The organism is Afifella sp. H1R, from assembly GCF_021462425.1.
In the GTDB taxonomy this organism is placed as follows: domain Bacteria; phylum Pseudomonadota; class Alphaproteobacteria; order Rhizobiales; family Afifellaceae; genus Afifella; species Afifella aestuarii.
Map to the genome: position 1 here is coordinate 962,283 of NZ_JAKEDY010000001.1, position 57,031 is coordinate 1,019,313.

55 protein-coding genes, 2 tRNA genes and 1 riboswitch (2 of these 58 only partly in view) are annotated in these 57,031 nt (G+C 62.8%); of the genes, 14 read left to right on the plus strand and 43 right to left on the minus strand.

Annotation, left to right across the window (positions count from 1 at the left end):
* The 9 genes from tatC to L0F51_RS04570 all read right to left on the minus strand — a co-directional run.
* Positions 1–474: the 5' portion of a twin-arginine translocase subunit TatC gene (gene tatC, locus L0F51_RS04530; protein WP_234628135.1), read on the minus strand. The gene continues 312 nt to the left of window position 1, outside the view; 474 of the gene's 786 nt are visible here — the first part of the coding sequence; its start codon is at positions 472–474; its stop codon lies off the left edge, out of view.
* Positions 471–1,022 (minus strand): Sec-independent protein translocase protein TatB, encoded by a 552-nt coding sequence (gene tatB, locus L0F51_RS04535; RefSeq protein WP_234628136.1) that lies wholly within the window; start codon positions 1,020–1,022, stop codon positions 471–473. The genes tatC and tatB overlap by 4 nt, the downstream gene beginning before the upstream one ends.
* Positions 1,023–1,070: 48 nt before the next feature.
* Positions 1,071–1,301, minus strand: coding sequence for a twin-arginine translocase TatA/TatE family subunit (locus tag L0F51_RS04540; RefSeq protein ID WP_234628137.1), 231 nt, complete (start codon positions 1,299–1,301; stop codon positions 1,071–1,073).
* Between the two features lie 368 nt (positions 1,302–1,669).
* Positions 1,670–2,323 (minus strand): SMC-Scp complex subunit ScpB, encoded by a 654-nt coding sequence (gene scpB / locus L0F51_RS04545; RefSeq protein ID WP_370642308.1) that lies wholly within the window; start codon positions 2,321–2,323, stop codon positions 1,670–1,672.
* Positions 2,316–3,113, minus strand: a complete 798-nt coding sequence (locus L0F51_RS04550; protein ID WP_234628138.1) for a ScpA family protein — start codon at positions 3,111–3,113, stop codon at positions 2,316–2,318. The genes scpB and L0F51_RS04550 overlap by 8 nt, the downstream gene beginning before the upstream one ends.
* On the minus strand, positions 3,110–4,138 hold the full coding sequence (gene nagZ, locus L0F51_RS04555) for a beta-N-acetylhexosaminidase (RefSeq protein ID WP_234628139.1): 1,029 nt from the start codon (positions 4,136–4,138) through the stop codon (positions 3,110–3,112). The genes L0F51_RS04550 and nagZ overlap by 4 nt, the downstream gene beginning before the upstream one ends.
* Before the next feature lie 25 nt (positions 4,139–4,163).
* Positions 4,164–6,227, minus strand: a complete 2,064-nt coding sequence (locus tag L0F51_RS04560; RefSeq protein WP_234628140.1) for an SPOR domain-containing protein — start codon at positions 6,225–6,227, stop codon at positions 4,164–4,166.
* 47 nt (positions 6,228–6,274) lie between these two features.
* Positions 6,275–8,041: an arginine--tRNA ligase gene (gene argS, locus L0F51_RS04565; RefSeq protein ID WP_234628141.1), complete on the minus strand. Its 1,767-nt coding sequence runs from the start codon at positions 8,039–8,041 to the stop codon at positions 6,275–6,277.
* A 51-nt stretch (positions 8,042–8,092) separates the two neighbouring features.
* Positions 8,093–9,292 (minus strand): deoxyguanosinetriphosphate triphosphohydrolase, encoded by a 1,200-nt coding sequence (locus tag L0F51_RS04570; protein ID WP_234628142.1) that lies wholly within the window; start codon positions 9,290–9,292, stop codon positions 8,093–8,095.
* Positions 9,293–9,364: 72 nt separating this feature from the next.
* On the opposite strand from L0F51_RS04570, the gene erpA reads away from it, so the two are divergent.
* Complete coding sequence (gene erpA, locus L0F51_RS04575; RefSeq protein WP_128294342.1) at positions 9,365–9,742, plus strand: iron-sulfur cluster insertion protein ErpA; 378 nt, start codon at positions 9,365–9,367, stop codon at positions 9,740–9,742.
* Positions 9,743–9,791: 49 nt separating this feature from the next.
* The gene (xth, locus tag L0F51_RS04580) at positions 9,792–10,574 is read left to right on the plus strand and encodes an exodeoxyribonuclease III (protein ID WP_234628143.1); all 783 of its coding nucleotides are present in this window, start codon (positions 9,792–9,794) and stop codon (positions 10,572–10,574) included.
* A 14-nt stretch (positions 10,575–10,588) separates the two neighbouring features.
* Here the strand turns inward: xth and L0F51_RS04585 are convergent, their stop codons facing one another.
* The 10 genes from L0F51_RS04585 to L0F51_RS04635 form a co-directional block, all read right to left on the minus strand.
* Complete coding sequence (locus L0F51_RS04585; protein ID WP_234628144.1) at positions 10,589–11,191, minus strand: SCO family protein; 603 nt, start codon at positions 11,189–11,191, stop codon at positions 10,589–10,591.
* Complete coding sequence (locus L0F51_RS04590; protein WP_234628145.1) at positions 11,191–11,712, minus strand: copper chaperone PCu(A)C; 522 nt, start codon at positions 11,710–11,712, stop codon at positions 11,191–11,193. The genes L0F51_RS04585 and L0F51_RS04590 overlap by 1 nt, the downstream gene beginning before the upstream one ends.
* Before the next feature lie 58 nt (positions 11,713–11,770).
* Positions 11,771–12,286: a hypothetical protein gene (locus tag L0F51_RS04595; RefSeq protein ID WP_234628146.1), complete on the minus strand. Its 516-nt coding sequence runs from the start codon at positions 12,284–12,286 to the stop codon at positions 11,771–11,773.
* Positions 12,287–12,410: 124 nt separating this feature from the next.
* Positions 12,411–13,184: a tetratricopeptide repeat protein gene (locus tag L0F51_RS04600; RefSeq protein ID WP_128294161.1), complete on the minus strand. Its 774-nt coding sequence runs from the start codon at positions 13,182–13,184 to the stop codon at positions 12,411–12,413.
* Positions 13,171–14,895, minus strand: coding sequence for a dihydroxy-acid dehydratase (ilvD, locus tag L0F51_RS04605; protein ID WP_234628147.1), 1,725 nt, complete (start codon positions 14,893–14,895; stop codon positions 13,171–13,173). The genes L0F51_RS04600 and ilvD overlap by 14 nt, the downstream gene beginning before the upstream one ends.
* 278 nt (positions 14,896–15,173) lie before the next feature.
* Positions 15,174–17,885 (minus strand): valine--tRNA ligase, encoded by a 2,712-nt coding sequence (locus tag L0F51_RS04610; RefSeq protein ID WP_234628148.1) that lies wholly within the window; start codon positions 17,883–17,885, stop codon positions 15,174–15,176.
* Between the two features lie 151 nt (positions 17,886–18,036).
* Complete coding sequence (locus L0F51_RS20060; RefSeq protein WP_304504492.1) at positions 18,037–18,801, minus strand: DUF2497 domain-containing protein; 765 nt, start codon at positions 18,799–18,801, stop codon at positions 18,037–18,039.
* A 332-nt stretch (positions 18,802–19,133) separates the two neighbouring features.
* Positions 19,134–20,516, minus strand: a complete 1,383-nt coding sequence (locus tag L0F51_RS04625; protein ID WP_234628149.1) for a TolC family outer membrane protein — start codon at positions 20,514–20,516, stop codon at positions 19,134–19,136.
* 149 nt (positions 20,517–20,665) lie between these two features.
* Positions 20,666–21,322 (minus strand): protein-L-isoaspartate O-methyltransferase, encoded by a 657-nt coding sequence (locus tag L0F51_RS04630; protein WP_234628150.1) that lies wholly within the window; start codon positions 21,320–21,322, stop codon positions 20,666–20,668.
* Between the two features lie 194 nt (positions 21,323–21,516).
* A tRNA-Cys gene (locus tag L0F51_RS04635) sits at positions 21,517–21,590 on the minus strand.
* 160 nt (positions 21,591–21,750) lie between these two features.
* Between L0F51_RS04635 and L0F51_RS04640 the strand changes: the two genes are divergently transcribed.
* The 3 genes from L0F51_RS04640 (at position 21,751) to L0F51_RS04650 (ending at position 24,661) form a co-directional block, all read left to right on the plus strand.
* Entirely contained in the window at positions 21,751–22,740 is a 990-nt protein-coding gene (locus L0F51_RS04640; protein WP_234628151.1) for an aminotransferase class I/II-fold pyridoxal phosphate-dependent enzyme, read from the plus strand.
* A complete protein-coding gene (cbiB, locus tag L0F51_RS04645) occupies positions 22,737–23,702 on the plus strand; it encodes an adenosylcobinamide-phosphate synthase CbiB (protein ID WP_234628152.1) in 966 nt (321 codons plus the stop codon). The genes L0F51_RS04640 and cbiB overlap by 4 nt, the downstream gene beginning before the upstream one ends.
* Before the next feature lie 101 nt (positions 23,703–23,803).
* Entirely contained in the window at positions 23,804–24,661 is an 858-nt protein-coding gene (locus L0F51_RS04650) for a cycloisomerase (RefSeq protein ID WP_234628153.1), read from the plus strand.
* A gap of 2 nt (positions 24,662–24,663) precedes the next feature.
* Here the strand turns inward: L0F51_RS04650 and L0F51_RS04655 are convergent, their stop codons facing one another.
* From L0F51_RS04655 to L0F51_RS20120, 6 genes are all read right to left on the minus strand, one after another.
* Positions 24,664–26,139 carry a cobyric acid synthase gene (locus L0F51_RS04655; protein ID WP_234629334.1) on the minus strand — a complete coding sequence of 492 codons (1,476 nt, stop codon included), beginning with the start codon at positions 26,137–26,139 and terminating at the stop codon, positions 24,664–24,666.
* A 49-nt stretch (positions 26,140–26,188) separates the two neighbouring features.
* The gene (cobO, locus tag L0F51_RS04660) at positions 26,189–26,812 is read right to left on the minus strand and encodes a cob(I)yrinic acid a,c-diamide adenosyltransferase (protein ID WP_234628154.1); all 624 of its coding nucleotides are present in this window, start codon (positions 26,810–26,812) and stop codon (positions 26,189–26,191) included.
* The gene (cobN, locus tag L0F51_RS04665; RefSeq protein WP_234628155.1) at positions 26,809–30,672 is read right to left on the minus strand and encodes a cobaltochelatase subunit CobN; all 3,864 of its coding nucleotides are present in this window, start codon (positions 30,670–30,672) and stop codon (positions 26,809–26,811) included. Before cobN ends, cobO begins: the two co-directional genes overlap by 4 nt.
* A 1-nt stretch (position 30,673) precedes the next feature.
* The gene (gene cobW / locus L0F51_RS04670; RefSeq protein WP_234628156.1) at positions 30,674–31,708 is read right to left on the minus strand and encodes a cobalamin biosynthesis protein CobW; all 1,035 of its coding nucleotides are present in this window, start codon (positions 31,706–31,708) and stop codon (positions 30,674–30,676) included.
* Positions 31,705–32,235, minus strand: coding sequence for a bifunctional adenosylcobinamide kinase/adenosylcobinamide-phosphate guanylyltransferase (gene cobU, locus L0F51_RS04675; protein ID WP_234628157.1), 531 nt, complete (start codon positions 32,233–32,235; stop codon positions 31,705–31,707). The genes cobW and cobU overlap by 4 nt, the downstream gene beginning before the upstream one ends.
* A 336-nt stretch (positions 32,236–32,571) precedes the next feature.
* Positions 32,572–32,782: riboswitch (cobalamin riboswitch) on the minus strand.
* Entirely contained in the window at positions 32,781–33,200 is a 420-nt protein-coding gene (locus tag L0F51_RS20120) for a hypothetical protein (protein WP_370642309.1), read from the minus strand. (Overlaps the previous riboswitch by 2 nt.)
* A gap of 90 nt (positions 33,201–33,290) precedes the next feature.
* On the opposite strand from L0F51_RS20120, the gene L0F51_RS04685 reads away from it, so the two are divergent.
* The 3 genes from L0F51_RS04685 to L0F51_RS04695 all read left to right on the plus strand — a co-directional run bounded on the left by L0F51_RS04685 (position 33,291) and on the right by L0F51_RS04695 (position 34,934).
* Positions 33,291–33,366, plus strand: a tRNA-Asn gene (locus L0F51_RS04685).
* A gap of 481 nt (positions 33,367–33,847) precedes the next feature.
* Positions 33,848–34,591: an AzlC family ABC transporter permease gene (locus L0F51_RS04690; protein WP_234628158.1), complete on the plus strand. Its 744-nt coding sequence runs from the start codon at positions 33,848–33,850 to the stop codon at positions 34,589–34,591.
* Positions 34,584–34,934, plus strand: a complete 351-nt coding sequence (locus L0F51_RS04695) for an AzlD domain-containing protein (RefSeq protein ID WP_234628159.1) — start codon at positions 34,584–34,586, stop codon at positions 34,932–34,934. The genes L0F51_RS04690 and L0F51_RS04695 overlap by 8 nt, the downstream gene beginning before the upstream one ends.
* Before the next feature lie 26 nt (positions 34,935–34,960).
* Here the strand turns inward: L0F51_RS04695 and L0F51_RS04700 are convergent, their stop codons facing one another.
* From L0F51_RS04700 to L0F51_RS04775, 16 genes are all read right to left on the minus strand, one after another.
* On the minus strand, positions 34,961–35,464 hold the full coding sequence (locus L0F51_RS04700; protein ID WP_234628160.1) for a biotin transporter BioY: 504 nt from the start codon (positions 35,462–35,464) through the stop codon (positions 34,961–34,963).
* Between the two features lie 26 nt (positions 35,465–35,490).
* Positions 35,491–36,189: an energy-coupling factor transporter transmembrane protein EcfT gene (locus L0F51_RS04705; RefSeq protein WP_234628161.1), complete on the minus strand. Its 699-nt coding sequence runs from the start codon at positions 36,187–36,189 to the stop codon at positions 35,491–35,493.
* Entirely contained in the window at positions 36,186–36,866 is a 681-nt protein-coding gene (locus tag L0F51_RS04710; RefSeq protein ID WP_234628162.1) for an energy-coupling factor ABC transporter ATP-binding protein, read from the minus strand. Before L0F51_RS04710 ends, L0F51_RS04705 begins: the two co-directional genes overlap by 4 nt.
* Before the next feature lie 205 nt (positions 36,867–37,071).
* Complete coding sequence (gene madM, locus L0F51_RS04715; RefSeq protein ID WP_128294177.1) at positions 37,072–37,833, minus strand: malonate transporter subunit MadM; 762 nt, start codon at positions 37,831–37,833, stop codon at positions 37,072–37,074.
* On the minus strand, positions 37,833–38,273 hold the full coding sequence (madL, locus tag L0F51_RS04720) for a malonate transporter subunit MadL (RefSeq protein WP_092816082.1): 441 nt from the start codon (positions 38,271–38,273) through the stop codon (positions 37,833–37,835). The genes madM and madL overlap by 1 nt, the downstream gene beginning before the upstream one ends.
* 70 nt (positions 38,274–38,343) lie before the next feature.
* The gene (locus L0F51_RS04725) at positions 38,344–38,556 is read right to left on the minus strand and encodes a biotin/lipoyl-containing protein (RefSeq protein ID WP_234628163.1); all 213 of its coding nucleotides are present in this window, start codon (positions 38,554–38,556) and stop codon (positions 38,344–38,346) included.
* Positions 38,553–39,329, minus strand: coding sequence for a malonate decarboxylase holo-[acyl-carrier-protein] synthase (gene mdcG, locus L0F51_RS04730; protein WP_255701281.1), 777 nt, complete (start codon positions 39,327–39,329; stop codon positions 38,553–38,555). The genes L0F51_RS04725 and mdcG overlap by 4 nt, the downstream gene beginning before the upstream one ends.
* A 2-nt stretch (positions 39,330–39,331) precedes the next feature.
* A complete protein-coding gene (locus tag L0F51_RS04735; RefSeq protein ID WP_234628165.1) occupies positions 39,332–40,432 on the minus strand; it encodes an acyl carrier protein in 1,101 nt (366 codons plus the stop codon).
* Positions 40,433–40,454: 22 nt separating this feature from the next.
* Positions 40,455–41,348 (minus strand): biotin-independent malonate decarboxylase subunit gamma, encoded by an 894-nt coding sequence (gene mdcE / locus L0F51_RS04740; protein WP_234628166.1) that lies wholly within the window; start codon positions 41,346–41,348, stop codon positions 40,455–40,457.
* Positions 41,349–41,382: 34 nt separating this feature from the next.
* Positions 41,383–42,339 carry a biotin-independent malonate decarboxylase subunit beta gene (locus tag L0F51_RS04745; RefSeq protein WP_234628167.1) on the minus strand — a complete coding sequence of 319 codons (957 nt, stop codon included), beginning with the start codon at positions 42,337–42,339 and terminating at the stop codon, positions 41,383–41,385.
* A gap of 11 nt (positions 42,340–42,350) precedes the next feature.
* A complete protein-coding gene (gene mdcC / locus L0F51_RS04750; protein ID WP_128294183.1) occupies positions 42,351–42,668 on the minus strand; it encodes a malonate decarboxylase acyl carrier protein in 318 nt (105 codons plus the stop codon).
* 17 nt (positions 42,669–42,685) lie between these two features.
* Positions 42,686–44,359 (minus strand): malonate decarboxylase subunit alpha, encoded by a 1,674-nt coding sequence (gene mdcA, locus L0F51_RS04755; RefSeq protein WP_128294184.1) that lies wholly within the window; start codon positions 44,357–44,359, stop codon positions 42,686–42,688.
* 23 nt (positions 44,360–44,382) lie between these two features.
* On the minus strand, positions 44,383–45,300 hold the full coding sequence (locus L0F51_RS04760; RefSeq protein WP_234628168.1) for a biotin--[acetyl-CoA-carboxylase] ligase: 918 nt from the start codon (positions 45,298–45,300) through the stop codon (positions 44,383–44,385).
* 11 nt (positions 45,301–45,311) lie between these two features.
* Complete coding sequence (gene madB / locus L0F51_RS04765) at positions 45,312–46,520, minus strand: Na+-transporting malonate decarboxylase, carboxybiotin decarboxylase subunit (RefSeq protein ID WP_234628169.1); 1,209 nt, start codon at positions 46,518–46,520, stop codon at positions 45,312–45,314.
* A 122-nt stretch (positions 46,521–46,642) separates the two neighbouring features.
* Positions 46,643–47,632 (minus strand): triphosphoribosyl-dephospho-CoA synthase MdcB, encoded by a 990-nt coding sequence (gene mdcB, locus L0F51_RS04770; protein WP_234628170.1) that lies wholly within the window; start codon positions 47,630–47,632, stop codon positions 46,643–46,645.
* Between the two features lie 1,129 nt (positions 47,633–48,761).
* Positions 48,762–49,178, minus strand: coding sequence for a HutP family protein (locus L0F51_RS04775; protein ID WP_092816060.1), 417 nt, complete (start codon positions 49,176–49,178; stop codon positions 48,762–48,764).
* 318 nt (positions 49,179–49,496) lie between these two features.
* Between L0F51_RS04775 and L0F51_RS04780 the strand changes: the two genes are divergently transcribed.
* The 5 genes from L0F51_RS04780 (at position 49,497) to L0F51_RS20125 (ending at position 54,496) form a co-directional block, all read left to right on the plus strand.
* Positions 49,497–50,546, plus strand: coding sequence for a cysteine synthase A (locus tag L0F51_RS04780; RefSeq protein ID WP_234628171.1), 1,050 nt, complete (start codon positions 49,497–49,499; stop codon positions 50,544–50,546).
* Positions 50,543–51,274 (plus strand): alanyl-tRNA editing protein, encoded by a 732-nt coding sequence (locus tag L0F51_RS04785; RefSeq protein ID WP_234628172.1) that lies wholly within the window; start codon positions 50,543–50,545, stop codon positions 51,272–51,274. Before L0F51_RS04780 ends, L0F51_RS04785 begins: the two co-directional genes overlap by 4 nt.
* Before the next feature lie 2 nt (positions 51,275–51,276).
* On the plus strand, positions 51,277–52,125 hold the full coding sequence (gene sseA, locus L0F51_RS04790; protein WP_370642310.1) for a 3-mercaptopyruvate sulfurtransferase: 849 nt from the start codon (positions 51,277–51,279) through the stop codon (positions 52,123–52,125).
* Positions 52,122–52,682 (plus strand): GNAT family N-acetyltransferase, encoded by a 561-nt coding sequence (locus tag L0F51_RS04795; protein ID WP_234628174.1) that lies wholly within the window; start codon positions 52,122–52,124, stop codon positions 52,680–52,682. The genes sseA and L0F51_RS04795 overlap by 4 nt, the downstream gene beginning before the upstream one ends.
* Before the next feature lie 680 nt (positions 52,683–53,362).
* Positions 53,363–54,496, plus strand: coding sequence for an OmpA family protein (locus L0F51_RS20125; protein ID WP_234628175.1), 1,134 nt, complete (start codon positions 53,363–53,365; stop codon positions 54,494–54,496).
* Positions 54,497–54,573: 77 nt separating this feature from the next.
* Here the strand turns inward: L0F51_RS20125 and L0F51_RS04805 are convergent, their stop codons facing one another.
* A complete protein-coding gene (locus L0F51_RS04805) occupies positions 54,574–56,226 on the minus strand; it encodes an MFS transporter (protein WP_234628176.1) in 1,653 nt (550 codons plus the stop codon).
* A gap of 117 nt (positions 56,227–56,343) precedes the next feature.
* Between L0F51_RS04805 and L0F51_RS04810 the strand changes: the two genes are divergently transcribed.
* Entirely contained in the window at positions 56,344–56,889 is a 546-nt protein-coding gene (locus tag L0F51_RS04810) for a MarR family winged helix-turn-helix transcriptional regulator (RefSeq protein WP_234628177.1), read from the plus strand.
* Here the strand turns inward: L0F51_RS04810 and L0F51_RS04815 are convergent, their stop codons facing one another.
* On the minus strand, positions 56,890–57,031 hold the 3' end of the coding sequence (locus L0F51_RS04815) for an AI-2E family transporter (protein WP_234628178.1). Its footprint extends 1,049 nt past the window's final position; only the last 142 of its 1,191 coding nucleotides appear in the window; its start codon lies off the right edge, out of view — the gene reads right to left on this strand; it ends in the stop codon at positions 56,890–56,892. It lies immediately after the preceding gene.

The window sequence follows — 57,031 nt, forward strand, 5'->3', positions numbered from 1 at the left end:
CTCGATCGTCGCGCGGCCTTCGCCACCCGTCTGTTCCATCGACAGGAAGAAGGCGAGCGCAAGCGGCATCACCGCGAAATACACGAGCGCCGCGCCGATGATGAAGAGAATCGGCGTCGCGATCAGGTAGGGGTAGAACGCCTGACGTTCATGCTTGTAGAGCCCCGGCGCCACAAATTTGTAGATCTGATTGGCAATGACCGGGAATGCCAGGAAGAGCGCGCCAAAGAAGGCGAGCTTCATCTGCGTGAAAAAATACTCCTGCGGAGCGGTAAAAATCAGACGGATGCTGCGGTCCGCACCGGCTGCACGCTCATAGGGAATGATCAGCAGATTGAAGATCTGGTCCGCAAAATAGAAGCAGACCACGAAGGCGATCGCGATTGCGATCAAGGCGCGCAGAAGACGCTGACGCAGTTCGATCAGATGTTCGATCAGCGGCGCCCGTGAAGCTTCGATATCGTCGTCGCTCATGCTGCGTCGCTCGTGCGCGGGCTTCCGCCTCTGTTGTCGGGAGCTTCTTCGGCCACCCCGTCATCCTTGCTCGACGCCACGTCCTGCACTTTTTCTTCCGCCGGTGCCGTGCCCTCGTCCACCCCCGTCGCAGGCTCGGCCGTCGCAGGTTCGGCCGTCGTGGGCTCGGTCGATGCGGGTTCGGTCGATGCGGGTTCGGCCGACGCGGAAGGCGTCTCCTCTGTGGGCGCGAGAGCGGATGGTACCGGCTCTGCCGCCGACTTCTGGCCGCTCCGATTGGCGGCGGCTTCGACGTCTTTCTTGACGCCAGCGAGCGGGTCCATCTTCGAAATCGATTGCAGCGACTGCCGGGTTTCGTCCAGCCCGGCCTGCCGCTCAGCCTCTTTCAGAGCATCGTCGAGCTGACGCTTGAAATCGTTCGCGGTACGACGGACTTGGCCCATCGTCTTGCCGAACGTGCGCAGCATTCCAGGCAGATCTTTCGGCCCGACGACGATAATCGCCACACCGGCGATCACCACCAGTTCAGTCCAGCCGATATCAAACATGGCCGAGCTCAAACATAGATTGTGCTGGGTTCGCCGTGGCCGATGCCGTTAGCCGACCTTGTTCTTCTTTTCCGCCGGTTCCACGCTGGCGGGGTCGTTGTGCTCGATGGTCCGGGACTGGTTCGTCGACGTGGTGTCGTCGTCGTCGTCCTGCAGGCCCGTCTTGAAGCTCTTGATGCCTTTGGCGACATCACCCATCAGGTCAGAGATCTTTCCGCGCCCGAACAGGAGCACGATGATGATCGCGATGATAACGATCTGCCAGAAGCCTATCGACATAGGATAAACCTTTCAAAACTCGCCACGGCCGGTCGCGGGACTATTGCAAATCGTCGGATTCGCATCAACTCGCCCTCTTCTCCGATCCCCTGCCGCATCACGAAGCTACGGCCGACATTGAGATCCGCTGGACCAGCGTTTCCTCCACAAAGTCTCGGAGTGATATAAGTGGCCCGATCCTTCAAAGCCACATCGAATTCTGCGCAGTCCGAAAGGGACGAAACCTTCCGCAGGGTCCGCCTCGGCAAACGACGCTCATCCACAAGAGCGGTGAGATTGAGGCTGGAACAGCCGGCGTTTTGCCGCAGATCGGCAAGGGCAAAAAATACGCCGATTCCCACGAGTCGTTGGGGCGCCCAATCAATTCCTCAGTCGCCCTCCAAAGGCTCTTCATCGTCCCGCAGCGCCTCGCTCCCAAAGGCAGGAGGCGCTTCGAAGCCCGGAGGAATGTTGGCGTTCAGAAGGCCCGCCGCCTTCAGGTCGAGGAGACCAGGCAGATCGCCGATTGCTGCAAGTCCGAAATGATCGAGAAATTCGTTCGTCGTCCCGAATGTCAGCGGGCGCCCAGGCGAACGCCGACGCCCCCGCGGCCGCACCCAACCTGTTTCCAGAAGGACATCCAGCGTACCCTTGGAGGTCGAAACGCCCCTCACCTCTTCGATCTCCGCGCGCGTGACCGGCTGGTGGTAGGCGATGATGGCGAGCGTCTCCATCGCGGCCCGAGAGAGCTTGCGCTCCTCGACCTTGTGCTCCTGCAACAGAAAGCCGAGATCGCTCGCAGTACGGAATGCCCAGCTATCGCCGATGCGCCTCAGATTCACGCCCCGGCTCGCATAAGCAGTCTGCAATTCGTGCAGGAGCACGTCGACCGTCACGCCCTCGGGCATCTTGGCGGCCAGTTCCGCCTCGCTCATGGGCTTCGCCGAGGCGAACAACATCGCTTCGAGCATCCGCAAATGCAGCCGGCGGTCCTCCGGCGACAGGCTGGTGACATTGCTGCCGCTGGCGAAAAGATCAGGCACGCTTCGCCTCCAGCGAAGCAGACCTCCGCCGCACGTAGAGAGGTGCAAAATTGGAGGACTGCGTCAGTTCCAGCTTGCCCTCCCGCACCAGCTCGAGACTAGCCGAGAGCGCACTCGCCCGGGCTGTCGCCCGCAGTTCCGGCTTGGCCAGAAACTCGGTCAAATAGGTGTCCATCGGCATCCAGGTCGCATCTTCGCCGATCAGGCGCATGAGGCGATCGCGCGCTTCCTGCAGACCGATGACTTTGCGCTTCTTCACCTTCACGAAGCTCGCAAACTGGCGCGCGCGCAAAGCCGAATAAGACTGCAAGAGATCGTAAAGCTCCGCCCCCCACCGCATCGTTCGGTCGCTCGCAATGGCTTCCGGCATACCGCGTTCGAAGAAGCCGGACCCGAGCTTGTCCCGGTCCGACAGCCTCTCGGCCGCTTCGCGCATGGCCTGGAGGCGCTTCAAGCGGAAAGCGAGCCGCGCCGCCATTTCCTCGCCAGACGGTTCTTCCATCGGTTCGGGATCGGGCAGAAGGAGCCGCGACTTGAGATAGGCAAGCCACGCAGCCATCACGAGGTAGTCGGCGGCGATCTGGAGATGCAGCTTCCGTGCGTGATCGATGAAAACGAGATACTGCTCGGCCAAAGCCAGCACGGAAATCTTTGTCAGATCGACTTTCTGACTGCGGGCGAGAGCAAGAAGCAGGTCGAGCGGGCCTTCGAAACCGTCGACGTCGACCAGCAGCACGTCGGCGTCGTCGACGGGCGTATCTTCCTCGAAAGCATCCGCCGCAGCACTCATCCAAGAACCCTGTCTGATCCCAGCAACTGCGACAACCGCTCGTGCAAGAACGCCCGGTCTCCGACCTCGTCGGCAACACTTGCAACAAGGGACGTCTCGGCACGCTCAAGCGCATCGCCGGAAAGCTCCGGAACAGCCGTCGCCACGTCGCGCATCTCTTCCATCTCGCCATTGCAGTGAAGGACGATATCGCAGCCGGCCGCAATCGCACGCCTGGAGCGTTCGGCCGGACTGCCGCTCAGAGCTTTCATAGAGATGTCGTCCGTCATCAGCAGACCACCAAAACCGATTCGCTCACGGATGATGTTAGCGATGATTGGAGCGGAATGCGTGGCCGGCTGGGCGTCGTCCACTGCGGAATAGACGACATGCGCCACGATACCGAGGGATGCGCGCGTGGCCAACATCCGAAACGGCGCGAAATCGACGGCCTCGAGTTCCACCAGATCCGCATCGACGACGGGAAGCTCCTCATGGCTGTCGCAAGCCGCGCGACCATGCCCGGGCAGATGCTTGATCACCGGCGTCACGCCACCGGCCCTCAGCCCGGTCATGACGGCACCGCCGAGCGTCACCACCATTTCGACCGTGTCGCCGTAGGCGCGATCGCCGATGATATCGTGGCTGCCCGGCCCCGGCACATCGAGAACCGGCAGGCAATCCACGTTGATGCCGAGTTCGACGAGGTCGAGCGCCATCAGCTTCGCGGCAAGCTGTGCCGCCTCGATGCCGGAAATCGGATCGGCCTTGTAGATGTCCCCGAAACGCTTCGCCGGGGGATAGGAGCGCACCACCGGCGGACGAATACGTTGGACGCGGCCGCCTTCCTGGTCGACCAGGATCGGAACGTCGGGACGATCGAGCGTTTCGCGGACACTGTCGGTCAGGCGCCGGATCTGGCCGGCATCTTGGATGTTGCGGGCAAAGAGAATCACGCCCCAGGGTTTTTCATCGCGCAAGAAAGCGCGTTCTTCCTCGCCGAGCGTGAGCCCGGCGAGGCCGCAAGCGAAGGCCTTCGCCATCATTCAGATCGATATCCTGCGTGGAGTTCTACTGCGTTACGAAGCAACTGCCGCCGGCGCTCTGCAGATTCTCGCACAACGAGATCGCCGCCTCACGCGAAGCCATCGGACCGACGCGGACACGGTAATAGATGCCTTTGTCGCCGAGATCGGCCTGAAGGATCATGGCCTCCTGGCCTCCGAGAAGCTGCGGGAAACGACGCTGCAGATTGCTGTAGGACGATCGGGCCTGCTCCTCTGAACGCTGGGAGCTGACCTGAACCGCCCATCCGACCGGTGCCGTGGAGGCGACCTGCGGCTCTGACGCATTCGACGTCGGCGCCGACGCGGTCAAGGAAGAAGCCGGTGCCGCCGGCTGCGGCGCGGTCTGCGCCGAACTCGGAGACGGTGCGACGAGATCCGGCACAGTCGGTCGCGCCTGCGGCAGGTTCGCGATGTCGAAGCTCGGCGTTTCGGCGGCGGTCGGTGTTTGGCCGAGCCCGTTCGGCTCCGCGCTCGCTTGTGCGTTACTTCCACTGTCGTCAGCAGGCATACCACCGTCTTCCGGCTGCACGCGCACGCTCTGCACCTGGACGGGCTTCGGATCTGTCGCTGGCGCAGGCCCGGCGAGTTCCGTCGGCTCCTGAGGGGCAGCGGCCTGACTGTCGGGAGCGTTTTCCACGATCGTGCCATCCGGGCGGACCGTCAAAGTGCGAACCTTCTTCGGCCCAATCGGTGTGACCTGTGGCCCGACCTGCGGCTGAGCCGTATCGTCCGAAATCCGCGCGGAGATCTTGCCCTCGTCGTCTGCCACGGCAGCCCCATCATCGGCGGCCTCGCCCTCTTGCGCGTTCGGCAACACGATGCGAGCGATTTCCCGCGGCTCTTCGTTCCGGTCGACGAGCTTTTCGTCGGTCTCGGGATTGCGGCCAGAGACGCGGTCGAACACGGCCTGGCCAACCTCGTCGTCTTTGTTGTCGCCCGGGCTTTCGACGGCCACTTTCACGTCGCCGCCATCGGCGGTGATGACAGGAACGGACTCATCTGAATCGCCGTCACCTCCGCCGAGCATGGCAATGACGCCGCCGCCGACAACGACGACACCCAACACGGCCGCAAGCGCCATCAGGCCTTTGCGGCGTCCTTTGCGTCCATCCCCATCGTCGTCCATACGGATCTGACCATCGGGATCGCCGTCTGCACGACTGACGAGCGGGTCACTGTCGACAAGGAACGGAAACTCTTCGTGGCTCGGCTCGGGTGTGTCGGCGAGATCATCGCTTGCGGGCCAGTCGCGCTCCGCGCGCGGGGATCCGGCCTGAACGTGGGGGACATAGGGAGCGCGCGGCTCGCGCGCCTGCGAGACACGCTCATCTTCGACAGGATCGGCCCGCTCCGGTTCCCCATAATCCGATTGCCCATAATCGGCACCGCCGCGCTGCGGTTCCGACCATGACGGCTCTTCCCTCTCGGACTGGGCCGCGAGTTCGCCCGGGAGTTCATGCTCCATCCAATGCGCAAAATCTCGAGCCGCATCATGATGGGATTGGGCGTACGTACCTTCCGGAGCGTCATAAGGCTCCTGCGGCGGCTCTTCATAACCGGGAGACTGACGCGAATTCTCATAAGCGCCATATGGCTCAGAGGCCGGATAACGATCCTCGGAGGCAGATCGCTCGTCAAATTCCTCCGCGGCAGGACCGCTCGGAAACCGTGTCACCAGAGATGCAAGAGGGTGCTCGGCACGCGGCTCGTGGCTCTGCCAATGCGCCGGCTCTTCCGGCTCTTGCGGGGGCTCGGGCACGAACCGGGGTTCCGCGCGCGTGTAGGTCTTGGGTGTGTAGGGCTCAGGCGTGTAGGTTTCGGGCTGGCGCGCACGGTTCGACTGCTCGAACTCGCGCATCAGCTCGGCTTCGAGCTCGGACGAGAACGCGTCCACGTCGGGCTCCCGCCTTGTGGGGGCAGCCTCGGCACGTGGCGACGGACGATAATATGAGCTGTCTTCGCTGACGATACGCGCCAGCTCGACGAGCGGATCCTCCTCCTCGGGGCCGGCAGGTCCGCCGCCGGGGCCATGATGCAAGTAGGAGGTTTTCGGACGTTCATCCGCCATCGGGAAACCTTACGCGTTGTTCCGGTAACGCCGGGCGCTCCTGAGACTCAGCGCATCTCCTTGGGCGCCTCGACCCCGAGCACCGACAAGCCCGCTCGGATCACCATGCCAACAGCATCCACCAAGCCAAGCCTCGCTTTGGATATCTCTATATCATCAGGCTTAATGAAGCGTAATTGCGGCGACTCCTTGCCTCTGTTCCAGTGAACGTGAAAGGAATTCGCTAGATCGTAGAGATAATACGCAATCCGATGCGGCTCTCTGCTCTGGGCGGCAAGCTGCACGATACGCGGCCAGTCGCAGAGCTGCTTGATGAGCTGGAGCTCGCCAGCGTCTTCGAGCCGGATGAGCCGCTCGGCTGAGGCGAGCTCTGCAGGCGTCTCGTCAACCTCCGGCATTTCCTGCGCAAATTGCCGCCGCACGGAGGCCGTGCGCGCATGCGCATACTGCACGTAGAAAACCGGATTGTCCTTCGACTGCTCGGTCACTGTCTGAAAATCGAAGTCGAGCGGTGCATCCGCCTTGCGGGTCAGCATCATGAAGCGAACCGCGTCGCGGCCCACCTCGTCGACAACGTCGGCGAGCGTCACGAGATCGCCCGCCCGCTTCGACATTCTGACGGGCTCCCCTGCCCGGAAGAGCCGAACGAGCTGTGACAGCTGCACTTCGAGCTCGCCCTTGCCTTCAGAAATGGCTTTAACCGCGGCCGTCATACGCTTGACGTAGCCGCCGTGATCGGCACCCCAGACATCGATCATATGAGCGAAGCCGCGCTCGAACTTGTCGAAGTGATAGGCGATGTCGGAGGCGAAGTAGGTATAGCTCCCGTCCGCTTTCTTCAGCGGCCGGTCGACATCGTCACCGAACGACGTCGCCCGAAAGAGAAGCTGCTCGCGCTCGTCCCAGTCTTCGTCCTCGTTCTCCTGCCCCTTGGGCGGAGGCAGAGTTCCCCAGTAGACGAGATCGCGCTCTTCAAGCCACGCGATGAGTTCCGCCACCCGGTCACGGCCGTTCCCGATCAGCGAACGCTCGGAGAAGAACACGTCGTGACGGATATTGAGGCTGGCGAGATCGTTGCGGATATTCTCCATCATCGCAGCGATCGCAAAGTCGCGCACCAGAGGCAGCCAATCGGCTTCATCCTGGTCCTTGAGCGCGTCACCATATTTCTCGGCAAGCGCTTTCCCGACGGGAACGAGATAATCGCCCGGATAGAGCCCCTTCGGGATCTCGCCGACCGTCTCGCCAAGCGCTTCGCGGTAGCGCAGATGGACGGAGCGCGCGAGCTGATCGACCTGCGAGCCGGCATCGTTGATGTAATATTCCCGCGTCACCGCCTGACCGGAGGCCGCCAGAAGGTTTGCGATCGCATCACCGACGACGGCGCCGCGGCAATGGCCGACATGCAACGGTCCGGTGGGGTTGGCCGAGACGTATTCGATGTTGACGGCCGCACCCTGCCCCGCCGGCACGTAGCCATAGCGGTCGCCGGCTTTCAGGATGGCCGCGAGTTCCCGCGCCCAGAAGGATTGGGCCAAACGCAAATTGAGGAAGCCAGGGCCGGCGATCTCCACCGCGTCCACATCGTCGTGGCGCGAGAGCTCGGCACCGAGCCTGGTCGCCAAATCGCGCGGCTTCATCGCCAAAGGTTTCGCGAGCACCAGCGCAGCGTTGGTGGCAAGGTCGCCGTGCGCGGCATCGCGCGGCGGCTCGACCACCACGCGCGCAAGAAGCTCCGGCGCGATCTCGCTTTCCGTTACGACCCGAGCGATAGCGGCCCGGACCCGCTCCGCAAAATCATCAAAAAGGTTCATGCTGGAATATCCGTTGCCGTCTACGCGGCATACCGTTGATAGGCTTGGCCCCTAGCCGAGATCGGGGGTGCGGTCAAACAGGCGCCGATGCTCGGCAACCGCAAAGCCGTCGCTCATCCCGGCGATATAATCGGCCGCACGGCGGGCCCGCCTCCGTTCATCGCTCATATCGAGCTCGGCCTGCCACACGTCCGGCAAGAGCTTAGGCTCCGAATGCAGGCGCTTGAACAGATCCGTGACGATCGCCTCACCGGCATGGGCCGCCCGCATGACACTCTCATGGCGATAAAGCCGTGAAAAAAGAAAGCCTTTCAGATCCTTCTCCTCGCGCGCCAGATTCGCCGAGAAACCGACCGTCGGCTCGCCGGCATGGGTGACCGCGCGCACCGACGCCGCACCCTCAAGCCGTCTGGCCGTCTCGACAAGCACATCGGTGATCATCACGGTGATCAACCGCCGCGTGAGCTCGGCCGCAAAACGCGAGCGCTCCAGCGCGGGAAAGGTTCGATCGAGTTCGCCGATGATGCGCGCCGTCAGCGGGACCTCGACAAGGTCTTCGGGATGCAGCAGGCCGGAGCGCAACCCGTCGTCGATGTCGTGCGCATCATAGGCGATGTCGTCGGAAATCGCAGCGATCTGGGCTTCCGCGCCTGCATAATTTTCCAAATCGAGGTCGAGCGCCTCATTGAGCTCCATCACCACCGGAGAGAGAGCCGACGCCTTTCCTTTCAGCGGCCCGTTGTGTTTGACGAGGCCTTCCAAAGAGGCGCGCGACAGATTGAGACCGTCATAGCGCGCATAGCGCCGCTCCAGCCGCGTAACGACGCGCAGGCTCTGAACGTTATGATCAAAGCCGCCATATTCGCCGAGAGCGGCACTCAAAGCCCGTTCGCCGGCATGGCCGAACGGCGTGTGCCCAAGATCGTGCGCAAGCGCGATCGCCTCCGTCAAATCTTCGTCGAGACCCAAGGGACGCGCAATCGAGCGCGCAACCTGCGCAACCTCCAGGGAATGCGTCAGCCGCGTTCGGAAATGATCGCCTTCCGGCCGGATGAAGACCTGCGTCTTGTGCTTCAGTCTCCGGAACGCGGTGCAATGCACGATCCGGTCCCGGTCACGCTGGAACGGCGAACGCAGAGGATCCTCCGTCTCCTCATGCACACGGGCACCTCCCTCTTCCGGGCCTGTGGCGTAGGGCGCTCTCCAGCGGGCGCCGTGCTTGAGGAGATGACGAGGAAGGCTCGCACTCATGATCTGGCTACGATTGACTTGCGGGGCGGTGCTTCTTAGCTACGATGCATTGAGATGAGCAAGGTGGCCACCATGACCGAGGCCTCGACGATCAGCGCCCCCACGACCGAACAAGCCCCGGAGACGGCGGTTGTTTTGACGGATCGTGCGGCAAAGCGCATCGCCAAAATTCTCTCCGGCGAGCCTGAGGAGACGGCCCTGCGGATTTCCGTCGAAGGCGGCGGCTGTTCCGGCTTTCAGTACCGTTACGATCTCGTCCAGGACCCGCATGACGACGACGATCTCGTGCTCGCGCGCGACGGGGCGACGGTGCTGATCGATTCCATGTCGCTTCCCTTCATGGAGGGCGCTGTGATCGACTTCGTCGACGATTTGATGGGTCAGTCCTTCCAGATCAAAAACCCGCATGCCACCGCCTCGTGCGGCTGCGGCACCAGCTTCTCAATCTGACACACAGAACGCGCTGACCGACAAAGGCGCGCAGAGATCGGACAGGCCGTTGAAGATTGCCACCTGGAACATCAACGGCGTGAAAGCGCGTCTTGATGGCCTCGTCACCTGGCTCGGAGAAGCGAGCCCCGACGTCGTCTGCCTGCAGGAAATCAAATCGGTCGACGAAGCATTCCCGCGCGAACCGATCGAGGCGCTCGGCTACAATGTCGCCACGCATGGCCAGAAAGGCTTCAACGGCGTCGCGATCCTGTCGAAGCGACCGCTGGAAGACGTGACGCCGCGCCTTTCCGGCGACGAGGACGACGTCCAAGCCCGCTTCCTGGAGGCGATCGTGCCGGACGACCACGACGGCATCGTCCGGGTGGTCTCGGCCTACATGCCGAATGGCAATCCGATCGGGACGGAGAAATTCTCCTACAAGCTCGCCTGGATGGAACGCCTGGAGACTTGGGTGGACGAGCGGCTGGCGCTCGAAGAGCCCTTCGTTCTGGCCGGCGATTTCAACATCATCCCGGAGCCGATCGACGCCCGTCACCCGGAAAGGTGGACGGACGATGCCCTCTTCCAGCCCGAAACGCGCAATGCCTACAGGAAGCTCACCGCACGGGGCCTGACCGACGCCCTGCGTGCGGTGACCGATGCGGGCGACATCTACACCTTCTGGGACTACCAGGCCGGCGCCTGGCAGAAGAACAACGGCATCCGCATCGACCATCTTCTCTTGTCGCCAGAAGCGGCCGATCGCCTCGCGGGCGTAGGCATCGACAAGCATGTGCGTGCCTGGGAAAAGCCCTCAGATCACGTCCCGGTGTGGGTCGCACTCAGCTGACGCCGATGTAAAAGTCAGGCGTTCCCGGCAAGCCGCTTCAGCTTCGCGAACATCGAATCGCTGTCCTCACCGTAATTGAGGGTTCCAACGAATTTTCCGTCCTGATCCATCAGATAGACGGACGCCGTGTGATCGATCGTGTAGTCGCCATCATCGGTCGGGACCTTCTTGTAATAGATCTTATAGGCCTTCGCGATTTCCTCGATCTGCGCTTCGTTGCCGGAGAGCCCGCGGATATGCGGATCGAAGGCGGAGACGTAATCCTTCATCTTCTCCGGCCCATCGCGCTCCCAGTCGACCGAGACGAAGAGGAAATTGAGCTTCTCGGCATCGTCCCCCAGCCGCTGGATCAGACCCGAGAGCTCGTAAAGCGTCGTCGGGCAGACATCGGGGCAGAAGGTGAAACCGAAATAGATCACCGTCGGCTTGCCGCGGAAATCCTCCTCACTGACGGTCCTGCCGTCCTCATCGACGAGCGTGAAGGGGCCGCCAATGGCGGCCACCCCAACGCTTTGCTGCAACCGTTCAGGAGGCGTCAGCAGAACGGCGAAGACCGCCGAGACTGCGAGAATCGCTACCGCTCCTGCAACGAGCAGCCAAATTTTGCGCATCGACATCACTGAGCTTTGCTGTTTTCCGGCCTATCCATCGTGTGCCCGTCCATCTTCATCGCATCGCCGTTCGGGCCAGGAGCCCCCACGGCCGAAGCGGGCATTTCCACGTCGACCGAGCCAGCCTTCTCGAAAGTGAGCGTGACCGGCACGTTCGCCCCTTCTTCGATGGGAGCTGTCAGATCGATGAACATGACATGCAGGCTGCCGGGCTTCAGTTCGACCGTCGCTCCGGCCAGAACCGGGATGCCATCTTCGAGCTGGCGCATCTTCATCACGCCACCCGACATATCCATGGTGTGAAGTTCCACCCGACTGGAAATCGGCGATGACGCGGAGACGAGACGGTCGTCCTCATCGCCGGTATTCGTGATCTTCAAAAACCCACCGCCGGCGGTGGCCGAAGGCGGCGTCGCGCGTGTCCAGGGATGCCCGATCTCGAGATTGCCGAGCTTGTATCCGTGAGCGAGAGCGGGTGTGGCGGCAAAAACGAGAGCAGCCGCAATGAGGTGTGCAACAAGGCGCATCGATTTCTCCATCTGCGCATAAAGAGAACCACCGGCAGAGGCCGGACGGGGAAAGGCGTCAGCTGGAGAGAATGGGTGGCGCTCGGGCCTCGGCTGCAAGACGCAGCTCGGACGGATGCGAGGCCCCGCCCCTAACGTCGCGGCCAACCACAAGAAATGGCCCGTAACCCGCAAGGAGAATAGCGCCATCTTGCGGCACCGCGGGCAGCATGAGGCTTGAGGAATGACAGAGCGCAGAACAACAGGGGCATGCCCCGTTGTCGTGGTTCTTGCCTTCCCCCTTGTGGTCAGGCGATGCGAGCGGATTGCACAGGGCGGTCGAGTTGCCCCCGGCCATGAAGCCGATGGCATAAGCACCTGAAACGCCCTGCAAAAGAAGCATATAGGCGACGACGATGGCGACCAGGCCACCGACGAATCTGTCACCGAGCACGTGCCTCATAAAGCGCATGACGAAGTCATGCCCGATCGCCGGGCGGAAGCCAATGGCAAAAAGCGGAAACTCAGAGGAAGGAATTAGGATCGCGCAGCAATGCCGGCCCGGATGGTTCGGTCTGAAGAACGCCGGTTGCACGAGACGGCGAAGAAGGCTGGTTACACGAGACGGCTTGGACGACAGCGATCCCCCGCATGGCGGCAGCCTTCGTCGATAAGCGATTGCCAGGAGATGGAGGCCGCAGGCGGAGGAGAGACGAAAGCTATTTCGTCTTGCTCTTGGCGAGGTAATCCTCCGCCAGAGCCATAGCCGTGCGGCGATCGTTCTCGCTCGCAGCCGCAAAGGCCTCTTCATGGAGCGATTGGATGGCGTCGTCGCCACGGTAGGAATTGCGCGCGATTGAGAGCCACATCAGGCCTTTCACCGCATTGCGCCGGATGCCGATGCCGTCGAACAGGAGCCGCCCAAATTCCGCCTGGGCCTGCGCATGGCCTTTATCGGCCGCGAGTTTCAGCCAGCGCGCCGCCTGGCGATCGTTCTTCTCGCCGCCGCGGCCGTTCAGATACATCATGCCGAGCTGAAACTGCGCCTCCGGATCGGCGAAGTAGGACGCGGCATAGGAATAAAAACGCCGGGCCTTCCCCTCGTCGGCGACGACCGTTCCCGCGATCCCGTCACGAAAATAGCCCGCGAGCGCGACGAAGGCATCGGAGACAAAGCGTGCATCCGAGCCACGCGGGTTGCCGTCGGCATAGTCGTTGGCGATCTTGGCGAAGATCCGAAAGGCGTGCGCGTCATCCTCGCTGACACCGTCGCCGGTGGCATAGATGCGCCCGAGCTTCCACAACGCGGCGGTGTGACCCTTGTCCGCGGCATAGGACAGCGCTTCCAGAGCCTCGGCCGTGTGGCCCTGTTTGTAGGCGATATATCCTTCACGAAACGCCTCGCGGGCCGACGTATCGGGATCGAAGGCGAAGGCAGGCGTCGCCATCGCCACCGCCAGACACGCGACCGGCAGAACACTACTGATCCGCATAGCACACCGTTTCCGCCGCGCCGCCCGGATGCGTCACGGCACCTTTTCGCGCCGCTCCGACGGTCTGCGCGTATTTCCACAAAGCGCCGGAGCGATAATCCGTCTCACGCGGCGTCCATCTTTGACGCCGACGATCCAATTCCGTGTCGTCGAGCTCGACCGAGATCGTCCCGGCCTCAGCATCGATCTCGATGATGTCGCCATCCTGAAGGAGAGCGATCGGTCCGCCCACGGCCGCTTCCGGCCCGACATGGCCGATGCAGAACCCGCGCGTCGCGCCGGAGAAGCGTCCATCCGTGATCAACGCCACTTTGCTGCCCATTCCCTGCCCATAGAGAGCGGAGGTCGTGGACAACATTTCGCGCATGCCAGGCCCACCTTTCGGGCCTTCATAGCGGATCACCAGAACGTCTCCCTCCTGGTACTGACGGCTCCGCACGGCCTCAAAGCATTCCTCTTCCGTATCGAAGCAGCGCGCCGGACCTTTGAAGCGCAGATTGGTCATGCCCGCGACTTTCACGATCGCGCCATCAGGGGCGAGATTTCCGGAAAGACCGACCACGCCGCCTGTCGGGCTGATCGGTTTGTTCGCGGGATGAACCACGTCCTGCTCATCGTTCCACTGAACATGTTCCAGATTTTCGGCAATTGTGCGGCCGGTGACTGTCATGCAGTCGCCGTGCAAGAATCCGTTATCGAGAAGGGTTTTCATCAACAACGGGATGCCGCCTGCCTCGAACATATCCTTGGCGATATACTTTCCGCCTGGCTTGAGGTCGGCAATGTAGGGCGTACGTTTAAAAATTTTCGCAACTTCGAAGAGATCGAAGTCGATGCCGCATTCATGCGCGATCGCCGGCAGATGCAGCCCAGCATTTGTGGATCCACCCGAGGCTGCGACCACCGTTGCGGCGTTCTCCAACGCCTTGCGCGTCACGATATCTCGCGGACGGATCTGCTGCGCGAGAAGCTCCATGATCTGCTCGCCGGCCGCATAGCAGAAACGGTCACGGAACTCATAGGGCGCCGGCGCGCCGGCCGAATAAGGCAGAGCGAGCCCGATCGCCTCGGAAACCGTCGCCATGGTGTTGGCCGTGAACTGTGCCCCGCAGGCGCCGGCTGAAGGACAGGCAACCGCTTCCAACTCGGCGAGATCTTCGTCGGTGAATTCGCCGCTCAGATGCTTCCCGACGCCTTCGAAGACGTCGAGGACGGTGACCTCCTTGCCGCGAAAACTGCCGGGAAGGATCGTCCCGCCATATATGAAGATCGACGGCACGTTGAGGCGCACCATCGCCATCATCATTCCGGGCAGGGATTTGTCGCAGCCGGCAAGACCGATCAGAGCGTCGTAGCAATGGCCCCGCATGGTCAGCTCGACGGAATCGGCGATCACCTCGCGTGACGCGAGCGAGGCCTTCATCCCGGCGTGACCCATGGCGATCCCATCGGTCACGGTAATGGTGGTGAATTCGCGCGGCGTACCTTTGGCCGCTGCAACGCCCTTCTTGACGACCTGCGCCTGTCGCGACAGCGCAATGTTGCACGGCGCGGCCTCGTTCCAGCAGGTCGCCACACCCACGAACGGCTGATGGATTTCCTCAGTCCCGAGACCCATCGCATAGTAATAGGAGCGATGCGGCGCACGCGACGGCCCCTCCGTCACATGGCGGCTTGGCAGACGTGACTTATCAAAACTTTTCGCGTCCATGCCCCTAAGCCCCATGAACTCTTGCCCCAGGTGGAGCCTTCGCCATAAAGCTCCGCCTGCGCTTCGTTTATGACTGAAACGTGGCGCTTGTTAATGGGTCTAAGGGGGTGAGCTTCTCGCGCTAAGCGGCTGTTGCGCAATGGCCACAGCGACTCCCCGCACGGAGCCGTTTCGCACGACAAAACGCGACGAATGTAAGGCGACGCTTCGGCCGAAGCCCCATGCGTAGGAATAGGCGCGCGACGGGGCCGTAGCGATGGCCCCGTCAAATGCTCCGGTCAGTGCGTATCGCTCAGCCGTCCGAGCGCGGCGGCCAAACGTTCGCGATCGGCGACGTATTCCGCGCGTTTCTCACGTTCTGCCGCAACGACCTCTTCAGGCGCCCGGGCCACGAATTTCTCGTTGCTGAGCTTTTTGTCGAGGCGTGAGATCTCGCCGTCGACCTTGCCGATCTCTTTCTCAAGGCGCGAGCGTTCGGCATCGAAGTCGATCACGCCCTCAAGCGGCAAGGCACAGGTCGCCTCGCCCACGAGAAACTGTGCCGCGTTCTTCGGCACATCCGGGGCGGTCGAGATGGCGTCCACCCGCGCGAGCCGTTCGATCGCCGCTTGATGGCGGGCAAGCCGCTCCTGCGTCAGCTCGGAGGCTGCGCAGACCACGAGCGGCGTACGGGCACCGGCCGGCACGTTCATCTCCGCACGAACCGATCGGATCGACGAGACGAGCAGAACCAGCCAGTTGATGTCGTCCGCTGAAGCCTCGTCGCCAAACGCACTTTCCGGCCAGGACGCGAGTGCCAGAAGCCCGGCCTCCTCTCCGCCGAGTTCATCCCAAAGCGCCTCGGTGATGAACGGGCTGAAGGGATGCAGAAGCTTCAGGATATCGACGAGAGCCCGGCCGGCAACCGCCCGCGTCTCGACCGCGGCCGCTTCGTCGTCTCCATCGAGCACCGGCTTGATGAGCTCCAAATACCAATCGCAGAACGTATCCCACACGAAGTGATAGATGGCATCGGCCGCCTCGTTGAAGCGGTACGCCGTGATGCCTTCGGTGACTGCGGCGACCGTGCGGGCAGCCTCCGTCAGAATCCAGCGATTGACCGGCAGTTTCGCCTCGGCCGGATCGAAACTCGCATCCAGCCCGCAGCCCTTCATCTGACAGAAGCGCGCGGCATTCCACAGCTTCGTTCCGAAATTGCGATATCCTGCAACACGTTGCGGAGACAGCTTAATGTCGCGTCCCTGCGCCGCCATGGCGGCCAGCGTGAACCGCAGCGCATCCGCGCCAAACTCCTCGATGAGTTCCAGCGGATCGATGACGTTGCCTTTCGACTTCGACATCTTCGCGCCGTGCTCGTCGCGCACGAGGGCGTGGATGTAGACGTCCGCAAAGGGCTCCTGCTTCATGAAATGCAGTCCGAACATCATCATCCGGGCGACCCAGAAGAAGATGATGTCGAAGCCCGTCACGAGCACGTTCGTGGGATAATAACGGGCGAGCTCCGCCGTCTCGTCGGGCCAGCCGAGCGTGGAGAACGGCCAGAGCGCCGAGGAGAACCAGGTGTCGAGCACATCCTCGTCGCGGTCGAGTTTCACCCGGCTGCCGTAATGGCGGTAAGCGGCGGCTTCCGCCTCTTCCTCGGAGGCCTCCACAAAGACCTCGCCATCCGGCCCGTACCAGGCCGGAATCCGATGTCCCCACCACAGCTGGCGCGAAATGCACCAGGGCTGGATGTTCTCCATCCACTCGAAATAGGTCTTTTCCCAATTCTTCGGGACGAAGGTCGTGCGCCCCTCGCGAACGGAAGCGATCGCAGGCTTCGCCAAGGTGACGGCGTCCACGTACCACTGGTCCGTCAGGAACGGCTCGATCGGCACGCCGCCGCGATCACCGTGCGGCACGACATGGACGTGCTCTTCGATCTTCTCCAGAAGACCTCGCTCATCCATCATCGCGACGACCTTGTCGCGCGCCGTGAAGCGGTCTTGCCCATGAAGGGCCGCGACGGTTTCGGCAAGTTCCGCACTCTCCGGCACGTCGCACAGAAAATCTTCGTTGCCTTCGAGGACGAGATTGGCCTCCACGTCCATGACGTTGACCATGGCGAGATCATTCCGTCGCCCGACCTCAAAGTCGTTGAAGTCGTGGGCCGGGGTGATCTTCACAGCGCCCGAGCCGGCTTCGGGATCGGCATACTCATCCGCGACGATCGGAATACGGCGGCCGACGAGCGGCAGGATCACATGCTTGCCGATGAGATCGCGGTAGCGCTCGTCTTCCGGATGCACGGCCACGCCCGTATCGCCCAGCATGGTCTCGGGCCGGGTGGTGGCGACGGTGATGTATCGGCCTTCCTCTCCCTCGATCGGGTATTTGAAGTGCCACAGATGCCCCTTCATCTCGACCTGTTGCACTTCGAGGTCGGAGATCGCCGTCAGGAGCTTCGGATCCCAATTGACGAGCCGCTTGTCCTTGTAAATCAGCCCTTCCTTGTAGAGCTGAACGAACACCTTGATGACGGCAGCCGACAGCCCCTCATCCATGGTGAAGCGCTCACGCGACCAGTCGCAGGAAGCCCCGAGGCGTTTCAGCTGATTGAGGATCATGCCGCCCGACTCGGCCTTCCAGGTCCAGACCTTCTCCACGAAGGCCTCGCGGCCGATATCGCGGCGGCCCGGCTCCTGACGCTCCATCATCTGCCGCTCGACGACCATCTGCGTGGCAATGCCGGCATGGTCCATGCCGGGCTGCCACAGGACGTCCCTGCCCTGCATGCGGTTGTAGCGCACGAGCACATCTTGCAGCGTGTTGTTGAGTGCGTGCCCCATATGCAAGGAGCCGGTCACGTTCGGCGGCGGGATGACGACTGCGAACGTGTCTGCGCCAGGCTCCGCACCGGCACCGGCACCGGCACGGAAGGCATCGGCATCAAGCCATTTCTGGGAAATACGGGGTTCGACGTTCTTTGCGTCGAAGGTCTTTTCTAGCATGAGGGAAACGCACCATGGGCCCGGAAGCGGGCGCTGAAACCGCCGCGGTTAAACTGGTGCGCCCGCCGCCTGTCAACAAGCGGTCTGGATCAGCAGCCTGAACGGCTGCGAAGAAAGGGGTCGCCGCGACCGAGGGCCGCGACGGGCTTGATCAGCGACGTCCGCGGGAAACGCGCTCGATCTCTTCTTTGACGAGCCGCTCCACAAGCGGGGGCAGATTGTCGTCGAGCCATTCTTTCAGCATCGGCCGCAGCATCTCGGAGACGAGATCCTCCAAGGTGCGCGCGTTCTGAGACAGAATGGTATGCGCCAAAGAATTGAAGGCACCGGATACCGCCTCATCCGCATCATCGGACAAGAGCCGATCCTCGGCGCGCGCATGCGCTTCATAAGTCGTCATAGAGCTGGGCTCCTTCGCTGCCGACCTTGCCGGCTCGACCGTCTCTGGCCCTGCGCGATGGCCAAAGGAAGGCTGCGCGGCCTCCGGCACCGCCGTCTCGGCGGCCTTTGGTTCCTCAACCGGCTCAGGCTCCGGCGACGGAGCCTCAACGCCGACGGCAGTCTCAAACGGGGCGGAGAAATCCGGAAAATCATCCTCCTCGTCGTCGGCCGTGTCCGCGGCGGAAGACGGCTCCGCGACAGCTTCCGGAGCCGGGACAGCAGGCTCGTCGACAGGCTGAGGCGCCAGCGGTTGAGGGGCGACAGACTGAGGAGCATCAGGCTGACTGGCATCAGGCTGAACGGCATCAGGCCGGGCGGCAGCCGCCGTCGGTTCGGCCTCGTCATCCTCGATGGCGACGCGCAGAGACCTCGAAGCACGCGCCTCCGACTTGTCGCCGTCCTCGGAAATGATCTGGCGGATCGACGCCAGGATCTCCTCCATGGTCGGTTCCTGTGCCGCGCTCGGATTAGCCATAAAATGCTCCCTGGGCAGAGGCCTCAGCCTCCACACATCGAATCGCTTTGGTTGTACATGCGCATTTGAAGGTTAAAGAAAGCCCATCACCAGGGGCTTAAACGCATAATCCCCAGGCCGGGCACGCGCGATGCGTGCATCATCTGAGAGAGCAAACTCTACGGAATGGCTGCGGCGCCTAAGAAGGAACGCCTGTGCGCTGCGTGGCACCGGCATCGATAAAAGGCGCAAGAGCACGTGGCATTGGCGCAAATGGCGCTATCCGCGAGCTCCCCCAGCGCTTTTGAAGCCGAGGGGAACGGCCGAAACAAAAAGAAGCCGTTTCGTTCGCCTCAGCGACCGTCCGGCGTTCTCAGCCCGAACCACTTGTCCTTCACGGCCTCGTAATGGGCTTCCGCGTGATAGCGCTCCACCGGGAGGTTCAGAGCATCTGCATTGAGCCGGCCCACGGCAGCAAGCAGCGAGAAAGCCGCCACGATGCGGTCACGCTGGCTCACCACGCGATTGACGTTGGCGTCGAGAAGCGTGCTGCGGGCGTCCAAGACGTCGAGCTGCGTGCGCTGACCGACCCGCTGCTCCTCGATCACGCCCTGCAGGGCGATATCCGAAGCGGCGACCTGCGCCGTGGCGGCGAGAATCGAGGCGTTGGTCGCCTCGAGAGTGCCCCAGGCCGCAACGGTCGAGGCACGCACCTGCTCGCGCGCCACATCCACCTCGATGCGCCGCTGGCCAAGAAGCTCCTTCGCCTGCCGCACCCGGGCCGAAACCGAGCCACCCTGATAGATCGGAATCGAAACACGGCCGATGATCTGCGCCGTCTCGGTGTTGTCAGGCCGCCCGACTCCGATCTCTTTCTGCAGATTGCCGGTGACGCTGACGGTCGGCAAAAGCTCGCCCTCGATCCGCTTCGCATCATAGGCGGCCGCATCCATGGCGTATTGCGCGGCGATGATGGACGGATGCCGGTCGAGACTGAGCGAAAGCGCCTGCTGAAGCGAGCTCGGCAGCTTGTTCCGGAACGGGAACGTCAGCTGAAGATTGTTGGCCTCGTGACCGACGACCTGGCGATAGATCGCCTTGCTGGCGACGAGATTGGCTTCCGCCAGGCTGAGGTTCGACTGGGCGAGACTCAACTCGGCGCGCGTCTGCGCCACGTCCGTGCGGGTATTCTCGCCAACGTCGAAGCGGTCTTGCGCGGCTCGCAACTGCTCATCGAGAAAGTCGATATTCTGGCGCCGCAATCGCAACAGCGCCTCGTCACGCAGCACATCCATATAGGCTTGGGCTGCATCGAGAAGGACGTCCTGAACTGTGCTTTCCAGGGCAAAGCGACTGGCATAGACGTTCGAGGTCGCGCCGCTCACCGCGTTGCGCGTCTGAAATCCGTTGAACAGGTTCTGCTGAACCTGGACGCCGACTGCGAGGTCCGAGGTGTTCTGGCTGAAATCAGCTCCGACGCCACCAGAATGCGCATAGCCGCCGCTATGGGTTCCGTCGATTTCGCCGTAGGCGGAAACCTGCGGCCGGTTGCCGGCCTTGGCGATCGGCACATTCTCGTCGACCGCGCGCGTTTCGGCACGCTGAGAATTGATCGTCGGGTTGTTCCAATAGGCTGAGGCGAGCGCCTCGGTGATGCTCTCTGCTCCGGCGGGAGAAGCCAGAAGCGTAGCGGCGAGAACAACGCCCAGGGAGTATCTACATGGGGTCAGGAGCACGACGTCTACCGGAAGCTGCGACCGCCGCTCGCGGTCATATGGGTTTTAACATCAGATGCACGAAACTCGTCGCCTTTGCTACGACCTCCGGCATTTCTATTATCGGCTGCGGCCCTTCTGCAACACCCGGGAATCGGGCGTTAAAGGCATCAAAAAACGAACTCGCGCTTGCGCTCGAAGCCCGGAATGACTGGTGCAGTCGCATCGAGAACCGGTCTGCCACTGGTATGGGTACCGACGCGCGAATAGAGCATCACACGCCCCGCCTCGCCGTTCATCTCGATCGTGGCAAGACGGCCATATTCGCTGAGTTGCTCGAAAATCGCCGGCGGAATCACCTCGATTCCCCCCGCGATGAGAATCGCATCGTACGGCCCCTCTGAGGGATACCCCTCGGTCAGAGACCCTTCGACGATCGCAACGTTGTCGATTTTCAACGAGACCATATTGGCCTCCGCCGCGTGACGCAGCTCCTCGTCCGGCTCGACCGCGACGACCGCTTCGGCAAGACGCGCCATGAGCGCCGAGGCGTAACCCCGCCCACAACCGAGATCGAGCACCACCTCTTTGGGGGTGATCTCCATCGCCTGGATGATTCGGCCGAGAAGCGCCGGACTGAGAAGCACACGTCCCGGCGATTCGAGCGGCAAGTCCAGGTCGGAATAGGCGAAAGGCTGCTGCACTCCGGACACGAAGCGCTCGCGGGGCACATTCAGAAATGCCTGAATGAGTTCACGATCGGTGACGTCCCGGGTGCGGATCTGATTGTCGACCATCCGCTGACGCAGGGTTTCATTGTCTGTCATGGCTCGTTCCTGACCGTTGCGTCGTCTTTCCTAGCGGGGGTCGAGCGGTGCGACAAGCAAGGCCGCCCGCAAACATGGAGAAGCCCGCAGAAAGAGCTGCAAATCGTAGCTCGAGACCGTCTAGGACATCTCAACAGGAGGACGCGAACTCATCTTCGGAGGTGTCAGGCGTCTCTGCGAGGATGGGAGGGCTCTGGAGGCCTCGCCCGGAATCGAACCGGGGTATACGGATTTGCAGTCCGCTGCGTCACCACTCCGCCACGAGGCCAGAGGCGCTCCCGTAGCAAAGCTTTGCCGGTCCGACAAGCACAAGCAGCTCCCGCGGCAAAAAGATGCTGCGGGGGGCTGCATCCCGCTTTTTGGGGAGCCCAGGCCTCGTCGCAGGGCCTTGAGTTGCGCTATGAGGCGCGCGGGCAAAGGGAAACGAAATGTATCACGGCGGCGACCCGGCAGCGGCGGGGGCACTCTACGGCATTTTCCGCGACGACTGGCTCGATTTGTCGACGGGAATCAATCCCCGTGCATGGCCATGGCGGGAACGCGTCAATCTCGACGAGGTCGCCCTGGAGCGACTGCCGTCCCGGGGTGATCTCAACTCCGTGATGGCCGCAGCAAGAGACACTTACCGGGTTCCGGAAGACGCCGAGATTCTGCCCGTGGCGGGCATCGAGCCGGTCATACGCCAACTCCCCTCTCTCATAAGGAAGGCGGTTCTTCTCGACACTTCGTATGCGTCCTATCGCACAGCTTTCGATAACCAGATCCCTGTCATCAGGGCGCCGAGCGAGATCCCGGCGCGAACGAGCGTCATTCTGGTCAATCCCAACAATCCCGACGGCAGAGTTCTGTCGCCGGAGACGATTCTGTCGCTCGCAGAGAGCCGGCAGGACGCTGATCTCGTCGTGGTGGACGAAGCTTATGAGGACGCGCTGACTGAACGCACTTCGGTGATCCCGTTCATGAGCCGGATGCAGAATCTCGTCGTGCTGCGTTCGTTCGGGAAATTCTACGGCCTGCCCGGACTGCGTCTCGGCTTCATCATCGCTCACGCGCAGCTGATTGCACCGCTGCGCGAGCGCCTCGGCGACTGGCCCGTCTCACAGCTGGCCATCACCCTTGGCCGTCAGGCGCTCGCCGACAGAGAATGGCAGGAAAAGACGCGCCTCAGCCTCGACACTCAGGCACGAGAACTCCGGGCGCTCCTCGTCGCCCATGGCCTGCAGTTCGAAAGCCAGTCTCCACTTCTGGCCCTCATTCGCGACGACCGCGTGGCCGAGATGCACCGCGGCCTCGCCGCGCGTGGCATTTGGACCCGCATCTTCACCGACCGACCCGACTCGCTCCGTCTCGGGCTTCCGGGCGACGAGAGCGAATTTCGTCGGCTCGAGGTCGCTTTCAACGAGATTTTGCCGTCATGAGCCGTCTTGTCGTTCTTGCCCTCGGCCTTCTGATCGACCGCCTCGTCGGAGACCCGGACGAATTGTGGAAGAAGATCGGCCATCCGGTCGCCTGGATCGGACGCTTGATCGAGGGTCTCGATCAAGGCCTCAACGATGAACGAAAAACCGGTGACGAACGCCGCAAGCGAGGCATGCTGGCCGTCGCCGTCCTTCTCGGGCTCGCGGTCTTCGCGGGTGTCGTGCTGCACCGAATCGCTGCAGCACTTCCTCTCTCCCTGATCGTCGAAGCGCTGCTCGTCTCTGTGTTCCTCGCTCAGAAGAGCCTTTTGGAGCATGTCCAGGCCGTCGGCGACGCCATGGCAGAGGGCGGCATCGGCCCGGCGCGCAAAGCCCTCTCCTGGATCGTCGGCCGCGACGTCACCCAACTCGACGAAGCCGGCGTCAACCGCGCAGCCCTCGAATCGCTGGCGGAGAACTTTTCTGATGGGCTGGTGGCGCCGGCCTTCTGGTATCTCGTCGGCGGACTCCCCGGCCTCCTCGCCTACAAGGCGCTCAACACGGCCGATTCCATGATCGGACATAAGAACGAGCGCTATGAGGATTTCGGCTATGCCGCGGCGCGTCTCGACGATCTTGCAAATTATGTCCCCGCTCGGCTTTCCGCGCTCCTCATCGCGGCTGCCGCGGCGTTCGCCGAAGCCTCCCCGAGACAGGCCCTGAAAGCGGCGCGGCGCGACGCGCCGCTGCATCGCTCGCCGAATGCCGGCTGGCCCGAGGCGGCACTCGCCGGGGCGCTTGGCCTCGCTTTCGGGGGACCACGAAGATACGGGAACGACGCCGTCGAAGGCGCCTGGCTGAACGCAGAAGGCCGCCGCGAGGCGACGCTCAAGGATCTCCGCCGCGGATTGAGGCTCGCCGACGCGACATGGCTGCTTGGCCTGGCGCTGGTGGCCATCAGCGCGCTCCTGATCTGGGGATAACGAGCGCAGCCGCGCATCCTTGTCAAAGCGTCACGGCAGTGAAGCACGGTCGACACGGAAAATCGCAATGACAGAGCGTTCCATTCTCTTAGGAGACGCTCATGTGTCGAATCGCGTTTTGCTCCCTCGCCGCTCTGGTCGTCCTCGCCACTTCCGGTCTGGCACAAGAAGGCACGCACGAACCCGCTGAGACACTCAAAAGCGAAACGGTTCGCTCTTACGACGTGCCGGAGGCCAATCAGGCGGTCGGTGTCGACGACAAGTACTTCTACGCGGTCGATAACCGCACCATCGCGAAATACGCCAAGGATACGGGCGAGCGCGTCGCAGCCTTCGAGCGCGACAAAGGCGGCGCTGTGAAGCATTTCGACAGCGCCACCGTCGTCGACGGCAAGATCTATGTCGCCCATTCCAATTATCCGGAATGGCCGATGACGAGCTCGATCGAGATCTTCGACGCCGCCACGCTCGATCACTTGGAAAGCCACAGCCTCGGGACCGATCGCGGTTCGCTCACCTGGCTCGATCGCAAGGATGGCGTCTGGTATGGGGCCTTTGCGAATTACAACCGTGTCTTTGAGCGCAGCCAGCATGCCTATGGCAACAAATACACTACCCAGCTCGTGCGCTTCGATGACGATTGGCGCGTGGCCGAAGCCTGGCTCCTGCCCGACGCGCTTCTAGAAAAGTTCGACGATATGAGCAATTCCGGCGGTTCGTTTGGCCCTGACGGCAATCTCTGGCTCTCCGGTCACGATCCGGCAGAGATTTACAAAATGGAGTTTCCCGAATTCGGCTCCATCATGCGTTGGGTGGCCACCGCCGCGGCGGAAATCGCCGGCCAGGGTATTGCCTGGGACCACTCTGATCCTGGCGTGATCTATGGCATCATTCGAGACGAGCGCCGCGTAACGGCGACCCGCATCGATCTGCCGAAGAAGCAAGCAGCGGCCGATTAAGCTCAGGCGCTCTTGCGCTCGTGCAAACCGCGAGAGGCCGCGATCTCAAAAATCCGGTCGAGCGACAGATGCTCTTCGAGATGCTGCGCCAGGGCGTCGAGGACCTCTTCGACGCCCTCGTCGTAGCGCGTGCTGCTTGTCGCACCGAGATTGGCGAGGAAAGCCCCTCTGAAAGCGTCGGAGCCGAAAAGGCCGTGCGCATAGGTGCCCATGACGCGCCCATCATAGGCGACAGCCCCATCCGGGCGCCCTTCGAGCGTTGCGAACGGTTCGGAGCGGCCGGGCCCAACGGTCTCGCCGACATGGATCTCGTAGCCCGAGAACTCCGCGCCCGTGGCCACATGCACGCCCCGCACCGGCACCGTCGTCTTGTCGGCGGTGAGGTTCGTGGTGACGTCGAGAAGCCCGAGACCACGCACATTCTGAGGGGCGCCTTCGATGCCGTCCTTGTCCGCGATCAGGCGGCCGAGCATCTGAAACCCTCCGCAGATCCCGAGAACGTGGCCCCCTCGGCGCACATGCGCGGCGATATCGATATCCCAGCCGGCCTCGCGCAGCGCCGCCAGATCGGCGATCGTCGACTTCGAGCCCGGAAGAAGCACGAGATCGGTGTCGCCCGGCAGCGCCTCGCCCGGCTCGAGGATGACGAGTTCGACGGACGGCTCCTGCCGCAACGGGTCGAGGTCATCGAAATTGGCGATGCGGCCGAGACGCGGCACCACCACCTTCACGATGGCGGCACCTTTTTTCGATGTCTCCGCGGGTTCTTCGAGCCCGAGCACATCCTCTGCCGGCAGCTTCGCGGCGCCCGGAAAATGCGGCACGACGCCGAGGCCGGCCCATCCGGTGCGCTCTTCGATGATCCGCATACCTTCGTCAAAAAGCGTAACATCGCCACGGAAGCGATTGACGATAAAGGCTTTAATAAGGGAGCGGTCAGCCTCATCAAGGATCGCATGGGAGCCGACGAGGCTCGCGATCACACCGCCGCGTTCGATATCTCCGGCGAGAATGACCGGCACATCGGCCTCCAACGCAAAGCCCATATTGGCGATATCGCCCTCACGCAGATTGACCTCCGCCGGAGAGCCGGCCCCCTCGACGACAACGATATCGGCAGCCTCGAGCTGCCGGTTGAAGCTGTCCATCACGGCGACCAGGAACTCGGGCTTGCGCACCGTGTAATCACGCGCCTTCAGCGTCGCTACGCGCCGTCCCTGCACGATCACCTGAGCACCGATATCGCTTTCGGGCTTCAGCAGAACCGGATTCATGTGCACGGACGGCGGGACGCGGGCGGCCAGCGCCTGCGTCATCTGGGCTCGTCCGATCTCGCCACCGTCCGCCGTCACGCCGGCATTGTTCGACATGTTCTGCGGCTTGAAGGGTCTCACCTTGAGACCCCGATTGCTGAAAGCCCGGCAGAGGCCGGCAACCAGAAGCGACTTGCCGACATGCGAGCCGGTGCCCTGGATCATAATGGCGGGGGTACGAGACACGATAACTCCGAAGGGTTGGCGAAAGAGCCTAGAATTCGATCCCGACCTGCGCCTTCACGCCGGACCGGAACGGATGCTTTATCTGCGTCATCTCGGTGACGAGGTCGGCGGCCTCGATGAGCTCGTCCTTGGCGTTGCGGCCGGTCACGACGACATGCTTCATGGTCGGACGCGCCTCGATCACCTCGAGCACTTCCTCAAGCGGCAGATAATCGTAGCGCAGGACGATGTTGAGCTCGTCGAGGAGAACGAGATCGTGTTCTCCATCTTCGATCATCGCCTTGGCCTTTTCCCAGACCTCGCGCGCAGCGGCGATGTCATGCTCGCGATCCTGCGTCTCCCACGTGAAGCCCTCGCCCGTCGAGACCACGGTGATCTGATCGGAGAACTTCTCCAGAGCGTGGCGCTCGCCCGTGTCGCGCTTGCCCTTCACGAACTGCGCGATGCCGACTTTCATGCCGTTGCCGAGGGCGCGAAAGACGAGACCGAAGCCAGCCGTCGTCTTGCCCTTGCCCTTGCCCGTATGAACGACGAGAAGCCCCTTCTCGATCGTCTTGGTGGCGATGATCTTGTCACGCGCCTCTTTCTTCCGGCGCATCTTTTCGGCGTGCTTCTGGTTGAGCTCGTCCTCGCTCAGCTCTGCCTTGCTCATAAACTTCCTCCGTTCGCGAGCTCGTGAAGTTCGTTGTGGATCGAGTTGCGCCGCGGCGCCCACAGGCCGCGCTCGATCGCTTCGTTGAAACGCGCCGCGATCTCTTTCAACGCCGGCGCATTGTTGTCTGCCAGAAAGGCGCGCACATCCTCGTCTTCGAGGTAGGCGGCATAGAGCTGGTCGAAATGGTGGTGTTTGACCGCTGGCGTCGTGGCCGCGAAGGCGAAGAGATAATCGACCGTCGCCGCGATTTCGAAGGCGCCCTTGTAACCATGGCGCATGACGCCCTCGATCCATTTCGGATTGGCGGCACGCCCACGCACGACGCGTGCGAGTTCTTCATCGAGGCCACGGATCACCGGCCGCTCCGGACGCGAATGATCGTTGTGATAGGCTCTCGGCGCCGACCCTTTCAGCGTTTCGACGGCAGACGAGAGACCACCCTCGAACTGATAATAATCGTCGGAATCGAGAAGATCGTGCTCGCGGTTGTCCTGGTTCTGCACAATCGCATCGGTCGCCTTGAGCCGCCGCTCAAAGAGCTTCCGTGTGCGCTCGCCACCTTCACCCTCCGAACCGCCGCCATAGGCGTAGGACGACCATTCCAGGAACGCTGTGGCGAGATCTCCCCGCTCCTGCCAGATGCCTTCGTCGATCAGCGCCTGAAGGCCGGCACCGTAGGCTCCGGGCTTGGAACCGAAGACGCGGAAGGAGGCTGCCCGGCGCGCATCGTCCTCCGCCATCCCCGCCTCTCCCAACCGGGCGCTGTCCTGGCGGATGCGCGCGGCGATCGGATTGGCGTCTTCCGGTTCCTCGCGCTCCGAAACGGCCAGCACCGCCTGATGGAAGAGATCGATCTGATGCGGGAAGGCGTCACGGAAGAGGCCGGAGATCCGCAGCGTCACATCGATGCGCGGGCGACCGAGCTCCGAGAGCGGCACGACGTCGATGCCCGTCACACGCCCAGAGGCCTGCTCCCATACGGGACGCGTGCCAAGAAGCGCGAGCGCCTGGGCAATGTCGTCACCACCCGTGCGCATGTTCGACGTGCCCCAAACGGTGAGCGCCATCGCGGTCGGCCATTCTCCCTCGTCGGAGAAATAGCGCTCTGCCAGCAGCTGCGCCGAACGCCAGCCGAGATCGAAGGCGGCGCGCGACGGCACGCCCCGAACATCGACGGAATAAAAATTGCGTCCCGTCGGCAGGCAATCGGCGCGTCCGCGCGTCGGCGCGCCGGAAGGCCCGGGCGCCACGAAACGCCCCGACAGCGCAGCAAGCGTCGCGGCGATCTCGGCCCGGCCGGACCCATCGAGCGTCGGCGCGATCGCCTCGCGCAGTCGGGCCAACACCGCCTCGGTTTTTCGACCCGGCGTTTTGCAATGCAGAAGCGCAACATGGAACGCGTCGTCGGACGTCAGCTCGCCGGCCACGGACGTTACCGCCGGACCTCCGTCGACCACTTCCAGAACCCTTGCAGGTTCCGTTGACGGGCTGCCCGACTCGGCTGCGGGAACGAGCGCCTCCACGAGCGCCGCCGCAAAAATCTCCAGCCGCTCCACCGTGTCGCCGTTGGTACGCCAGGCTGCGTCCGTCAGATCCGCCAGGAGCTTTGGCCGTTTTCCTTCCCAGCGCTCATGCAGCACGCAATCGAGCGGGTCGAAGCGGAGACCGAAATCATCGGCGAGCGCGCGCAAAAGCGAGGCGTCACCCGCCTCGCCTCCGCCGCGGGGCACACGGGCGAGTGCGGCGAGCGTGTCGGTCCTCCGCCGCCCGGCCGGAGACTGACCCAGAATGTGCAGCCCGTCGCGAATCTGCAGCTCTTTCAGATCGCAGATCTGCTCGTCGAGCTTGAGAATGATTTCCTCGCGCGATTCCCTGCCCGACGCGATCCCGAGATCGGCCAGAAAACCTTCGCTTTCCGCGCGCTCCACGATCGCTTCGGCGACCTTTTTCGAGCGTCGCGGATCGACGAGGTCGGCGGCCGCATATTCGTCGATCAGATATTCAAGCTCGGCCGCCGCGCCGTGGCTTTCGGCGCGGGTCATCGGCGGCATCAGATGGTCGATGACGACCGCGGCCGCGCGCCGCTTCGCCTGCGCCCCTTCGCCCGGATCGTTGACGATGAAGGGATAGACGAGCGGCACGGGCCCGAGGGTTGCCTCGGGAAAGCAATCCTGTGACAGCGCAAGCGCCTTGCCCGGCAGCCACTCCTGGTTGCCATGCTTGCCCATATGCACGAGCGCATCGGCCGCGAATGAGCGCCGCAGAAAGGCATAAAAGGCGAAATAGCCATGCGGCGGCACGAGCGCCGGGTCATGATAGCTCGTCTTCGGATCGACGTTGTAGCCGCGCGCCGGCTGCACACCGATGACGACATGGCCAAAGCGATGCAGGGCGAGCGCAAAGGCACCTTCTTCGCCAGGATCGAAGAACGGATCGTCTTCAGCCCGCCCCCAGGCCGCCTCGACCTCGCTCTGCACGTTCTCCGGCAGCGCGCGGAAGAATTCTCGATAATCCTCGAGCGAAAGCCGCTCGCCGCCCGTGCGCTCGACCCGTCCGTCGATCGCGTTCGTGGGCCCGGCGAGGATCGTCTGCATCAAGGCCTCGCCCGTCTCGGGCGCGCCCTCGGTGTCATAGCCAGCCTCGGCCATCTCCGTCAGGAGCCGTACCGTCGATTCGGGTGCATCGAGACCGACGCCGTTTGCGAGCCGGCCATCCTTGTTCGGATAGTTCGACAGAACGATGCCGATATGTTTGGACGCGTTAGGCTTCGTCGAAAGCTGCGCCCAGGCCGCCGCGAGATCGGCGACGAAGGCGACGCGGTCTGCGAGCGGGCGATGCGCCATCGGCCGGCACTGCGTGCGCGGCTCGAACGCACCCTCTTCCTTGAACGAAATGGCCCGGGTGATGAGACGTCCGTCGACCTCCGGGAGCACCACGTTCATGGTGAGATCGGAGGGTGAGAGACCGCGCGGATGTTCACGCCAGATCGCTTCGGAGACGCCGGCGAACGTCACCTGAAGAACCGGCCGACTTCCGCCATCGAGAACGGTCTCGGCAGACGGATCGCCGGTCTTGCCGAGAGCAAAGGCGGTGGCGTTCAGGATGAGCGCAGGATCGTGCTCCTGAAACAGCCCCATTACGAACTCTTTGTCCGCCGCCGCCTTGAGGCTTGAGACGAAAACCGGAAGCGGCCGCAGTCCCCGTTCGGCAAGAGCCGTAGAAAGCGCTTCCACCGGCGCCGTCTGACCCGATTGCACGAGCGCACGATAGAAGACGATCGCCGCAGTCGGCACCTCGCCCTCAAACTTCCGCCCGCCCTCGTAAACGCCGAAAGCCGGCACCGTCTTCGGTGGCGGAGGCGCCTTGTCATACCCGAGAAGATGACCCGAGAACCGCAACGCGTTTTCGAAATTCTCCGCCCCGCCCTCGACCAGATAGGACCAGAGAAGCCGCGTTTCGTCGGCGCCGAGCGTGCCCTCGGCCGCAAGGTCGCCGTCCCATTTGGTATCGCCTGGCATCAACGCCACTTTGGCGCCTGAGCCGCGCGCGATCCGCAGCGTCTCCTCGACGCCGTAGCGCCAATAGCCGACGCCGCCGAGAAGCCGAACGACGATCAGCTTCGCCTCGGCCAGCACCTTCTCGACATAGAGATCGACCGAATAGGGATGCGCGAGCGACATCCAATTGGCGAGCCGAATGGCCGGAAAATCATCCGCCAGCCGGTTCGCCGCCGCAGCCAACCCGGCAATCTCGGTGTCGGCTGCGGAAAGGATGACGATGTCGCCCGGGCTCTGATCGAGATCGACCGCTTCGGAGGCCGCGTCGAGCCCCCGACTCTGGCCCTTGAAGATATGCAATTCAGCCTCCGAGGGCCTCCGTGACGGCCGCCCGATCGACATCGGACAGGCCGATCACCACGAGCTTCGGCTCGCCCGACGATTCACCGTTGCCGCGGTCGAACCAGCTCTCCAGCCTCTGACCCACGGCCTGGACGACCAGCGGCACCTTTTTGCCGTCGATCGCAAGGCGACCCTTGATGCGCAGAACGCCAGGCATGGCGAGCGCCTTGGTGATGCGTGCTTCGGCCTCGGCCTTGTCCGGCGCTGTCACGGCGATGCTGAAGGAATCGAAATCGTCGTGCTCGTGCTCCTCGCCTTCCATTTCATGGTGCGAAAGCCGGGTCTCGCTGTCGTCCTCCGCCCCGGCCCCGACGCCCAGGAGCACTTCGGGCGGCACGATGCCATGCGTGGCACGAATGAGCGACGCAGCGACGCGCTTGTCATCTCCGACGCGCTTTTCCACCCGCAGCATGCCCGCCTCATCGACGAGATCGCTCTTCGACAAGATGATGAGATCGGCACAGCGAAGCTGATCCTCGAACAATTCCTCGATCGGATCGTCATGATCGAGCGACTGGTCGGCTTCGCGTTGCGCGACGAGCTTCGCTTCGTCGCTCGCCATACGACCGGCCGCGACGGCCTCGGCATCGACGACGGTCACCACCCCATCGACGGTCACCCGGTCGCGGACAGCAGGCCAGGCAAAAGCTTTGACGAGCGGCTGTGGCAGAGCGAGCCCCGAGGTCTCGATGACGATGTGATCGGGCGCCTGGCCGCGTGCGAGGAGCCCCTCCATCGCCGGCAAAAAATCGTCCGCCACCGTGCAGCAGATGCAGCCGTTGGAGAGCTCGACGATATCCTCCTCACCGCAGGCGGGGCTGCCGCAATCGGAGAGAAGCCCGCCGTCGAAGCCCATATCGCCGAACTCGTTGACGATGAGGGCGATCTTTCTGCCGTTCGCATTTTCGAGGATGTGGCGAATGATCGTCGTCTTTCCGGCTCCAAGGAAGCCGGTGATGATCGTCGCGGGAATGCGTTCCGAAGCGTTTGTCATGAAGGAAGCTGTCCTTTCAGTGCCAGAGGCAGACCGGCCGCCATGAAGACGACCAGCTCCGCCGAGCGGGCGATTTCCTGGTTGAGACGGCCCTGCGCATCGCGGAAGCGACGAGCCAGGGCGTTATCGGGGACTATGCCGAGGCCGACCTCGTTGGAGACGAGGACGACGGGGCCTTTCGCCGCGGCGAGGGCTGCGCAGAGCTCGCGCGTACGCACGGCGAGGTCCTCTTCGGCGAACAAAATGTTGGAAAGCCAGAGTGTGAGGCAGTCGACGAGCAGGGCCCGATCCGGCGCGGCCTCCCCGGCGATGACGTCCGCAAGCGCGACCGGCTCCTCGACGGTGCGCCATGCCGGTCCGCGCCGGGCCCGATGTGCGGCGATGCGCTCACCCATCTCCGCATCGTCGTCTGCGGGAGGACACGTCGCGACGTAGACGGGGTTGAGCCCGCTTTCCTCCACGAGGCGTTCCGCATAGGCGCTTTTTCCCGAGCGGGCGCCGCCCAAAACGAGTGCCGTGGTTATCATGAGGATTTCGCGGAGCGTTTCCGCGCCAGATGCCAGGCCGACGACACGAGCGGTCGGATGCTTACCGTCCTGCCGGTCGCCATGACGGCCGCATGACCCACGGCCATGCCTTGAACGTGAGGAAACATGACTGCCTCAACGGCAGCGCGGCGAAGACGCGTTTTCTGAAAGATCAGGCGGCGGACACCGCCCGGGCATGGAAGCGAAACCGCTCTGCACGGTGCGCAGATCGTTGGCGATCAATGCGGCGCACCCGGCTCGAGCCCTGGATGGAATCGCCGACGGAAATGTTCCGGAACTTTGCATGCTATCCCCTTTGCCGTCCCTCCGACGGCGTTCGAGTTGCCCTGGTCCGGCAGGTCTCCTGGCTTGCGGGTCTCCGCCCTTCTGCGCCTTCCCGTTGCCGGTGGCTTATGCAGGGGGCTCGCCGCGTACAGTTGCGGGGGCAGCTGCGGATGAGGGATCCCGATCTGGGTCATCCTGTCGCATTCCCTTTTGATCCCCAGGTGCTGTGCACCATTCGGGAACCGGAACCATTTCAAAGACTAAACGGAATCGGAAGACTGTCGCAAGCGCGATTCCGCCGATCGCTCCGTTTCGCTCATGCGTGTATCGCCTGGCGAAACGAACGGCGTCTGCGAATCGATTTTGCCGGCAACGGCCACCTTCCCATTGCCATTTCCCGCGGGCGCGGCCACGTCGAATCGCCGCGCCACGCCCGGATAACGCGTGTAGATCCACACGGTGAACCGCCGCCGCCAGCGCCGCACCGCGGGAATATCGATCGACAACACGATCAGCCCGAGCGGCAGCATCCACAGGCCGAGCACCGGAAGGAAGGCGAAGAGACCGCCGAGAACCAGCAGAATCCCGATACCAACACGCAGAAGCGGGCTGTGCGGCAGAGGCATCTGCCGGCCAAAAAGATGGAGGCGCGAGCGCCGCTTCCTGTCGTTCTTTACCACTTCGGCTTCCTGCCTGTTTTGCATGCGTCAAAAATGGGCTGCGAAAGGATGCTTGCAATGCCCGATGAGTTTGGTATATCGCGCCCCAATTCCCCGGTAGCTCAGTTGGTAGAGCAAGCGGCTGTTAACCGCTGGGTCGCTGGTTCGAGTCCGGCCCGGGGAGCCACCTTCCTTCTCTTCTCATCCCACGATCTCGTCGAAACCGTGTCTTCACGGTGGGTGCCAAAACGGTGGGTGCCAAAAACTGTGAGCACCCGGACCGGCCTGGCCAGGGCAACGGCGCCTGGCCATTCACACGCCGCTCCCGCCTCCATCGACGCGAAGAAGATCGGAAACGATCGCCGTTCGACCTCGAAGGCGGGGTTCACGAGGCGATTCGCAACGCGCCGAGCCCTGCGCAGAATCAGACGTCTCCACGCAGCAGCGGATGCGCAAAATGCGATCGAACGCAGAGAGATTCGCGACGGTCGCTCACGCGCCATCAAAGTTGAAGCGAAAGCAACTTGATTGTTATCATATGTAACGGCGCACGATATTGTGCCGAAATGAAGTCTATTCATTTCGATTAGTTTTTCTGGACACAATATACAAGCTGGAATAAACGGATGGTCGATATTCTACATTGAGATACGCCCTCCCCCGATGCAATGACAAACTCCCCAAACCTCTCCAGCGACGAAGAGGCGTCCGCAGGACACGTTTTCCGTATCGCCGTCGGCGACGCTCTCGTCGTGATTCTGACTTTCCTCGTGATGTTCATGGGCGTCGGCCAGCTCAGCGCTGAAGCCGGTCTCAACGCCGTGCAGACCGCCTTGATGACCAGCCTCACGGTCGCCGCGCCCGCTCAGGCTGCCGCCATGCAGATCCTGACGAGCGAGGGCGCAACCGCCGGCGCCTGGGCCGCGGCCGTCGTCGCCGTCATCATCGTCAATCTCCGCTTCATCGTCATGGTCGCCTCGGTCCTGGCGCGCTTGCCTGAGACGACATTCTGGCGCGCTTTGGGAGGCGTCGGGCTGATTTCGGCGAGCTCCTTCGCCGTCATCCTCCCCCGCCTCATGGAGGAGCCGCCTCCACGACCGATTCTCTATTGCGGCATGGTCGGAGGCATGTGCTCGCTCTCCGCCGTCATCGGCGCCGTGACCGGCCATCAGCTCGCAGCCTCCGTGCCGGTCATCGTCGGCGCGACTTTGGGCGCCATGATCCCGATCTATTTCGCCACGCTGATCGCCCGCCAGAAGAAGCTGCGCCCGTTGATGGTGAACGCTCTCTTCGGCGCACTTCTCGTGCCGCTCGGCGTGCCCTTCATGGGCGCATCCGCGCTCCTCGTCCTGCCTCTCATCGTGGCAGGCCTCAGCATGCTGGTCGATCAAGGAAAACAAGGAAATGCCTGACGTTCTCTCTCACTGGCAGCTTTGGGCGGTGGCGGCCGGCGCCGGCCTTGGCACCCTGCTGTTGCGGCTCGTGCCGCTGTTTGCCCGAGAGGCGATCGGTGGCGAACGCATCCGCGAATTCTTCGACCGGGCAGGCTACGGCATTCTGGGCGGCATCGTCGCGACATCGGCTTTGCGCTCAGGCCAGGGCCTGTTTCACGGCGCACCCCTCGTCGGGTCGGTGGTCGCGATCGTCTGCGTGGTCATCGCCTTCACGATCGCCGTGTGGAAGGGCGGCACGATCGTGCCGACCCTTATCGGCCTTGCGGGTTTCGTGGCGGCCGGCCTCCTCTATCTTGGCTGACCGCCCCGTTCGCGCAAACGCGCCGTCTAGGCCGTCCGCTGAATGATCGGATAAGACCGCTTCACGGAAACCGCGATAATGGCGGCAAGACCGGCTTTGACGAGGTCACCCGGAATGAAGGTCGCCGAGGCGATCGCGGTCTTTGTCAGCGGCAGGCCGACATTGACCGCGGTCCACGGGATACCGATCGCATAAAGAACCACGATGCCGCCGAGCGCGCAGAAGACGAACGACGTGACCACATTGAGTCGGTTCCAGCCCCATTCGTGCAAAAGACCGACGGCGAAGGCAGCCGCGACCCAGCCGAAGAGGTAGCCGGCGGTCGGACCGAAGAAGACGCCGAGACCGCCGCGACCGGCGGCAAGGAGCGGCAATCCGACGGCGACGAGCGCGAGGAAGAGCAGGATCGACAGCGCGCCCCGACGCGCACCGAGGATGGCACCAGCCAGCATCGGTCCCATCGACTGAGCCGTGATGGGCACGCCGAGCAGCGGCAGCATCACCGGCGGGAAAATCCCCAGCGCAGCCATGAAGGCTGCGAACAGGGCGATATAGACTATGTCTTTAGTTGTGGTTCCGCGTCGTTGCATGACATCCTCGCATTGGACGTATTCGGTTCCAGGACGAAGCGCGGCGGCAGCTCGCCTTCGTCGCCGGAGTGATCACTGTAGGGTGAGCGCGCATCGATCGCATCGGCAACATCGCTCGCCATTCGAAGGGTCCGGACGATGAGCGGCAAGGCGAGCGCGACGGGATTGGCTCCAAGCCCCCTCGCCCGCTGCGCGTCGCGAATGTCGTTTGCCTGTTGGGCAATGACGGGGATGAACCGCAGCGCCAGAGAAAACGCGAGACCCACCTTGGCGGGATTGACGCCGAGACGCCGAAACGGCGTGAGCGCCCTTTCGACAGCCGCAATCAGCGCATCGGTGCGCGTCGTCAGGGTCACAAACGCGGCCAGAAGGATGAGCGTCGAGATCCGCAGGACGACGAGACCGGCGAGCTCCCATGACTGCCAGACGCCTTGGACGATGAAGAGGAGCACCAGCAGCCACAACAGCGGGCGCAATTGCTGGAACGCCTGCCTCTGCGAGATGCCTGCAAGCCGATAAAGGAGCAGCGTCGCGAGAAATGCGCCGGCGAGAACCGGAAGACTGCCGACGAGGACGAGCCCTGTGCCCGCCGCCGCCAGAACCAGGAGCTTGGCAGCCGCCGGCAGCTCATGCAGGAACGAGGATATGTCGCCGCGGGATCTCATTGCATACGCTCCACATAGCGCGCGAGGGCGGAATTCGGTTCATCGTCGGCAATCACCCTGCCCTGATCGAAGACGATGACGCGATCAAACGATTGAAGAAGCGGCAAGTCGTGCGTAACGACGATGACGGTCTCTTCCATCTCGTCGATGACCTTGGCAACCCGCCTGGCGTTGCGCAAATCGAGAAGCGTCGTCGGCTCGTCGAAAACGACACAATCGGGCCGCGTGATGAGGACACCCGCCAGCGCCAGAAGCTGCTTCTGTCCGCCGGACAGCGTGTGCGAGGGATGCGAGCGAAAGGGTCCGAGCCCGTAGCGGTCAAGCACCTCTTCGACGAGGGCGCCACGCTGGGCCGCGGGGAGCTTCAGCCCCTTGAGGCCGAACGCGACATCTTCTTCCACGATCGGGAAGACGATCTGATTGTCTGGATTCTGAAAAACAAAGCCCACCTTGCGACGGACCGCCTTGCCCGACTTGGCCGTATCGAGCCCGTCGACGAGAACCTGTCCGGAGGTGGGAATGAGAAGTCCGTTCAAGAGCCGGGCAAACGTGCTCTTGCCGGAACCATTGGAGCCGACGATCCCGATACGCTTCTCGTTCAGCGTCAGATCGATTCCCTTCAAGGCCTCGAAGGTCTCGAAGCGCTGATGAACCGCGCGGATCTCGATCGTCGTCATGATCTGCCCCTTGGAGCGTTGGCGCCGCCGGCATCTCTTTGAAGGAGACGAGCCGGCGGCTGCAGGTTCGGAACGCGAACGTCGTTCACATGTTCGTGCTCCGGAACCCTATTCGTAGCACCATCGCTTGAAACACTGTCTCAGGTGTCTCATTCTTAGGTGTGTTGCGCAGGATGAAACCCTGACTGGTCCTTCGGCAAAAGGTTCAACCAACCAGGGCGACGATCGCCGCGTAACCGAGTGACGGGACGACCAGGCAGCCAAAGCCCGTGTAGAACGTCGCCGTCATCGCACCATAAGGAACCAGCCGCGGATCGGTAGCAGCCAATCCGGCGGCTGTTCCGCTGGTCGTTCCCATGAGACCACCATACACAGCCGCTGCGGCCGGGTTGTTGAGGCCTGCCATCTTGGCAAGGAACGGGGTCAGGATCATCACGGAGATCGACTTCACCACGCCGGCGGCAACCGACAGGGCGATCACTTCCGAAGATGCGCCGAGAGCCGCACCGGTCACCGGACCGACGATGAACGTCGCCGCGCCGCCGCCGATCGTGGCCATGTCGACCGGGTTCGTGTAGCCGAACGCGTAAGCCGTAGCCGCACCGATCGCCGTCGACAGGATCATCGACACGACAAGAGCGACGACGCCAGGCACGCCGGCCTTCTTCAGCTCTTCAAGCTTCACGCCAAAGGCCGTGGCAACGATGGCGAAGTCACGGAAGACGCTGCCGCCCATCAGGCCGATACCTGCGAACAGGCCGACATCGGAGATGCCGTGCTTGCCACCGGTGTATTTGCCGCCGACGAACGCCAGGATCAGACCGATGACGATCGCGATCGCCGAAGCATGGATGCGGTTGTTGAAGATTTTGCCGATATAGGTCGACACCCACATGATGAGGCCGACGACGACGAAGGCAGTAACCAGAGGATATTTGGAGACTGCTTGTACCAGGATGTCCATGATTATTTGACCTCCTTCGCGGATTCAGGCACCGCGACGGTGGCGGCGGGAGCAGCATTGTCCGCGTCGAGGGGCGGAAGTGGATCACTCTTCGGGCTGAGAGCCGCGATCGGCCGGATCAGCAGGAAGCCGGCGAACACCGCGCCAAGTCCGGCGACAAAGGCGAGAGCGCCGGCGTCGAAAGCCGCGACGACGTTCTGGCGGGCGCACATCGCGACCACGATCGGGATGTACATTGCACTCCAGAACATGATGCCGTCCTGGGCCAGCTTGGAGAGCTGTTCTTTGTCCATAAGCTGGCGCGAGATGATGACGAGCAACAGCATCGCAATGCCGACGCCGCCCACATTCGCGTCAATGCCAACAAGATGACCGATCAGGTAACCGAGGCCGGTACCTACGATCATGCACCCGCCCATCAGGGCTAGTCCGTAAATCACCATTTCACTTACTCCAGAGTATCGGAGCCTTCGTTTGAGAGGGCGGCGCGACGCGCCGCCCCACGTCACTCAATCACTCGACGACCATCAGAACGGCGCCCGGCTTCAGGCGCTCGCCAACGGCAGCCGAAATCGACTTGACCGTGCCGTCGACCGGCGAAGGCGTGTTGTTTTTCATCTTCATCGCCTCAACCACTGCGAGGCTCTGACCCTTCGTCACCGTGTCTCCGACGGCGACCTCGATCGACACGACGGTCGACGGCATTTTCACTTTGATATCCATCATTCACTCCATTGGTTTTCGATGGTTTCGGTTGCGGGGACCTTGCAATTTTCCCCGGAACGCCCGGCAACAGAGGCGCTAATATTCACCTCATCAGACGAGCAACTCTGCAATTCAATTCGATCTATGAGCTCCACATCATTAATCGTTTTCGCAAGAAGAACTTCTCTTCCTGAAATATATTCGGAAATCTTGACGCCGATGGAACGATTAAATTCCAATTCGACATCGACCTTGACCCCGATCTCCCGCGAGATTGCCGCAAGAGACGCGTGAAAAGCTTGGAAATCCCCCCCGTGATCGGCATCGATGAGGAGATCGAGATCCGATTGAGGCCGCACATATGGAAGGCCCGTCATCGCAGCGAGCGCTGCCGATCCGATGAGACCGAGCCGGATCTCGAAGCGGCGGGCGAGCGAGAGCGCGACGCGCAAAGCCGCGTGCGGCGGAGGAAAACGCAGAGCCGCTCGCTCCATCACCTCGTAGGGTGACAGGAAAGACGCGACCTGTTCTGGCTCGACCAGGACCGAGCTCCTCACCCGTTCTTCGCCGATGCGCAGCGGGAAAGAGAAGCCAAGTTGACCCTGCTCGTCCGTGCAAGCCCTGGTCGGACGGCAGACGATGCCGGGAATCCGATCCGTCAGGAACCCATGCAGGACCGCCGCTTCGGTGGTGTGATCGCGCATCGTGTGCGGCAGACCTTCCACAATGGCGGGCGCGAGCACCTGACGGGCATCAGGATGGAGATAAGCGAGGAAATGGCGCCGGTTCAGCATGATCAGCGCCTCTTGATCCAGGCAGGATCCGCCTTCGCGGTCTTCTGCAAATTGGCCTGGGCCTCAACCAGTACATCGAAGAGGCGGGTCTTCTCGGGTCCGACGATCTCGACGCCGGCCTGTGTGGCAGCATCGCCGAGCGAAAGACCGGGGATGAGTTTGAGACGGGTCGCAGGAGCGCCGACCACGACATCCGGCGCCACTTTCACGACGCGGCCTTTGATCCGCAAAATCGTGCGCGCCGCCTTCTCGACGGTCTCGGCAGCCATTGCCGTCGTGTGGGTGACGATGACTTCATATTCCGGATAGGTGCGCTCGCGGCGATAGGTGATGATTTCACCCGCGCGATCGCACACATGGCCGGACTGCGAGATGATGAAGCTGTCGCCCATCGGCAGACCGCCGACGACAAGTTCGCGGTACGAAGGCCCGCGGGGCGATGCGACGAGACTGATGTCATCGCGCAGCGGCACGCCATCGAGGGTCAGCCAGCCGAATTCCTGGCAGCCATAAAGGTCGTGGACGGTGTAACCGAAACGTTCCGCAACCGGCAGCAGGCCTTCGTCGAGCGGCGTGCCGGCCGTGAGGAGGACAGCCCCCTCGGGCAATTCGTCCTTCAGTCCAAGCGGACCAGCCTGTTCCAGGCTTGCCCGCAGGAAAGAAGATTCTCCAAGGATAATCGAAGGCTTTTCCCGGCAGGCCGCAACAAGAAAGGCGTCGCGGCTCGAGCGCTTCAGGAAACTCCATTCCACCCCGCATTGGCGCAGCGCCTCTGCGGAGAAGACATTGACGAGAGGCGGATAGCTGACGAGCATCCGCGCTCCAGGCCCGGACCCAAGTCTTTCGAACAGGGTCCGGGCCACCGCGCAGCGGCCGGAAATCTCGCCATGGACCACGCCGACGATATTCTGGAACGCCGAAGAGCCTGTCGTGAAAGTGAGATACGCCAGATTGAAAGGCGTATGCACCTCCTCGATGACATGGGCGGCGGTAGGACCGTCGATACCCTTGTCCGCCAATGTCCGCCGCGGCATCTCCTCCAAAGTCGGAGCTGTGCCGAAAGCGTCCAGGGCTGCTTCGAGAACCGTCAAATCGTCAGACATGGTCGTCGTCCCTTTTGGGTCGTCAGCGAGATGGAGCGTATTTCTCGGCGACTGCTGCGAACTCTTGGTTCATCAGCTTGATCACTTCGGGCCGGACTTTGCGGCCTTCACGCTCTGCACCGAGCTGTCCCCGGCCCCACGGGCCGAGCTTGTCGGCTTCACCGGCCGCCTTGGCGGCACGGATCGCCTTGATGTGCTCGATGATCGTCGGACGCATGCCGTCGATCGTTCCGACCAGTTCCTCGACGCCACCAAGGGCGTAGAAGAAGCGCGGGCCGGCGGCGAAGACGGGATTGCCCTTCGACAATTCCTGCAGCGTCTCGAGGTCCTTGCGGATGATGCGCGACACCGAGGTGAGCGGCATCACGTGGATCATCGTGCCGAAATTCGCATCGAGCGACACGATGTGGTCCGCCTGCAGCCCGTGGCACAGGAAGGCGCCCGAGATCGCCCGGCCGATGACCATGGCAACGATCGGATGACCCGCGAGCCGAGCCTCGGCGAGCGCCAGCTGATAGGCCCCGGTCGCCTTGTTCATGCCGAAGATCTCTTCGACCTTGCCCGGACCGTTTCCTGGGGTGTCGACGATGAGCACGAGCGGACGCTTCTCGGCGACCGGCTTGGCCTTGTCGGCTTCGAGGGAGGCATAGACGGCCTGCGCCATCTTGTAGCCCTCCTCCATGCCGATGATGCCGGCATAGACGACAGGGAACTTCTCGTTGAAGGCGTTGGCGTCTGAGGCGATGATCGTCACCGCCTCGCCGTTGAGGGCTGCTGTTCCGACAACGGCACCCGGACCGAATTCGGGATCGTCGAAGGTTTTGGCACCGATGGTGCCCTCGTTGAAGCTGTCGGCATCGACGATCATGTCGATCGCGTCCCGACCTCTTCCCATCATGGTCTCAGTGGCTTCCATGATTGTCTCCTGATTAAGGGATTTGTGACCGGGCTCAGACCGACAGCCGCTTCACGTCGGCGATGAAATCGTCGAGCGGAATGTCGGTGAGAGCGACGGGATCGGGATTGCCGGCTTTCGCCCAGACGTCACGGGCATCCTGCGGCTGCATCTCGGCAGCGAGCGCGACGGCACGCAGCTGGCGTTCGACGGCCTCGGGCGAGCCGATGCGGCGCATCTTTTCAAATTCCGAAACCGGAAGAACGGCGAGCTTGGCAACGGCATCGCGGAAGGCGCCGATCGTGTTGTGCACGAGGACGTTGCAATCGCCCATGATGTATTTGTGGCGACCGCCCGTGGTGCGGAAGACGAGCGCACGATCGGAAGAATCGAATTCTTCCTTGCCCATCTCCTGTTCGATGACCTCAGGACCGGTCAGGCCAAGGCGTCCGAACTCGCTCATTACGATGGCGTCCGTCGCAGCCGCGACAAAGCCCATGCCACCAAAGCAACCGACCTTCGAGCCGATGAGCGTGATGACCGGCACCTTGTGGCGTGCCTTCTGCAACTGGTCCATCACCTCGGCATGGGCGAGAAGGCCCGCATTCGATTCATGCAGGCGCACGCCGCCGGTTTCGAAAGAGATGACGACGACCGGCTTCTCCTCGTCGGAGATGTTCGGATAGTCCGCCACCAGCTTGTCGTGGAATTCGATGGCGAGACGGATGGTGTTGACCATCTTCGCGCCACCGACCTCGCCGACGGAACCGCCGATGAAGCGGCCTTCCTGCGAGATGACGAAAACCGGGGTCTTGCCGATCTTGCCAACAGCGGTGACGATCCCGTCGTCGAATTCGACGGCTTCGCCCAAGACTTCCAGGTGCGGGCTGTAGAACCTGTCGAACGGACCCGCGAGTTCTGTGTAGGTGCCCTCGTCGACCAGGCCGACGGCCCGGGCGCGCGCATCAGATTCCAGGAAGCTCTGCTCCTGAAGATCATTCCATTTCGGCATCAGATCTCTCCTTACTCGCCGGTCGCTTCCGCAAAGCCCTGGCGCAGGCGCAGCAGGACCACGGCAGGCGTGGCGTTGTTGTCGTTGATCTCGAGGTGGACATCGCCGAGGAGCGTTTCGGAGACGAACTTCTCCACCACGCGCTTCCACAGGTCGTCGAAGCCAGCGACGGGGGTGACGATGCGGACCGAGACGGCGCCCTTCAGATCCTTGGGCTCCATCAGGACTTCCATGTCGCCCGAACCGACGACGCCGAGATGGATCGGCGTGTCGATCGAATGCGTCACCTCATCGAGCTTGAGGTCGAATTCCAAGGTATTCAAAGCCATGATTCAAAGGTCCTTCGTCACCAGTTGCGGAACCGGGCCGGCGGGTTGTAGAGGCCGCCCGACCAGCTCACGAGGTCGCGGATGTTGCGGGCTGCGAGCAGCGAGCGGTTGGCACGGGAGCGATCGACACCCAGGTCTTCCGGCGTCTTGACGATGCCGGCTTCACGCAGCTGCCGGGTTTCGTCCGGATTGGCCTTGAGGCCGATCTCGGTGTAGCCGGCGACCGCGCGGATGGCGGCCATGCGCGCTTCGATGTCCGCGCAGCGGTTGAGGTAGGCGATGCCTTCCTCGGTCACGACATGGGTCAGGTCGTCGCCGTAGATCATCACCGGCGGCAGATCGAGCTTGGCGTTCTCAGCCAGCTTCCAGGCGTCGAGCTCTTCCACGAACACAGGCGCCCTGCCCTCGCCGAACGTTTCGACACCCTGCACCACCAGGCGCTTGCCGCGAGGCATGTTGCCGATCTGACGATCGAGCGTCGGCATTTCCTTGCCAACCTTCAGCCAGCTGTCGGTCACGTGACGACGGCCCTTGGCATCGCAACCCATGTTCGGTGCGCCACCGAAGCCCGCCACGCGCGACGCGGTCGCAGTGGAGGAATTGCCGTATTTGTCGATCTGCAGCGTGCCGCCGATGAACATGTCGAGGGCGTAGTGGCCGGCGGTCTGTGCGTAAGCGCGGTTGGAGCGCAGCGTACCGTCCGGACCCGTGAAGAAGACGTCCGGCCGCGCCGCAACGTATTTCTCCATGCCGAGCTCACCGCCGAAGCAGTGGATCGTATCGACCCAGCCCGATTCGATCGCCGGGATCATCGTCGGATGCGGGTTGAGGATCATATGCGTGCAGGCTTTGCCCTTGAGGCCGAGCTCTTCGCCGTAAGTCGGCAGAAGCAGTTCGATGGCCGACGTCAGGAAGCCGATGCCATGGTTGATCCGCTTGACCTCGTATTCGGCGTAGATGCCTTTGAGGCACAGCATCGCGAGGAGGATCTGGCTTTCCGTGACGAGAGCCGGATCACGGGTGAACAACGGTTCGATAAAGAACGGCTTCGGCGACTGCACGACGCCGTCGATCCAGTCGGCCGGGATGTCGACGCGCGGCAGCGTATCGACGATTTCGTTCACCTGGGCGATCACGATGCCCTGACGGAACTTCGTCGCCTCGACGATGGTCGGCGTGTCTTCGGTGTTGAAGCCGGTGTAGAGGTTGCCCTGCCGGTCCGCCTTGTAGGCGCAGATCAGAGACACTTTCGGCGTCAGGTCGAGGAAGTAGCGGCCGAAGAGCTCGAGATACGTATGGATGGCGCCGAGTTCGAGCTTGCCTTCGCTGATGAACTTGGCGACGCGGCCGGCCTGCGGTCCACCGAATGCGAAGTCGAGCTTCTTGGCGATGCCGTTCTCAAACAGGTCGAGATGGACCGGAAGCGGCACGGCCGACTGCACCATGTGCAGATCGTGGATCCTCGACTTGTCCACCTTGTTGAGGCATTCGGCCAGGAAGTCGGCCTGCTTCTGATTGTTGCCTTCGATGTTGACGCGGTCGCCGGCGCGGATCACCGCTTCAAGCAGCGCGACCGTATCCTCCGGCTTGAACTGCTTTCCCGGACCAATGTACCGGGAGGCAGCCTCCAACCTCTCTGCAGTATCTGCAGAGCGGCGGTCCCACTTCTTTTCTGTAGAGTTAGTGGACATGGAACAACCTCTGTTTCCTTTTATTAGCGTGAAATGCTCGCAATAGCGGGCGAATGACACGCTTCTCCGTAGTAGAAGCGGTGTAGAGAGCCGCTTCCGTCTCGAATACTTAAGCTGCCATCAGCGCCGAGGTCGGTTGCGACGCCTCGGCAGCGCGCATCGCCAGCGTCGAAGGAGATCTCCCGCCCGATGGTGCAGGAGCGTGCGATCCAGGCGCGGCGAATGGGGTCGAAGCCCTCGTCTTCCCAGCGCTTCATCCAGCGCTCGACCGAGGCGAGAACCGCCGAGAGCACCGCTTCGGAATCGATCGTCCGACCGGCTTCGATCGCGAGAGATGTGGCGATATTTTCAAGGACCGGCGGGAAGTCGGAGGCCGCGATGTTCACGTTGAGGCCGATACCGGCAATCACGTGAGCCATGTCCCCTTCCGGGGTCAGGACGAGTTCGCACAGGATGCCGCAAAGCTTGCGACCGTCGACGAGGATATCGTTTGGCCATTTGAGCTCGGCCGCAACACCGGTCGCCTGCACGATGGCCTCAGCGACGGCCACACCCAGCACGAGGGTCAGCTGGGAGACTTCTTCAACCGGCCGTGTCGGCCGCAACAGCAGTGACAGAGCGAAACCCTTGCCCGGCTCTGAAAACCAGAAACGCTTGCCCTTCCCCCGACCCGCCGTCTGATGCGCCGCCACCACCGCGAGACCTGGCGCCACCCCTTCGGCAGCGAGATCCCGGATGAGCCGGTTCGTCGAATCGACGGCAGAGATCCGGTAGATTGGGTCGATCCCACCGCTCCGACGCTCGACACCGCAATGACTTGCGAGGTCGGCAGGCGTGGCAGCGAGGGCGAAGAAGGTGGACATGGTTTCGTCCGGAGTGAGGGTTTCGATGCTTTGAAAGGTGGCGTCCGGTGTCTGCAGGGTTGGGGGGCGCGCAGACACCGGACGCTCCGTCATCCGACCAGGCCGATCGTCGAAGCGAAGACGCCGACGGCGATGGCGGAGACGATGACGCCGCAGATCGAAGCGCCCATGGCCAGAGGCATAATCATGGCGTAGGGGCTTGCTTCGAAGGCGCAGCGTTGGGCGATTTTGGCGGTGGACGGCATGCAGGAGACACCTGCGATGCCTGTCGCCGGGTTGTACTTGCCCTTGCTCAGGAGCCAGACCAGCCAGCCGCCACCGATGCCGCCGAGGGCGGAGACGGCGAGCGCCGTGATGCCGAGGACGAGCAGGATGGCCACCCGCGGATCAAGCAGGGTCGAAGCCTCGCAAAGCACGCCAAGCACAAGGCCGAGGAACAGGGTCGACCCGTAGGTGATCGTGTTCTCCAGGAGCTTCTGGTAGGGCTCGATCTCGGCTTCCTTGATCGCAACGCCCATGAAGAAGGACAGGATCAACGGAGAGGCCACCGGCAGGAGCAGGCAGAGGAGTCCCGCAGCAACGATGGTGAAGATGAACTTCGCCTGCGGGGAGACGTCAGGGAAGTCGATCTCGACCTCGATGCCACGGTACTTCTCAGGCACCAGCCAGCGCACAAGGTACGGATAGCCGGCGTAGCACAGCGACAGGTAGAGATAGGCGATGATGGAGATCGGGACGAAGAGGTCCTTCGCCATGATCAGCGAGGCAAACAGCACCATCGGGCCGTCAGCGCCGCCGATCGTGCCGACTGCAGCCGCCTGCCCCGGCGTCAGGCCGAAGTAGTATCCAATCACCAGCGTGACGAAGGTGCCGAGCTCGGCGCAGATCGCAACCGTGATCGAGGCCCAGGGCCGCGCCAGGATGAAGGAGATATCGGCCATCGTGCCGATACCCATGAAGAGCATGCAGGCGACGAGCGAGTTCACGAAGGTGAAGTTGTAGATCGGCTGCAGAAAGTTGATCTGCATGATGTCGACCAGCGGCCCCGTCTCAGAGACCATCGGTGCGATAATCAGAGTGCCGATCTTGCCGGCCTCCAGGAACATGACGCCGGCGTTGACCGCCATCATGCCGAGGCCCATCGGCACCATGATCAACGGCTCGAGCGTGCGCTTGAAACCGAGATAGGCGAGCGTGAAGCCGAGAATGATCAGGCCGATGCGCGAAAACGCGATAACCGGATCCTGAATGAAGAGCGTCCCGATGCCCGGGAAGATGCTAAGAAGTTGGTGTAACATGGTTTCGCCGGTTTATTCGGAAGGCTGAGAGAGAAATTTGGAGATGCCGACGATCACGCCGATCACGCCAAAAGCGATGACTGCGGTGATGAGGTAGGCCATCCCGGCATAGAGAATGATGTTCATGAGATCCTCGGGGGGTTGGGGGAATGACCCGCCATGAGGGGCCGGTCGGTGAAAGCGGCTCCGGGGGCAGGATGGCCGCTCAAGAGCGCATCGACGCCAAAGGTGATGGCCAGAAGATCGGCCGAGCCTCCGGGGCTGATATTTCGGGTGATGCATGCCGCATCGAGACGGCGGATCGCGGCCATGCCGGCCTCGCTCAGCGCCCCGCCGAGACGAAGCACCTCGCGGGCTTCCGCACGGACGAAGTCGAGCGCCGCAAAGCCGCCGCGCCACAGAAGCGTTGTGTCTTCGGCGACAGCCATCAAAGAGATGAGGGTGTGAATGAGAGCCGTTTGGACAGACACTCCCTTTTCACGCGCCGCCTGGAAGGCCGGCAGCCCGGCTTCGGCGACGGTCGGAAAGCCTGCCTCCACTTCGCCGCGGATGCCTTGGACACCGTAGCGCTGATAGAGCCACTCGCCGGCGGTCGCCGGCTCGCGATCGTCAAGGCTGCAGAGCTCGCGGGCGCAAAGCCCATCGACCATCAAGGCGGCAGTCGCGAAGAGAGCATCGGCGCTCATGGCCGCCGGCTCGCGCGCCAGCAGACCAGCCGCAGCGCTCAAAATACCGGCGGAGAAGAGAAAACCGCGTTGTGTGTTGACGCCGCCGGTGGCGGCGAGAAGCAGGCCTTCATAATGGGAACCAATGGCGCGCACGACCGGGAGAAGGCTGCCCACCTGCCCTTCATGACGTTGGCCGGCATCGGCACATTGAAAAAAGCAGGGAGCGATCGCGGCCGAGGACACCATGAAGGTGGAGATGTCCATGTCGCGGTGTGCGCCGTTGGAGCGGGCCGTTACGAGGCCGGGCTTCGGATGGGTTGCGACTTCGAGCAAAGCGCCGGCGAGGAATGCCGATCCGATGCGCCAGGCAACGGCGCTTACGCCGGCTTCGAAAGCGGGGGTCTGCTCCGGATTGTTCGCGGTAACTTGCTGAGGGGCTTGCATAATCTCGTACTCATTTCGCCTCCCCAGGCTGCGCTTTGATGACGGTCGTAGCTTGCGCAAAGCCTGCATCGGCGATTTCGCCGCGTCCGAACGTCGCTCGTAGCGGGCGGCGCGAGGGCGCAATTCCCCGTTGACCCCAAGCGCCCGTAAGCGCCGAAAGCCGCAAGGAGATTCAGGAGTTCACCGGCACGGAGAACACTGAGTCACTGGTGAGGAATGGGTTTGAGCAAAGGATGGAACGAACTCCCCGAAGGGGCGCCCAAGCTGCTCCAGTCACGAGATCACACGCCCCAGAGGGGCTCTGAAGATAGGTGCTCACCTCCGCGAAGCGGTCGGCGTCACCCCTGATCACTGTATCACTAGCTCTCGAAAGAGCAGTACATCTCCGCCAAGCGGAGCATCACATGGCCCGAAGGCCCGCCGGGTTCCCGTATCGGTACCCCCGACTTAAGTCGTATATCTCACTATGGAGCCGAAGAGTCCAGACCTCTGTCAGGCCAAGGGTTGCGGCAAAATGGCATCATTATAAGCGAGACGTACAAATATAGATTATTCTTTTATCTCAGATACTTAGATTGACGATCACAAAGATTTTTGGCAGATCGACCGCCCTCTGGCGGAGTTGTGCAGGCAGTGAATTTCGACTTCTAAGACGTATTCTAAATATCTGAAAACGCGACGTTTTCACTGCTCGTCAGCCGCAAATTGAACACGATTGAGATCGTCGTTTATAATTTTGCACGTACAATCACGTGAACAGAAATCGCCGCGCTCCCTCGCGCCCGCATGTCGCCGGGCGCCTCGCTTCGGCAGAACAGACCGGCACGATCTGCGCAATGGACCGGTGTGGCGCAGCGAATGGCCCGCACCTTATCGAGGCAGCATCCGCTCCGAGCCGGCGCACGTCCGTCCACAAAAGGTGGGCCGAGAGAATGCCTCTTCCCATCGAGACGGACGGAGGCGAGTTCAACCGACGATCAGGTCTTTCACGCGTCGGTACGGGATCTCCAGCGAAACGAGGCCGCTGAAGACGGAGGGGATTCCCAAACTGGGACCGTGAAGCGGACTACGCAGAGCGCGGTCTCCCCCGCCCGCGCCACGCGGATCCAGAAAGCGTCAGGCTCCGCCCCTAGAGATGCATGACCCCAAAACCCATACGCTCATGGTTCGTTTCGGGGTGGAAAGCCGATTCGCCGTGCGCAGCGATGGCAAGCCATCTTCCGTCGGAAACGATAGCCACCTTGAGCTTCAGGCTCGATTCGGCCGCGACGTCCGAGCTGACGCCCTTCAGGCATTCGAGACCCGCATGGATGACGGCGTGGATTTCGTTGTGATGGTGGTGAATGATGTGGCTCTGAAGAGCGCAGGCGACGAGCGACTTCACGAATGTCTTTGTCACATCCGTGCGGATACCGCTGACAAAGGTGATGCCGAGCTTCAAGCGCGTGCTCGCAGCGATATACTGCTTGAAGACTTCTTCCTCCTCGCGCGAGCTGATCGCAGCAATGATCGCGACCTTACCCAGACGGTCAGGATTGATGTCCATTGGGGGAGTTCCTTGTGCGAGAACATGCCCGGCCCGCGATAACCCAAGGTTATCCCGCGAAACCCTTCCGCTATGCTGCCCCCCAAGGCGTGCAGTCGGGCCGGTGCCGGGAGGCATCTCGATAGGGCGTCACTTGGTTCCAGTAAACCCTAAAGATCGCTCCAGGCTTGCAATCGAGATTGTCCTTTACGACGCGTGCGAGGGGCATAAATGTGAACACAGACACCCCCGAGCGAAGGTGCATTCGCCTGCGCTATCCCCATAACTCTGCGGCGCCGACCCCTGTTCCGCCGCAAGCGCAAGACGCGAGGAGACTCTATGCCCGCTGCCATCACACCGTCCGTGCTGGAAACGATCGGCAACACACCGCTTTTGCGGCTCCGACACGCATCGGAGATGACCGGCTGCGAAATCCTTGCCAAAGCCGAGTTTCTCAACCCGGGCCAGTCGGTCAAAGACCGAGCCGCCCTTGGCATTATCCGCGATGCGGAAAAGCGGGGATTGTTGCAGCCGGGTGGGACCATCGTCGAAGGGACAGCCGGCAATACGGGGATCGGGCTCGCCCTCGTTGCGAAAGCGCTTGGCTACCGCGCCGTCATCGTCATCCCGCAAACGCAGTCTGAGGAGAAAAAACAGGCCCTTCGTCTGCATGGCGCGCGCCTGCTCGAGGTCCCTGCCGTGCCTTACCGCAACCCCAACAACTACATCAAAGTGTCGGGCCGGCTTGCCGAGAGGCTCGCCGCAGAGGAGCCCAACGGAGCGATCTGGGCCAATCAGTTCGACAACACCGCCAACCGCAACGCCCATATCGAGACGACGGGTCCGGAAATCTGGCGGCAGACGGATGGCAAGCTCGACGGATTCATCTGTGCCGTCGGCACGGGTGGCACGCTCGCCGGATGCGGCATGGCGCTGAAAGAGCGGGACAGCTCGATCAAGATCGGGCTCGCCGATCCCGACGGCGCAGCCTTGTTCAATTACTATGCCCATGGCGAGCTCAAATCCTCCGGCTCATCCATCACGGAGGGCATCGGCCAGGGGCGGATCACGGCCAACCTCGAAGGCGCGACCGTCGATATGCCCTTCAACATTCCCGATTCGGAAGCGATGACCGTCCTCTTCGGCCTCGTCGAGAAGGAAGGGCTGTGCCTGGGCGGTTCGTCGGGGATCAATGTCGCGGGGGCCATCCGCATGGCCCGCGAGCTGGGTCCGGGCCATCGTATCGTGACCATTCTGTGCGACCATGGCGCACGTTACGCCACGAAATTGTTCAATCCCGACTTCCTGCGCGCTAAGAACCTGCCTGTGCCGACTTGGCTGTCACAGCCGCCGGCGATCGATATTCCATTCGAGGAGATGCCCGAGTGAGTGGGCCGACTGAACTTCTCTTTCGCGACGATGCCTATCTGAAGGAATGCGAGGCGGAGGTTGTCGCCATCAACGATCGTGGCGGCGTCATCCTGGATAAGACCGTTTTCTACGCCACCGGTGGTGGCCAACCGGGCGACACCGGACGCCTTCTCTTCGCCGACGGAGAGGTGGCGATCGGCACCACCGTCTATGGCGAAGACAAATCTGAGATCGTGCATGTGCCGGCTGGCGAGACAAAGCTCCCTTTAGTGGGCGAGCGTGTGAAGCTCCTCCTCGACTGGGACCGCCGTCACGCGCATATGCGTATGCACACCGCCCTGCATCTCCTCTGCTCGCTGATCGCCTTCCCTGTGACAGGAGGATCGATCGGAGCGTCGGAAAGCCGGCTCGATTTCGATATCGCCGAGGCGGATGCCATCGACAAAGACGCGCTGACCGATGCGCTCAACGAACTCGTGAAAGCTGACCACGCCGTGACAACACGCTGGATTACGGATGAAGAACTCGCCGACAACCCGGACCTCGTTCGGACCATGAGCGTGAAGCCGCCGACCGGCTCCGGCAAGGTTCGGCTCGTGGCGATTGGCGCCGATGGTTCAGTCGATCTTCAGCCCTGTGGCGGCACCCATGTGCGCTCCACCGGAGAGATCGGCGCGCTCAAGATCGGCAAGATCGAGAAGAAGGGCCGCCAGAACCGCCGAATCCGTCTGCAGCTGGCGAGCTGACGATGGGCACCATGCTGGTCAGTCCCAAGTGGCTCAACGAGCACCTTGCCGACGAAAAGGTGAAAGTAATCGACGCCTCCTGGTACCTCCCCGCCCATGCGCGCGATGCCAAGGCGGAGTACGGGGCCGGACATATACCCGGTGCGGTCTATTTCGACATCGACCGGATCGCCGATCCCGACACGGACCTGCCGCACATGCTGCCGAGCCGCGAAGCTTTCGCAGAAGCGGCAGGAAAGCTCGGACTGTCGGAGAAAGATACGATCATCGTCTACGACGGGATGGGCTGCTTCTCCGCGCCGCGTGTGTGGTGGACGCTCAAGATCTTCGGCGCCGCCGATGTGCGGCTCCTCGAGGGCGGCCTGCCGGCCTGGCGCGCGGCGGGACTGCCGCTGGAGACGGAAACACCGTCGCCTCCCGAAACCACCTTTAACGTCCGGTTCGACCGTGACGCGGTTGCCGATCTCGAGCGGGTCCGCAATGCGATCGCCAACAAGAATGCGCAGGTGGTCGATGCACGCCCCGCGCCGCGTTTCAGCGGCGAAGCGGCCGAACCGCGCCCCGGTCTCAAGAGCGGCCACATGCCAGGCTCTTTCAATCTGCCTTTCGGCGCGCTTTTCGCGGAAGACGGCAAAAGCCTGGCCGAACCAGGCACCATCCGTCGACTTTTCGAGCAGGCCGGCGTCGACTGGCACAGACCCATCATCACATCCTGCGGCTCGGGCGTCACGGCCGCCGTCTTGAGCTTCGCGCTGGCCACTGCGGGCAAGCGGGATGTGGCCCTTTACGATGGTTCGTGGGCGGAATGGGGCGGCAGAACCGATACGCCCATCGAACGGGGAAGCGAATGACGCGTCTGGTGCCGACGACCATCACGGATCTGCGGATGAGTGCGCCTCCGCGACACCTTCCCCCGCCCCCGGCCGGCATTCGTCTTGCGCTGATGCGTGCCGAAAACTGCCCCTTGCATTTCTACCGATATCTCTACGCCACGATTGGTCGGAGCTATCTCTGGGTCGAGCGGCACGGGCTCGACGATGCGACCTTGGCCGAGCGCATCCACGGCGAGGGTATCGAAGTCTGGGTGCTTTACGGGAATGGTGCACCGGCCGGCTTTTTCGAGCTCAACTTCGCCGACCCCACGACTGTCGACCTCGTCTATTTCGGTCTCATGCCCGACTGGAAGGGGCGCCGCATCGGGCCCTGGCTCCTTGGCACCGCCGTCAACGAAGCTTTTTCGCGCGGCGCGGAAGCGGTGACTGTGAATACCTGCACGATGGATCACCCGGCAGCTTTGCCGCTTTACCAGCGCCTCGGATTCGAGGCCGTGGGCCGGCGGGAGCATCAGCTTCCGGTCCCGGAAGGCTTCACCCTGCCGAGTCACGTCCCGCCCGCGAATTCACCGTAAGAGGGAACAATTCGCCGTCGGCGGATTTAGCCGTGTCCGAGGGGGCTCGGAACACGGATACGTCGATGAGATTTGCAGCCATACTCGCGGCGACGGCGCTCACTCTGCCGTTCGCCCACACCGCTTCCGCCGCTACTGCCGGCGTCGAGCGACCGACCGTTCTTGCTCAGGCGGGCCAGCCCGACTGGCCGCCCAACATCGGTCCGCGACGTGGCAACGGCGAGGGTGAGAAGAAGCGCGAGCAAACCCCCGACCGCCCAAAGCTCGGACAGCCCGGCCCGCCGCCGCAAAAGGCTCCCCAACCGCAGGCGAACAAGCCTCAGAGGCCTCCCCAAGGTCCGGGTCCAAAACAACCCGCAGCGCCTGCACCGCAGGCCGAAAAACCAAAGCAACCCCCGAAACAGGCACCGCAGCGACAGGCGGAGCCGCCTCAGAAATCCGCACCTCAACCGTCACCGAAGCGTGCAGAACCGGCGCGTCCAGAAAGGCCCGCGGCCGCGCCACCAAGGCGCGAAGAGCAGCCTCGTGCCGCAGATCCTCGCCGAGAGAAGGCAGGCCCAGGAGCGGAATTCCTCCGTCGGCAACAGGAGCAGGCGAACGAACGCCGGCAGCAGCCCGCGGAAGCGCCCGCAAAGGCGCCAGCCCCGCCAAAGCCGGACGCAGCACCACAAAAGCGCAACGTGCAGCAGCAGCCGGAGGCGGAGCCGAGAGGCGACGCGGCCCCTTCCCCAACGCCCCAGCTCGGCATTGCCGGCGAGCGTGAGGATCCGAGAGTGCGCGAGCTGCGCCAGAAACTGCATCAGCAGCGGCGCGAGGCTGTTCGGGAGGCGGATAGGCCAGATCGTGACGAAGTCCGTCGTCGTGGACAGGATGGTCGCGACTGGTCGGTCGAGGATGACCGGCGAGATCGGCGTGGCCCTCCCCGCGGCGCTGCCGGCTTCATGCTGCCCTTTGCGACAGGCGACGTGGTTCAGGATTCGGGCGACCGGGTTATCGTCCGCCGCAATGGTCAGCTTCTCATTCGGTCCGACAGCGAAACCGACCGCCTTCTGCGCCGCGCGCGGGACGTCTCGGTCGACGAGCTGGGCGGCGGCCGGACGCGCACCATCGTGACACGTCCCGATGGAGTCCGCGTCATCACCGAGCGGGATTATGACGGAGAGATCATCCGGCGCGTCCGCCAGTACCCGGACGGCGACCAGGTCGTGCTGATCGACGAGCGTGGCTACGACCGTCGTGATCGCGAATATGAGCCGGGTTATTTTGAACGCTCTCTGCCACCGCTCGACCTGCAGATGCCGCGAGATCGCTACATCGTCGAGATGCAGCGCGCATCGGAACGCGACCTCGAAGATGCCTTGATGGCCCCACCGGTCGAAAACGTGGAGAGGGTTTATACGCTGGAGGAGGTCCGCGACAGCTCGCGGCTGCGTGACAAGCTCCGTCGCGTGGATCTCGATTCGATCACCTTCGACACGGGCAGTGCCGCGATAACACGCAGCCAGATAGGCCAGCTCTCCGCGATCGGCCAGGCCATCGAAGACGTGCTGTCGCGCAACCCCAACGAGATCTTCCTCGTCGAAGGGCACACCGACGCCGTCGGCTCGGACGTGTCGAATCTTGCGCTGTCAGACCGGCGCGCGGAATCGGTTGCGATCGTCCTGTCGGAGAATTTCGATATTCCGCCGGAGAATCTCGTCACTCAAGGCTATGGCGAACAATATCTGAAAGTTCCGACGGAGGCCGCGGAACGGGCGAACCGGCGTGTCGCCGTTCGCCGCATCACGCCGCTCATTCAAAGCACGAGCCGGTGACTCGCCGCTCTTTGTGAGCGGACGGCAAAAACGAATGGGTCCGCCGTCGCGGGCCCATTTTTCTTTGCGGCCCATCTTCAGTGGGCGCTCGCAACGGACCCGGTCTCCGACGCAGACACGGTCACGAGGCGCGGCCCCCGTCCGGCCTGACGTTCCATCGCATCGGCAACGCTCCCATGGACGAGATTTCCGATATCGTCCCGGTGCCGCTCTCCGATCAAAAGGACGGGCGCATCGATCGTCTCTGCTCGCGCAAGGATGGCCTGAGCGACGTGAACGGCGCCCGCCTCCCAGACCTCTCCTTCCGCGCTCACCCCCTGCTCTCGGAGCCAGAGGAGCCCCCGCTGCAAAACAGCCGTAGCTTCGGTCTCGCTCTCGGCATCGACGGCATCTTCGTCCACCACCTCGAAGGGGCGCACATGCAGGAGGAAGACGGTTTCGCCCTTCGTTGCGATCTCGGCGGCGCGCACGAGAACCGCCCGGTCATGGTCTGTCCCGTCGACCGCTGCGAGAACCGCAATCCGTGGCGCGCCGCCGAGAGGCTCACGGACCTCAGGCCGAACGCCGGCATAACGCCCAAGACTGCTTCGCCGGGCAAAGAGCACGACCGGCGAGATGAGAGCCGCGGCGCAGGCCACGTAGAAGGCCATATGGGCGCCAAAGCTTTCCGCCAGCAGCGGCGCCGCATAGGGCGCGACGACGCCCGCGAACCACCGCACGAAGTTGTAGGCAGCCGACGCGACGGGTCTCGGAACCGTCGAGACTTCAAGCGCCATCTCCGTAAAGACCGTGTTGCAGACCCCCATCAAGGCGCCCGAAAGCACCACACAGGCGGCAACGATCTCCACGGAGCCGAAAGCCATGACCATGAGCAGGACTGCGAAGAGAACGAGACACGCAGCAAGCAGGATCGGAGCGCTCAGCCGCGCCTGCAGACGTGGCGCGACGAGAACCGAAAACACCGCAAGCAGGAGCCCCCATCCGAAGAAGATCAGTCCGACCGCATGCGCCGACATCTGCAGAACGAACGGAACGAAGGCGAGGACCGTGAAGAAGGCGTAATTGTAGAAAGCCGCGGCGACGGCGGTCGTCAGAAGACCCGGCTGGCGAAGCGCCTTGAGAGGCGCAGAGAGCGCAATCTTCTCCTTGGGCTTCGGCAGTTCCGGAAGAAGCACTGCGACCGCGACAAAGCCGATCGCCATCAATGTCGCCGTCCCGAAGAAGGGATAACGCCAGGAGATACCGCCCAGCGCAGCGCCGAGGAGAGGTCCCGCAGAAATGCCGAGGCCGAGTGCGGCTTCATACATCAAAATCGCTGCAGCCGTGCCGCCACGCGAGGAGGCGACGATGACGGACAGAGCCGTGACCACGAAAAACGCATTGCCGAGACCCCACCCGGCTCGGAACGCGACCAGTTCGCCAACCGACTGCGAGGTTCCGGCAAGCGCGGAGAACGCGACGATGAGAAGTGCCCCCACCATCAACGTCTTGCGACCACCCAGCCGACTGGAAACGAAACCTGTGACCAGCATCATCACCGAGGTGACGAAAAAGTAGCTGGTAAACAGTAGCGATACCTGACTGGGGGATGCGTTGAGCCCCGCTGCGATCGAGGTGAGGATCGGATCGACCAGACCGATCGACATGAAGCCGACGACACAGGCGAAAGCGGTCGCCCAGACGGCTTTTGGCTGATCCAGAAAATGGGGAGATGCGGAAGTGGCGGACATGCGGATCCTGAACGTCAAAAACAGGTGTATGATACAGGCATATGCGCGGCCCGCACCCAAGAACAAGTTGTATAATACAGGTATTTTGATAAGGCCGCGCACGAGCGGGAGGCCGGCATGACAGACACGACGGCGGTAATCGAAAAGCTGGAACGCGAACTGGCGTTCTTTGCGCGAAGGCTGGAGGCGGTCCACCGCAAACGCGGCTATCCCCTTGAGCGCGCCCATTATCTTCTGCTGCTGCAATTGCGCGAAGGCCCCGCCAGCGTCACCGACCTCGCCCACCACCTCGACCTCGACGATTCAACCGTCACGAGGCAGATCGCCGCCATGCAGCGGCGGCGCCTGATCCGCCGCGTCAAAAATCCGGCCGACGGACGCAGCACCCTGATCGAGCGCACGCGGCTCGGCGCCGAGAGCGCCGAGACGATGCGCCTGGCAAGGCTTGGACGCATCGAGACGCTGTTTGGCGCCTGGAAGCAGGCCGACCGCGAGAAATTCGCTCAGATGCTCACGCAGGTGAATCTTGCCCTGTCGGACTCGCTCAAGGAGATGACGGAAGAGCTGCCCTCCCCGCCTCCGCAGCAACCCACGCCGGCACGTCCCAAGCCGGCGCGGCCCAAGCAGGCGCGGCAACCAAGGCCGAAGCCTCAGAAAAAGTGACTATCCCCCACTCGGAGCGCTCGCTTCATCTGCCTCCTCGGGCTCCTCGACGGCGCGCCGGGGATCGCCGGAGAGAAACTCGGCCACGGCCCCGAGGCTCGGGATATTCGTCGCGAAGATCTTGATCGCCACGAGAAGCGGC

Bases quoted from the DNA above. Each gene is read 5' to 3' on its own strand.
- mdcE (WP_234628166.1), bottom strand. From the start codon at position 41,348: ATGGAAGCCACTGAGACCATGATGGGAAGAGGTCGGGACGCGATCGAC.
- L0F51_RS04745 (WP_234628167.1), bottom strand. From the start codon at position 42,339: ATGCCGAAATGGAATGATCTTCAGGAGCAGAGCTTCCTGGAATCTGAT.
- L0F51_RS04540 (WP_234628137.1), bottom strand. From the start codon at position 1,301: ATGTCGATAGGCTTCTGGCAGATCGTTATCATCGCGATCATCATCGTG.
- cobU (WP_234628157.1), bottom strand. From the start codon at position 32,235: ATGATAACCACGGCACTCGTTTTGGGCGGCGCCCGCTCGGGAAAAAGC.
- L0F51_RS04810 (WP_234628177.1), top strand. From the start codon at position 56,344: ATGACAGACACGACGGCGGTAATCGAAAAGCTGGAACGCGAACTGGCG.
- L0F51_RS04735 (WP_234628165.1), bottom strand. From the start codon at position 40,432: ATGTCTGACGATTTGACGGTTCTCGAAGCAGCCCTGGACGCTTTCGGC.
- L0F51_RS04600 (WP_128294161.1), bottom strand. From the start codon at position 13,184: ATGCGGATCAGTAGTGTTCTGCCGGTCGCGTGTCTGGCGGTGGCGATG.
- L0F51_RS04610 (WP_234628148.1), bottom strand. From the start codon at position 17,885: ATGCTAGAAAAGACCTTCGACGCAAAGAACGTCGAACCCCGTATTTCC.
- erpA (WP_128294342.1), top strand. From the start codon at position 9,365: ATGACCGAGGCCTCGACGATCAGCGCCCCCACGACCGAACAAGCCCCG.
- mdcG (WP_255701281.1), bottom strand. From the start codon at position 39,329: ATGCTGAACCGGCGCCATTTCCTCGCTTATCTCCATCCTGATGCCCGT.
- L0F51_RS04795 (WP_234628174.1), top strand. From the start codon at position 52,122: ATGACGCGTCTGGTGCCGACGACCATCACGGATCTGCGGATGAGTGCG.
- cobW (WP_234628156.1), bottom strand. From the start codon at position 31,708: ATGACAAACGCTTCGGAACGCATTCCCGCGACGATCATCACCGGCTTC.
- L0F51_RS04630 (WP_234628150.1), bottom strand. From the start codon at position 21,322: ATGACAGACAATGAAACCCTGCGTCAGCGGATGGTCGACAATCAGATC.
- argS (WP_234628141.1), bottom strand. From the start codon at position 8,041: ATGAACCTTTTTGATGATTTTGCGGAGCGGGTCCGGGCCGCTATCGCT.
- L0F51_RS04650 (WP_234628153.1), top strand. From the start codon at position 23,804: ATGTGTCGAATCGCGTTTTGCTCCCTCGCCGCTCTGGTCGTCCTCGCC.
- mdcB (WP_234628170.1), bottom strand. From the start codon at position 47,632: ATGCAAGCCCCTCAGCAAGTTACCGCGAACAATCCGGAGCAGACCCCC.
- mdcA (WP_128294184.1), bottom strand. From the start codon at position 44,359: ATGTCCACTAACTCTACAGAAAAGAAGTGGGACCGCCGCTCTGCAGAT.
- L0F51_RS04550 (WP_234628138.1), bottom strand. From the start codon at position 3,113: ATGAGTGCTGCGGCGGATGCTTTCGAGGAAGATACGCCCGTCGACGAC.
- madB (WP_234628169.1), bottom strand. From the start codon at position 46,520: ATGTTACACCAACTTCTTAGCATCTTCCCGGGCATCGGGACGCTCTTC.
- L0F51_RS04560 (WP_234628140.1), bottom strand. From the start codon at position 6,227: ATGGCGGATGAACGTCCGAAAACCTCCTACTTGCATCATGGCCCCGGC.
- L0F51_RS04690 (WP_234628158.1), top strand. From the start codon at position 33,848: ATGACAAACTCCCCAAACCTCTCCAGCGACGAAGAGGCGTCCGCAGGA.
- L0F51_RS04705 (WP_234628161.1), bottom strand. From the start codon at position 36,189: ATGAGATCCCGCGGCGACATATCCTCGTTCCTGCATGAGCTGCCGGCG.
- L0F51_RS20060 (WP_304504492.1), bottom strand. From the start codon at position 18,801: ATGGCTAATCCGAGCGCGGCACAGGAACCGACCATGGAGGAGATCCTG.
- tatB (WP_234628136.1), bottom strand. From the start codon at position 1,022: ATGTTTGATATCGGCTGGACTGAACTGGTGGTGATCGCCGGTGTGGCG.
- L0F51_RS04570 (WP_234628142.1), bottom strand. From the start codon at position 9,292: ATGAGTGCGAGCCTTCCTCGTCATCTCCTCAAGCACGGCGCCCGCTGG.
- L0F51_RS04725 (WP_234628163.1), bottom strand. From the start codon at position 38,556: ATGATGGATATCAAAGTGAAAATGCCGTCGACCGTCGTGTCGATCGAG.
- madL (WP_092816082.1), bottom strand. From the start codon at position 38,273: ATGGTGATTTACGGACTAGCCCTGATGGGCGGGTGCATGATCGTAGGT.
- L0F51_RS04585 (WP_234628144.1), bottom strand. From the start codon at position 11,191: ATGTCGATGCGCAAAATTTGGCTGCTCGTTGCAGGAGCGGTAGCGATT.
- L0F51_RS04695 (WP_234628159.1), top strand. From the start codon at position 34,584: ATGCCTGACGTTCTCTCTCACTGGCAGCTTTGGGCGGTGGCGGCCGGC.
- mdcC (WP_128294183.1), bottom strand. From the start codon at position 42,668: ATGGCTTTGAATACCTTGGAATTCGACCTCAAGCTCGATGAGGTGACG.
- ilvD (WP_234628147.1), bottom strand. From the start codon at position 14,895: ATGGACGCGAAAAGTTTTGATAAGTCACGTCTGCCAAGCCGCCATGTG.
- L0F51_RS04700 (WP_234628160.1), bottom strand. From the start codon at position 35,464: ATGGCTGCGCTGGGGATTTTCCCGCCGGTGATGCTGCCGCTGCTCGGC.
- nagZ (WP_234628139.1), bottom strand. From the start codon at position 4,138: ATGATGGCGAAGGCCTTCGCTTGCGGCCTCGCCGGGCTCACGCTCGGC.
- cbiB (WP_234628152.1), top strand. From the start codon at position 22,737: ATGAGCCGTCTTGTCGTTCTTGCCCTCGGCCTTCTGATCGACCGCCTC.
- cobO (WP_234628154.1), bottom strand. From the start codon at position 26,812: ATGAGCAAGGCAGAGCTGAGCGAGGACGAGCTCAACCAGAAGCACGCC.
- L0F51_RS04640 (WP_234628151.1), top strand. From the start codon at position 21,751: ATGTATCACGGCGGCGACCCGGCAGCGGCGGGGGCACTCTACGGCATT.
- L0F51_RS04655 (WP_234629334.1), bottom strand. From the start codon at position 26,139: ATGATCCAGGGCACCGGCTCGCATGTCGGCAAGTCGCTTCTGGTTGCC.
- sseA (WP_370642310.1), top strand. From the start codon at position 51,277: ATGGGCACCATGCTGGTCAGTCCCAAGTGGCTCAACGAGCACCTTGCC.
- L0F51_RS04590 (WP_234628145.1), bottom strand. From the start codon at position 11,712: ATGCGCCTTGTTGCACACCTCATTGCGGCTGCTCTCGTTTTTGCCGCC.
- L0F51_RS04775 (WP_092816060.1), bottom strand. From the start codon at position 49,178: ATGGACATCAATCCTGACCGTCTGGGTAAGGTCGCGATCATTGCTGCG.
- L0F51_RS04805 (WP_234628176.1), bottom strand. From the start codon at position 56,226: ATGTCCGCCACTTCCGCATCTCCCCATTTTCTGGATCAGCCAAAAGCC.
- L0F51_RS04710 (WP_234628162.1), bottom strand. From the start codon at position 36,866: ATGACGACGATCGAGATCCGCGCGGTTCATCAGCGCTTCGAGACCTTC.
- L0F51_RS04780 (WP_234628171.1), top strand. From the start codon at position 49,497: ATGCCCGCTGCCATCACACCGTCCGTGCTGGAAACGATCGGCAACACA.